Origin of the sequence: Microcoleus sp. Pol11C2, from assembly GCF_036701505.1 — a bacterium.
In the GTDB taxonomy this organism is placed as follows: domain Bacteria; phylum Cyanobacteriota; class Cyanobacteriia; order Cyanobacteriales; family Microcoleaceae; genus Microcoleus.
On record NZ_JAUBQX010000043.1, the window covers coordinates 1 to 53,704 of the forward strand.

The 53,704-nt window shown below is 46.9% G+C and carries 40 protein-coding genes and 1 pseudogene; 17 read left to right on the forward strand and 24 right to left on the reverse strand.

What is annotated here, in order from left to right; genetic code table 11:
- Positions 1-183: 183 nt before the first annotated feature.
- Positions 184-609 carry a DUF4359 domain-containing protein gene (locus tag QUA42_RS20965; protein ID WP_333139727.1) on the reverse strand — a complete coding sequence of 142 codons (426 nt, stop codon included), beginning with the start codon at positions 607-609 and terminating at the stop codon, positions 184-186.
- A 225-nt stretch (positions 610-834) separates the two neighbouring features.
- Positions 835-1,800 carry a M48 family metallopeptidase gene (locus tag QUA42_RS20970; protein ID WP_333139729.1) on the reverse strand — a complete coding sequence of 322 codons (966 nt, stop codon included), beginning with the start codon at positions 1,798-1,800 and terminating at the stop codon, positions 835-837.
- Between the two features lie 226 nt (positions 1,801-2,026).
- Between QUA42_RS20970 and QUA42_RS20975 the strand changes: the two genes are divergently transcribed.
- Positions 2,027-2,578, forward strand: coding sequence for an acireductone dioxygenase (locus QUA42_RS20975; protein WP_333139731.1), 552 nt, complete (start codon positions 2,027-2,029; stop codon positions 2,576-2,578).
- Positions 2,579-2,661: 83 nt separating this feature from the next.
- Here QUA42_RS20975 and QUA42_RS20980 read toward each other — a convergent pair whose 3' ends face one another.
- Complete coding sequence (locus QUA42_RS20980) at positions 2,662-4,281, reverse strand: NAD(P)/FAD-dependent oxidoreductase (protein WP_333139733.1); 1,620 nt, start codon at positions 4,279-4,281, stop codon at positions 2,662-2,664.
- A gap of 185 nt (positions 4,282-4,466) precedes the next feature.
- On the opposite strand from QUA42_RS20980, the gene QUA42_RS20985 reads away from it, so the two are divergent.
- Positions 4,467-5,072, forward strand: a complete 606-nt coding sequence (locus QUA42_RS20985) for a chorismate lyase (RefSeq protein ID WP_333084404.1) — start codon at positions 4,467-4,469, stop codon at positions 5,070-5,072.
- Positions 5,073-5,230: 158 nt separating this feature from the next.
- Here QUA42_RS20985 and QUA42_RS20990 read toward each other — a convergent pair whose 3' ends face one another.
- From QUA42_RS20990 to QUA42_RS21045, 12 genes are all read right to left on the reverse strand, one after another.
- The gene (locus QUA42_RS20990) at positions 5,231-6,532 is read right to left on the reverse strand and encodes a cytochrome P450 (protein ID WP_333139735.1); all 1,302 of its coding nucleotides are present in this window, start codon (positions 6,530-6,532) and stop codon (positions 5,231-5,233) included.
- A gap of 201 nt (positions 6,533-6,733) precedes the next feature.
- The gene (locus QUA42_RS20995) at positions 6,734-10,171 is read right to left on the reverse strand and encodes a PAS domain S-box protein (protein ID WP_333139737.1); all 3,438 of its coding nucleotides are present in this window, start codon (positions 10,169-10,171) and stop codon (positions 6,734-6,736) included.
- A 643-nt stretch (positions 10,172-10,814) separates the two neighbouring features.
- Positions 10,815-12,848 carry an ABC transporter ATP-binding protein gene (locus tag QUA42_RS21000; protein WP_333139739.1) on the reverse strand — a complete coding sequence of 678 codons (2,034 nt, stop codon included), beginning with the start codon at positions 12,846-12,848 and terminating at the stop codon, positions 10,815-10,817.
- 272 nt (positions 12,849-13,120) lie between these two features.
- Complete coding sequence (locus QUA42_RS21005) at positions 13,121-13,633, reverse strand: hypothetical protein (protein WP_333035161.1); 513 nt, start codon at positions 13,631-13,633, stop codon at positions 13,121-13,123.
- A 330-nt stretch (positions 13,634-13,963) separates the two neighbouring features.
- Entirely contained in the window at positions 13,964-14,230 is a 267-nt protein-coding gene (locus QUA42_RS21010) for a hypothetical protein (protein ID WP_333139741.1), read from the reverse strand.
- 99 nt (positions 14,231-14,329) lie between these two features.
- Positions 14,330-14,767, reverse strand: coding sequence for a DUF3574 domain-containing protein (locus QUA42_RS21015; protein ID WP_333139743.1), 438 nt, complete (start codon positions 14,765-14,767; stop codon positions 14,330-14,332).
- A 372-nt stretch (positions 14,768-15,139) separates the two neighbouring features.
- A complete protein-coding gene (locus QUA42_RS21020; RefSeq protein ID WP_333139745.1) occupies positions 15,140-15,487 on the reverse strand; it encodes a hypothetical protein in 348 nt (115 codons plus the stop codon).
- Between the two features lie 332 nt (positions 15,488-15,819).
- Entirely contained in the window at positions 15,820-16,902 is a 1,083-nt protein-coding gene (locus tag QUA42_RS21025; protein WP_333139747.1) for an ABC transporter ATP-binding protein, read from the reverse strand.
- A gap of 190 nt (positions 16,903-17,092) precedes the next feature.
- Positions 17,093-17,956, reverse strand: a complete 864-nt coding sequence (locus QUA42_RS21030; protein ID WP_333139749.1) for a carbohydrate ABC transporter permease — start codon at positions 17,954-17,956, stop codon at positions 17,093-17,095.
- A gap of 71 nt (positions 17,957-18,027) precedes the next feature.
- Positions 18,028-18,936, reverse strand: coding sequence for a sugar ABC transporter permease (locus QUA42_RS21035; protein ID WP_333139751.1), 909 nt, complete (start codon positions 18,934-18,936; stop codon positions 18,028-18,030).
- 192 nt (positions 18,937-19,128) lie between these two features.
- Positions 19,129-20,445 (reverse strand): ABC transporter substrate-binding protein, encoded by a 1,317-nt coding sequence (locus QUA42_RS21040; RefSeq protein WP_333139753.1) that lies wholly within the window; start codon positions 20,443-20,445, stop codon positions 19,129-19,131.
- Between the two features lie 693 nt (positions 20,446-21,138).
- Positions 21,139-22,473, reverse strand: a complete 1,335-nt coding sequence (locus tag QUA42_RS21045) for a DUF4912 domain-containing protein (RefSeq protein WP_333139755.1) — start codon at positions 22,471-22,473, stop codon at positions 21,139-21,141.
- A 793-nt stretch (positions 22,474-23,266) separates the two neighbouring features.
- On the opposite strand from QUA42_RS21045, the gene cysS reads away from it, so the two are divergent.
- On the forward strand, positions 23,267-24,808 hold the full coding sequence (gene cysS / locus QUA42_RS21050; RefSeq protein WP_333139757.1) for a cysteine--tRNA ligase: 1,542 nt from the start codon (positions 23,267-23,269) through the stop codon (positions 24,806-24,808).
- Between the two features lie 91 nt (positions 24,809-24,899).
- On the opposite strand, the gene QUA42_RS21055 is transcribed toward cysS, so the two are convergent.
- Positions 24,900-25,850, reverse strand: coding sequence for an alpha/beta fold hydrolase (locus tag QUA42_RS21055; RefSeq protein ID WP_333139759.1), 951 nt, complete (start codon positions 25,848-25,850; stop codon positions 24,900-24,902).
- 144 nt (positions 25,851-25,994) lie between these two features.
- Here QUA42_RS21055 and QUA42_RS21060 point away from each other — a divergent pair, with 144 nt between their 5' ends.
- The gene (locus QUA42_RS21060; RefSeq protein ID WP_333139761.1) at positions 25,995-27,107 is read left to right on the forward strand and encodes an AI-2E family transporter; all 1,113 of its coding nucleotides are present in this window, start codon (positions 25,995-25,997) and stop codon (positions 27,105-27,107) included.
- A 165-nt stretch (positions 27,108-27,272) separates the two neighbouring features.
- Here the strand turns inward: QUA42_RS21060 and QUA42_RS21065 are convergent, their stop codons facing one another.
- A complete protein-coding gene (locus tag QUA42_RS21065) occupies positions 27,273-28,208 on the reverse strand; it encodes an OmpA family protein (RefSeq protein ID WP_333139763.1) in 936 nt (311 codons plus the stop codon).
- A gap of 240 nt (positions 28,209-28,448) precedes the next feature.
- Here QUA42_RS21065 and QUA42_RS21070 point away from each other — a divergent pair, with 240 nt between their 5' ends.
- Positions 28,449-29,120: a hypothetical protein gene (locus QUA42_RS21070; RefSeq protein WP_333139765.1), complete on the forward strand. Its 672-nt coding sequence runs from the start codon at positions 28,449-28,451 to the stop codon at positions 29,118-29,120.
- Positions 29,121-29,194: 74 nt separating this feature from the next.
- A complete protein-coding gene (locus tag QUA42_RS21075) occupies positions 29,195-31,201 on the forward strand; it encodes an abortive infection protein (protein WP_333139767.1) in 2,007 nt (668 codons plus the stop codon).
- A gap of 175 nt (positions 31,202-31,376) precedes the next feature.
- Here the strand turns inward: QUA42_RS21075 and QUA42_RS21080 are convergent, their stop codons facing one another.
- The 4 genes from QUA42_RS21080 to QUA42_RS21095 form a co-directional block, all read right to left on the reverse strand.
- Positions 31,377-32,609, reverse strand: coding sequence for a DUF4335 domain-containing protein (locus tag QUA42_RS21080; RefSeq protein ID WP_333139769.1), 1,233 nt, complete (start codon positions 32,607-32,609; stop codon positions 31,377-31,379).
- 3 nt (positions 32,610-32,612) lie between these two features.
- Positions 32,613-33,239: a DUF3038 domain-containing protein gene (locus QUA42_RS21085; RefSeq protein ID WP_333139771.1), complete on the reverse strand. Its 627-nt coding sequence runs from the start codon at positions 33,237-33,239 to the stop codon at positions 32,613-32,615.
- A 280-nt stretch (positions 33,240-33,519) separates the two neighbouring features.
- Entirely contained in the window at positions 33,520-34,023 is a 504-nt protein-coding gene (locus QUA42_RS21090) for a hypothetical protein (protein ID WP_333139773.1), read from the reverse strand.
- Between the two features lie 154 nt (positions 34,024-34,177).
- A complete protein-coding gene (locus QUA42_RS21095; RefSeq protein WP_333139775.1) occupies positions 34,178-36,382 on the reverse strand; it encodes a cation:proton antiporter domain-containing protein in 2,205 nt (734 codons plus the stop codon).
- Between the two features lie 77 nt (positions 36,383-36,459).
- Here QUA42_RS21095 and QUA42_RS21100 point away from each other — a divergent pair, with 77 nt between their 5' ends.
- The 7 genes from QUA42_RS21100 to QUA42_RS21130 all read left to right on the forward strand — a co-directional run bounded on the left by QUA42_RS21100 (position 36,460) and on the right by QUA42_RS21130 (position 46,176).
- Positions 36,460-36,633 carry a hypothetical protein gene (locus QUA42_RS21100; protein ID WP_333139777.1) on the forward strand — a complete coding sequence of 58 codons (174 nt, stop codon included), beginning with the start codon at positions 36,460-36,462 and terminating at the stop codon, positions 36,631-36,633.
- 185 nt (positions 36,634-36,818) lie between these two features.
- Positions 36,819-37,646: a 30S ribosomal protein S2 gene (gene rpsB / locus QUA42_RS21105; RefSeq protein ID WP_333061564.1), complete on the forward strand. Its 828-nt coding sequence runs from the start codon at positions 36,819-36,821 to the stop codon at positions 37,644-37,646.
- Positions 37,647-37,972: 326 nt separating this feature from the next.
- On the forward strand, positions 37,973-38,632 hold the full coding sequence (gene tsf / locus QUA42_RS21110; RefSeq protein WP_006635114.1) for a translation elongation factor Ts: 660 nt from the start codon (positions 37,973-37,975) through the stop codon (positions 38,630-38,632).
- Positions 38,633-38,920: 288 nt separating this feature from the next.
- Entirely contained in the window at positions 38,921-39,862 is a 942-nt protein-coding gene (locus QUA42_RS21115; RefSeq protein ID WP_333139779.1) for a hypothetical protein, read from the forward strand.
- A 211-nt stretch (positions 39,863-40,073) separates the two neighbouring features.
- Positions 40,074-42,581: an ATP-dependent DNA helicase RecG gene (gene recG, locus QUA42_RS21120; RefSeq protein ID WP_333139781.1), complete on the forward strand. Its 2,508-nt coding sequence runs from the start codon at positions 40,074-40,076 to the stop codon at positions 42,579-42,581.
- A gap of 564 nt (positions 42,582-43,145) precedes the next feature.
- Positions 43,146-45,230, forward strand: a complete 2,085-nt coding sequence (gene fusA / locus QUA42_RS21125) for an elongation factor G (RefSeq protein WP_333139783.1) — start codon at positions 43,146-43,148, stop codon at positions 45,228-45,230.
- A 301-nt stretch (positions 45,231-45,531) separates the two neighbouring features.
- Complete coding sequence (locus tag QUA42_RS21130) at positions 45,532-46,176, forward strand: Uma2 family endonuclease (protein ID WP_333139785.1); 645 nt, start codon at positions 45,532-45,534, stop codon at positions 46,174-46,176.
- Between the two features lie 183 nt (positions 46,177-46,359).
- On the opposite strand, the gene QUA42_RS21135 is transcribed toward QUA42_RS21130, so the two are convergent.
- On the reverse strand, positions 46,360-47,742 hold the full coding sequence (locus QUA42_RS21135; RefSeq protein WP_333139787.1) for a UDP-N-acetylmuramoyl-tripeptide--D-alanyl-D-alanine ligase: 1,383 nt from the start codon (positions 47,740-47,742) through the stop codon (positions 46,360-46,362).
- 405 nt (positions 47,743-48,147) lie between these two features.
- Here QUA42_RS21135 and QUA42_RS21140 point away from each other — a divergent pair, with 405 nt between their 5' ends.
- Positions 48,148-49,428: a hypothetical protein gene (locus tag QUA42_RS21140; protein WP_333035206.1), complete on the forward strand. Its 1,281-nt coding sequence runs from the start codon at positions 48,148-48,150 to the stop codon at positions 49,426-49,428.
- 287 nt (positions 49,429-49,715) lie between these two features.
- Positions 49,716-50,048: an RNA-binding protein gene (locus tag QUA42_RS21145; RefSeq protein WP_333035208.1), complete on the forward strand. Its 333-nt coding sequence runs from the start codon at positions 49,716-49,718 to the stop codon at positions 50,046-50,048.
- Between the two features lie 239 nt (positions 50,049-50,287).
- Here the strand turns inward: QUA42_RS21145 and clpS are convergent, their stop codons facing one another.
- Positions 50,288-50,569: an ATP-dependent Clp protease adapter ClpS gene (gene clpS, locus QUA42_RS21150; RefSeq protein ID WP_015178019.1), complete on the reverse strand. Its 282-nt coding sequence runs from the start codon at positions 50,567-50,569 to the stop codon at positions 50,288-50,290.
- Positions 50,570-50,856: 287 nt separating this feature from the next.
- On the opposite strand from clpS, the gene QUA42_RS21155 reads away from it, so the two are divergent.
- Positions 50,857-51,459, forward strand: coding sequence for a DUF3172 domain-containing protein (locus tag QUA42_RS21155; protein ID WP_333061552.1), 603 nt, complete (start codon positions 50,857-50,859; stop codon positions 51,457-51,459).
- A 193-nt stretch (positions 51,460-51,652) separates the two neighbouring features.
- On the opposite strand, the gene QUA42_RS21160 is transcribed toward QUA42_RS21155, so the two are convergent.
- Positions 51,653-52,981 (reverse strand): AMIN domain-containing protein, encoded by a 1,329-nt coding sequence (locus QUA42_RS21160; protein ID WP_333139790.1) that lies wholly within the window; start codon positions 52,979-52,981, stop codon positions 51,653-51,655.
- A 171-nt stretch (positions 52,982-53,152) separates the two neighbouring features.
- Between QUA42_RS21160 and QUA42_RS21165 the strand changes: the two are divergent.
- Positions 53,153-53,608: pseudogene (locus tag QUA42_RS21165) on the forward strand (NUDIX hydrolase).
- Positions 53,609-53,704 lie beyond the last annotated feature (96 nt).

The following is a 53,704-nucleotide window of genomic DNA, read 5'->3' on the forward strand; positions in this document are numbered from 1 at the left end:
TAATAAATCCTCAACATCTAAAAAACTGGTTTACTAAATGCTGCTACTGTCATCTATAAACTTGCAATCTGCTGTATGTGCTGCCGCTCTCCGAATTTATTGAGATTTGCTTAGAGACAATTACCTAAGCAAAAACCGGGCTTTCTACAAAACCCGGTTTCTACACTTAAACTTAATTTGACTCTACTTTTGAGCATTTTCAGAACTAGGTGGCAACGTCACGAAATTCCCAAAAGCTCCAACCGTTGGATAGCTTTTTTTGCCTAATTGAGTTGTGTAAATACTGACCACACCTAAATTTTGACGCTGCGTTGTATTGTCTAGCAAGCTTTCGATCGTGTCCCGCTGCGAAGTTAGCAAATTCTTGCAACTGCCGATCAAAGTATCTGTAATGCCGCTCAAAGCTTTCGGCACGCGAGAATCCTTGCACACAGTGCTTTCCAACTCGGTTTGGAGTACGCCGGAAGCATAAGTTAGGTATTTGTCTCTCCCAGGATTTGTAAATGCCATGCCGGCGGCAAGAAGAGTCAGGGCGATCGCGACTTTTCCCACATTGCCGAAAAAATTAGAAGTTGGCTTGTTAGTATTCATTGCGTTATCAATATTCATTTTTTTTAGCCCCGTTGATTTATAAGCTTCTCTTGATTTAAACTACACCTCCTCAGAAACAGATTTCCGAAAGGAGGGGACACTTTTTAGATTGGAGGCCAGTTGCGAGTAAGTCTCTCACTGGTTTACCTTCCTTTTACGTTTCCCCCTCCCTCAAATCCGGTAAATCTTCAACAAAACATTTAGCGGGTTCCCAGGCACAGCCTGGAAACGAGGAATTTAAACTTAGTTTCGCTTTGATTTTTGCCTCTCGATCTCCCGCTGCAACTCTTCAATTTGACGGCGCAAAGCCTCCGTCTCACTGTTAGGCGTTTGCGACTTCACATCAACCGCACCCTCGGATACGGCCCGCTTGTAGTTCCCCAGTTTAATTTGGCGGTATTCCTCGGAACTTGCCCAGTCTCGCAAATACCTCAGCCGTTCCACCGGGAAAGGGTGACTCAGCATCACGCCTTGGCCGCCGTTGTAAAGTAAAAATTTATACACTTGGTTGAGATTGTCTCGATCGAGCTCTTGATAGTTGTCAGACTGGCGGATAAATTCTTGCAAACTGCATTGGTCAGCATATTTACTGCTAACTCCCGCAAGTTGCATCATCGTCTTCATCACACTGTTCAAGTCATCCGTCACCAACAAAGCCGCCCGATCCGCCGACAATTCAGCCTTGCGCCGCCACTCGTAAAAAGCGAAAATTAAACCGCTACCGACCATATTTCCCAAACCGAAAGTCATCTCGCCAATTGTCGATGCGACGCTCATCGCCCACATCGCCATTTGATTTAAAATTGGATGGCCGCATTTAATGTGTCCCAACTCGTGAGCCAAGACTACCCGCAGTTCCGCCTCATCCAACAAGTCTAAAAGACCCGTGTTTAATACTACATAAGGCTGGTTTTTTCCCAGGGCATAGCTGTTAACCGAGGGATTCTGAGAAACAAACAAACCCGGTTCTGGAAAAATATCTAAAGCCTGCACGCACTCCCGAAATATATGATAAATGCTGGCATATTGGCGGGGCCCAACTTGAATGCTATTTCCCATTAGGTAAACGAATTGCGGTCGTTCGTAGACAAATTCTACAAATTTGCTGGCAATTAAGTCAAATCCAGGCACGCTTCGCAGCGCTTCCTCAGCTTGGCGATCGAGGGGATGTTGAAAAGCTTCGCTAGAAATTCCCGTATAAGTAGGCATAGTTGTTGCAAAAGTTACATTTAAGATATCAGGATTGCCGATCGCTGCTGGTGCTAGCTGGCCCCTGACTTATAATATTATCGCGACAAATATTCAACTGTTGTGGAACAGGCCGAAAAGCCTGTTCAAATTAGCGTTAAAATTGTGATTCTGGTACAGGCGCGATCGACAAACATCTTTCACAGTGCCTGTGTATCGCCTCACCCAAAAATTGGAACGTGCAAAAATGGCTATCCTGCGACTCGAAAACGGTACAACCTACACTCAACAAAGCGACATTACCCGAGAACTCGCTTCCTTAAACATTCAACTTAACCGCTGGCCCGTGGGTGACAGCGCTGAAATTCAAAATTTGTTAGCTAAAGATGCTCTTGACGACAATCAAAAAGAGCAAGTGCTGCAAGCCCTCGACAGCTACTTTCAACAGTTGTCGGAAAGTGCAGGCTATCAGGATCGCGACTTAATTGTACTGCACCCGGACATTCCCAACCTCGACACCATGCTGTCCAATTTCAACAAATGCCACATCCACGCCGATGATGAAGTCCGCTATATCGTAGCAGGCGAGGGAATTTTCGGCTTCGTGCGTCCCGACGGCAGCCAAGTCGAACTCACAGTGCAGCCGGAAGAATTTATCAACGTGCCGGCGAATACAGAACACTGGTTTTATTTGACAGCATCCCAGAAAATTAAAGCGGTGCGCTATTTTACCACTAAAGAAGGCTGGACGCCTGAGTATACCGATACCGAAATTCGATCGCGTTTAGCTGCTGTTTGAACAGTTGACAGTTGACGGTTGACGGTTGACAGTTGACGGTTGACGGCAATCTTCAAATCATCTAAAAATCCTCAAATCCAGCCTCAAATTTTGTGATTTGAAGATTGCAAAATACTCAAAGCAACCGCCTCCGCCACCTTAATCCCATCAATCCCCGCCGACAGAATACCACCCGCATATCCTGCCCCTTCCCCAGCAGGATAAAGACCTTCTGTATTCAAACTCTGATAATCATCTTTGCGTTTAATCCGAATTGGTGAAGAAGTGCGCGTTTCCACCCCAGTCAAAACCGCATCATCCATCGCAAATCCTTTAATCTGTTTGTCAAAAGCCGGAAGTGCTTCGCGGATAGCTGCGATCGCATAATCTGGCAAACTTTCGCTCAAATCAGTCATCACAACTCCCGGCGTATAAGACGGCTGCACACTGCCTAGCGCCGTGGAAGGGCGATTCGCCAAGAAATCACCCACAAGCTGCCCAGGGGCGTTGTAAGTGCCACCTCCTAACTCAAATGCCCGTTCTTCTAGACGACGCTGAAACTCAATTCCGGCTAAGGGATGACCAGGATAATCTCCCGGCGTGATACCCACCACAATTCCGCTGTTAGCATTGCGTTCATTGCGAGAATATTGACTCATTCCATTAGTGACAAGTCGCCCCGGTTCTGACGCAGCCGCCACTACCAAACCACCGGGACACATACAGAAACTATACACAGAACGATTGTTTTGGCAATGGTGAACCAGTTTGTAATCGGCGGCGCCCAAAAGCTTATGGCCGGCCCGATCGCCAAAACGACAGCGATCGATAATAGTTTGGGGATGTTCCACCCGAAAACCAATGGAAAAAGGTTTTGCTTCAATGTAAACCCCGCGCGAAAACAACATTTCAAAAGTATCGCGGGCGCTGTGTCCCACCGCCAGAACTATATAATTACTAGCAATATATTCTCCACTAGCGAGGGTAAGTCCCTGCACTTTTCCCTTTTCGATGTGGATATCTTCCACACGAGTTTGAAACCGAATTTCTCCGCCTAATGATTCTATTTGGGCGCGAAGACTTTGGACAATTCCCACCAGTTTGAACGTGCCAATATGCGGTTTATTAATATAGAAAATTTCTGGTGAAGCTCCCGCATTTACAAGTTCCGTCAGCACCTTACGTCCATAATGCTGAGGATCTTTAACTTGGCTGTAGAGCTTGCCATCGGAAAAAGTACCCGCACCACCTTCGCCAAACTGAGCGTTAGATTCTGGGTTGAATTCTGCTTTTTTCTTCCAAAATCCAAAGGTATCAACCGTGCGATCGCGCACTGCTTTTCCGCGTTCTAAAAGGATGGGGCGAAACCCCATTTGTGCCAGCATCAGACCCGCAAACATACCGCACGGCCCTGTACCAATCACAATGGGGCGAATCGTCAAATTGCTGGGGGCTTTGGCTACATACCGATAACTCGTGTCTGGTGTTACCATCACATGAGGATCTTTTTTGAAGCGCGCCAAAAGTTGCTTTTCCTGTGTCGTTTCTACATCCACAATATAGACAAGGAGGATTTCTGCTTTTTTACGAGCATCATAGCTGCGCTTGAAGATGGAATAGCTGAGCAATTCTTCGGGGGGAATTTGCAGCTTTTTGAGAATGGCGCTGGCGATCGCATCTTCAGGATGATCGAGGGGGAGTTTTATTTCGGTTATTCGTAACATATAGCGGAAGGAAGAAGGAAGAAGGAAGAAGTAAGAAGGAAGAATAAAAATCCCGAACAGAAGTATTATAACTATTTAACCGGACATCCTATGGGCGATCGTCATTGGGCGATCAATTTTTAATTTTTGAGCGGATAATTGCAGAAGCGTTATAATAAACAAAAAATTAAGTTTTGTAAAGACCCTTGACTGCAACATTTACACCCAAAAACAGCCGCACCTGGCACGCTCTCAACCCCCTGTGGCAAGGAGCCGAAGACGCAGTACAGAAGGGTTTGCCCCACACCAAGCTCGCACCGGCATGGCAAATACTGCTCCTAGGCGACGGTTCCCCCACCCGTCACCTGCAACTGCTGACAGGGGAACCCACAGAAGTAGATGTGATCGATATGTCTTTAGTGGGTGAAGACGCAGACGGCGCGCCCCAGCAAATTGTCGCCGTTCCGGGGCCGCGGCTGCGCCGCCAAGTTTGGCTGCGAACAGCTTCTGGTCAGCGTTTAGCCTATGCGACTTCTTGGTGGGAAGCGAGCCACGTAGACGAATATTTACAAAATAAATCTTTGCCAATTTGGGCTAGTTTAGCGAGACTGCGGACAGAATTGTATCGCGATGTGCAGGGCATTTATTGCGGTAATTCGGCTGCTTTGGAATCAGCGTTTGAAGAGTCGGGGCCTTTTTGGGGACGACACTATTTGTTTTGGCATCACGGGAAGCCATTGACTCTGATTTATGAGGTTTTTTCTCCTTATTTAACTAAGTATTTGGGGTCGATGCAATTGGATGTTGATTGAGACTGAGATCTTGCGCCATTATCAATCAGGCTTTCAGGGCGGGCTAGAAGCCCAACCCCTACTCCCCACAATAAAATTTATCTCTTGTGGAACAGGCCGAAAAGCCTGTTCTCAAGAAGAAGAGGAAAATCAGGAGGGTGTAGAACTGAAGCTTCTACTTATTTCATTGTTGTTCGACGAAATTTTACTCGCAAACCGTCGCGGGGATGCGGAGTCGGTACTGTGATTAAATTCAAATCTTGATCGGGTAAAAGTTCCCATTCAAACTCCCGAACAATCTTTGCAGCAAACAACTTCATCTCTAACCGGGCAAATTCTTTGCCCAAACATTCTCGCAAACCTCCACCAAATGGCACGTAACTGAACGGTTTTGCCGATCGCTCGGAGTTAAATCTATCGGGATCGAAGCGATCTGGTTCAGGATAAAGTTGACTATCCTGATGGGTTTGATTAATCTGAGAAAGCACAGTCCAACCCTTGGGAATTTCATAGCCGCCGAACTCACAAGCATTAATGACTGTCCGAAAAATACCTCCCACTGGTGGAACTAAACGCAGCACTTCTTGCAGCACCTGTTCTAAATAAGTCATTTGTTTGAGTTGTTCCAATGTTAGGGGTTCCGTAGCGGGGAACTGCTGCTGTTCGGTGCGGACTTTTGCCATCACATCGGGATGTTGAGCTAGGAGAAGACAAAAAGAGGCGATCGCCGAAGTTAAAGTTTCGTGTCCCGCAAACAACAGCAACAGCACTTGATCTTTTAACTCCTCCAAACTCAAACTATTTCCCTCGTCATCGCGAGCAGATATCAGCAAACTCAAAGCATCATTGCCACTTGGAGTTTCTTGTTGGCGATCGATAATAATCTTTTCAAGTTCTGCCAACAGCAGCTTTCGGCACTTTTTCGCCTTGCCAAACTGACTCCAAGGCACATCTATAGGAATCGAAAATAAACCATTACACCAAGTTTCAAAATAATGTCCTAGCGCCGTTTCCGCACCATTATCAATCCCTACTAACAACTTACCCGCAACATCAAAAGTATAATTTCTCAGTTCGGGATACCAAGTCAGCGTTTCCATTTGGGCCCATTTTTCCAAATAGCGCTGAGTGATATTTTCCATCGCGCCGAGGTAGCCGGCTAAAGCTCGCGGCTGAAACGCTTGGTACAGCAACTTGCGCCGGTTTTGGTGGTTAGCACCCGTTTGCAGCGACAAGGAAAGCGACCCTAAAAGCGCTCTCGTGCTGGCTGGCCAAGTCACAACAAAATATCGGTTGTCATTGCTTAAAACAAACAAACTAGCCTCTTGGCCACGCATAAACACAGTAGGCTGTCCGAAAATGCTGGTTTTGAAAAGGGGCCCGTACTGCTGGTGGCGTTTTTTGGCAAATTGGGAATCTCGCAAAAACTTGAGGCTATCGCCAATTAGGGGTAAACCGAAACTGCCGGGAGGTAATGCCATTTTAGATTTTAGATTTTAGATTTTAGATTTTTAATATCATATCAATTTTAGTTGTAGGGGGCGCAATACGCACCAGGCAAATTTATGGGAAAATAACTTTTATCTGTTGGTAGCCTGTAGGGTACGTCAGTCTTAAGGTTTGTACAAAAAAATTTGTTTTTTCCAACTGACGCAGCTTAGTATTTTGGGCGACCAACCAATTTAAGTTTCTGTCCTTTTAATCGGAATCTCGATTATAAATTCAGTGCCTTTCCCTACCACCGAGAAACACTTAATTTCACCTTTATGTTTTTCGACAATAATTGAATGGGTAATCGCTAAACCCATCCCCGTTCCCGAACCGATCCGTTTTGTAGTATAGAACGGGTCAAATATCCGCTGCTTGACTTGCTCGGTCATACCTGCACCGTTATCAGCAATTCTAATTACAGCGAGATTACCTTCTATCTCTGTACGAATGCGGATAATTCCCGGATTTTCGAGCGGTTCTTGTAAAACGTCAATAGCGTTAGCGATAATATTCATAAACACCTGATTCAACAGTCCGGCGTAGCACTCCACCAGTGGCAATTTTCCGTATTCTTTAACGAGTTGAATTGCGGGGCGATGGTACTCCGTACCCGCTAGGCTATCGGGCTGAACTTTCAGACGGTGTTCTAAAATCATCAATGTGCTGTCGATGCCTTCGTGAATGTTAACCTTTTTCATGTCAGATTCATCGAGGCGAGAGAAATTCCGCAAACTCCGCACGATATCCCGGATGCGAGTAGCTCCCACCTGCATAGAAGACAGCATTTTCGGCAAGTCGTCTAGCACAAAATCCAGCTCTAAGACCTCTATTTCCTTCTGAAGAGCTGGAGAAGGTTCCGGGTATTCATCTCGATACATTTGCAGCAGTTTCATCAGGTTTCTAGTGTATTCTTCTGTGTAGGTAAGATTGCCGAAAATAAAGCTGACTGGGTTATTGATTTCGTGGGCTATTCCTGCTACCATCTGACCGAGACTAGACATTTTTTCTGCCTGCACGAGTTGAGTTTGAGCTTGCTGGAGTTCGTACAGAGTTACTTCGAGTTTTGCAGCTTGTTCTTGCGCTATCCGAGCTGAATCGACGCTTTTAGTGTAAAGTTCAGATTGACTGATGGCGATGCCCAATTGATCGCCAATTGCCTCCATTAACTCCACTTCCTCTTTTGTCCACTTGCGCACCTCCCTGCAAGAAACGCAGCCAATAACACCACTTAAACCCCCGGCACTTTTAATCGGCAAATCCAAGACAGACTTGTAACCAACATCCAAAAAGAATTTTCGTTCTACGGGATCGCTGACAGTTGCAACCTCATCTATTTGATAAACTTCCAAATTAGCGATTTTTTGCGACAGCGTACCCGTTATGTCAGCAGGGAAATAACCCAAAAGCGAGAACAAGTCATCATTTTTAGCTTCGTGGACGACATCCCAAGCAGGTGGCGAAGCGTCGGGCAAATACCAGATAAACAGACAGCGATCGAGTTGCAGCAAGTCGCGAATTTGCTGCACGGTTGTTGCTAGAATAGTATCTAAATCCAGAGATTCGCGGATATTGCTAGCTAGCTGGTTCAGCAGCGCTTCCTGCTCCGCTAACTTCCGGAATCGCGCTTCCGAAGCTTGCAATTTTAGTTGAGCTTCTTTTTGTTGTGTAACGTCCAAACCCAAGCCAATTAAGCCGATCGCGCTGCCGTTGGCCTCTTTTACCTTAGCTTTAATTACCTCTAAATGGTGATTTTTACCGTCAGCAAACTGGATAATTTCATCAGCATAAAAAGGACTATCTTGACTCCAGACTTGCACGTCAGACGCCATGCAGTTAGCAAATGCTTCCGCTCCCAAAATTTCACAACAGTGAGATGCTGCCAAAAATCTTTCTTCAGGAACGTTTACAGATTCGCAAAAAGTTTTGTTAACCAACAGCATCTTGCCTTTAGTGTCAGTCAGCCACACCCAAATGGGAGCGTTGTCAATAATTGCCCTCAAAGTTTGCTTTTGTGTGGCGAGAGCTTCTTCTGTTTGTTTGCGCTTAATTCCCAGCGCGATCGTATCGGCACTTGACGCCAAAGCAATCAGCATTGATTCGTTCAACTCCTGGCGAGCAAACATCGCGATTACTCCCAGCAACTGATTGTCAACAATGAGCGGATATCCAGCAAAAGCCACCATGCCTTCTCGTGAGGCCCATGTTTTGTCCTGGATTCGGGGATCTTCTTTCACACAATTAGTGATGTGAGGTTGTCGCTCTAGGGCGATTAAACCAATCTTGAACTCGCCGACAGCAATGCGGCTGTGAGCGCCGTCAATATGAGTATATATCCCCGCGCTTGCTTGCAGTTGCAATACATTTCCGTCTTCATTCAATGTCCAAATCCGAGCAAAGGCAACATCCAAATGGCGCACAACTGCATCGGCGCAATATTGCAAAGTTGTACGCAAACCCTGGTTTTGAGTTAGAACAATTCCCACATCTGCTGTGAATAAAGAAAGTTTCAATTGTTCTGCTAAAGCTTGTTCTGCTATTTTGCGCTCTGTAATGTCGGTAGCAGAACCGAGACGCTGCTTAATTTTTCCCTCCTCTGTTCTGCTAAATACAATATTCCGGCTGACTAACCAGTGCCAACAATTATGTTTGTCGCGCACCCGATATTCGTACTCAATAACTTCGCCGTCGGGAGCATTTTCTAATTGCTGAAAATAGCCGGGAAATTTAGCTAAGTCGTCAGGGTGGATTATGGTGGGCAGTAGGTTGCTGCCCATTTTTTGAACTTCTTCGGCGGTGTAGCCGAGGGTGTCAGTGATTTCGCGGTTGCTGTAGACATTTCGCTGCTCGGTTTGGTCGTAAACAAAGAGAAGATTCGGACTGGTATTGGCAATTCGCTCAACAAAACGCTGGCTCTCTTGCAGCGCTGCTTCTGCTTGTTTGTGAGCGGTAATGTCGCGGCCGACACCATACATCAATTCTTCCTCCCAGAAACGGCTACCAGTCCAGGCTATCCACTTGTAAGAACCGTTCCGACAGCGCCAGCGGTTTTCAAACCCAACGGTATTATTCCCCGCAGCAAGACTTTCAGCTTCTTTTAAAGTAGCTTCGCGATCGTCTGGATGCACGAATTCGAGGAAGAGTTGGCCAATCATTTCTCCTGGGGAATAGCCGAGTATTTTTTCTGCTGCTGGGTTGATCAGTGTTACATAACCGTCAAAACTAAGGACGCACAGCAGATCTAGCGAGAGGCTAAAAAAGCGATCGCCCGCGTTAGGTGGGCTGGAGGGGCGATCGTTTTGGGCTACGACAGCACAGGCGTTTGAGCCGGCCGATACCGCTAAAAAGACAATATTTGCTATTGCCAAAAATCCCAGGGCGAGTTGGCTATCGTAGAAATTATCACCGCTGTTAGCTACGAGCCACCCGTTTAAGAGAAGCAGTACAATTATCAAAATTGAGAATACACTGCCAGGGGCGATCGTCGCTACGCTGATTTTTTTTTCATAGTTCTTTCTAGATTCTGCTTTTTCTATTCTGGTGACTACTGCCGTAATTTTTGTCCACAACACTTGCATTAAGTTCGAGAATTTAGTGCTTTTTGATTCTTCGATACGAACAGAAGATTTCATTTTTTTACTCTTGATCCCGTTTTACTTGTGATGAGCCAAAATTACAAGAATAAAGATGTTTAAATATTGTAAAACTTTCCTAGCTTGCGAAATCTAGCATTTTAAGATTTGCGTAAATTTACGCAACCCCACCCGAGAATTAAGTGTATTTACGGAATTAGGGAGCAATCTCTTTTTAGGTGGGGTGGGCATTTTCTACTTTTTCCGGCTCATAGAGAGAGTTTATTTATAATACTACGCTACTTATTGTTGTTAGTCATTGGACATTTAGCCTAATTGAGGTAGTCCTAGACGCAGAACCTAATTATGTACGCTGCACATGAAGATCCTTACCGCGTTATAGTAGCCTATTATACCACTTTTTGCGTCCAGGAATGACCGCGTTGGATGTACGAAAATAGTGCGTCGAGATCCCTGGCTGTGGGTTAAACAGCCCCGAATATTAGTCAAGTTCAAACAGGTTGAGTTTGAGCATAAATTATGAAGTTAAAATAAATATAAACTGCTTATTTGTGAAGATAAAAAGAAAAAAACCTTCATAGCTGTTTTTCCTTGCAGGAGATGTTCGCCCGTAATGGCTAATTAGTAATTGGTAATTGGTCACAGGCAATTGCTACTTGATACGAGTTAAAAACACTAGATATCAATTTTGTTGTGATTCATCTGCAGGCGATGGGGGCCAAGCAGCTTGGCGACCTAGTTGCTGTTGCCGAATTCGCTCCAAATTCCCTGCTGGAATAGAAGCTATGAGTTGCCGCGTGTAAGCTTGCTGCGGTTGGCGGTAAATGCGTTCAGCAGTGCCAATTTCCTCGATTTTACCTTTGTTCATGACGATCGCGCGATCGCTCATAAACTTAACCACGCTCAAATCGTGAGAAATAAAAATATAAGTCAGTCCAAACTCTGTTTGCAACTCCTTCAGCAAATTTAAAACTTGCGCCTGCACCGACACATCTAATGCCGACACCGACTCATCGCAAATAATAAACTTAGGATTCAAAGCCAAAGCTCTAGCAATACAAATTCGCTGCCGCTGTCCGCCCGAAAACTCGTGAGGGTAGCGCCGCATAAAATCGGGATTTAAACCCACTCTCTCCAACAAATAAGCCGCGCGGTCGCGCTGTTCTTTCTGGTTCTTACCAAAGCGGTGAATCACCATCGGTTCCATCACCGCATCCCCAACATTTAGGCGCGGATCGAGAGAACTAAAAGGGTCTTGAAAAATAATTTGCAAATCGCGCCGCAGCCACCGCAATTTGCGATCGTACTCTTTTTGCATCCGATAATTAGCCATCCACTGCGATGCCGAACTACTTTTCGCAGGAGGCGTAATTTCTTGACCTTCAAAAAACACTTTACCGCTAGCGATCGGAATTAATTGCAGCAAAGCTCTCGCCAAAGTAGATTTGCCGCAGCCAGACTCGCCCACCAAACCCAAAGTCTCGCCCGGATAAACATCAAAAGAAATATCGTTTACCGCCATAAACAAGCGTTTAGTTTCGCCAAACATTCCCTGCACCGGAAAACCGACTCGCAAGTTATTAACAGCCAGTAAAGGGCCGGAAATATGCGGCAGCCTAGGCGGTTTACCTGTTGCAAAAGCGGGATTTCCTCCGCTGTTGTCGCCGTCTAAATCGGCATTTTTCTCGACAATTACTAATTCGCCACTAGCATTTGTGGTGACATCCATAAAATCGGAAACTGTCGGCAAGCGACGCAGTTGCCGATCGAGAGTTGGGCGGCAAGCTAATAAACCTTTTGTGTAAGGATGTTGGGGATTACTGAAAATTTGTTCGATCGCACCGCACTCAACAATCTTGCCTCGGTACATCACCGCCACCGTATCGCCAATTTCAGCAATGACGCCCAAATCGTGGGTAATAAAAATCATTGCCATGCCTCTAGAGTCGCGCAACTCGCGCAGCAAAGCTAAGATTGTTGCCTGCACGGTTACGTCCAAAGCCGTGGTAGGTTCATCAGCAATTAATAAAGTTGGATTGCAAGAAATAGCCATTGCAATCATCACGCGCTGGATTTGACCGCCTGAGAGTTCGTGGGGATAGCGATCGAGCATAGCTTGTTTTTGGCCGTTGACAAGCTGCATCAAATCGCGATCGTCGTCCATAACTGCTTGATTCCCCGCAGCAGTCCGGGAATGCTCTTGCCGCAAAGTCAAACACCGCTGCCTGAGCTCATCGTCGCCCGGTAGCAGCTTCACTTCTTGCAGCAGAGAAGCAGCTTGGCGCCGCGCTTCTGTCTGCGACACCTGTTGGTGCAAACAAATGGCTTCTGTGAGCTGAAATCCGATCGTATAAACGGGATTTAGCGAACTCATTGGCTCTTGAAAAATCGTCGCAATCTGGCTGCCCCGGTATGTTTGTTTTTCCCTGTCCGGCATTTCCAGCAGATTCACAGGCCCATTGCTAGCGCCGTCTTTTGTCGGAGAAAACCAAATTTCGCCATCGATTTTCGTTGACGAACTCAACAGCAGACCCATAACAGCGAGGGAAGTTACCGATTTTCCCGACCCCGACTCTCCCACGATGCCCAGAGTTTGCCCTCGCTTGACCTCAAAGGAAATGCCGTCAACCGCTTTGACGGTTGCAGACGCATCGCCTGCGTCCGCAGATTGAAATTGAACCCGCAGGTTGCGAACTTCTAGGACGGTTTCACTCATGGAAGTCTATGGCAAAAATTAAAGGGAGATTAAGTGGATTGTAGCAGGGCCTGTGGAAGGCAGAAGGCACGGAGAAAGTTTTAAGATTGCTTCGTTCCTCGCGAAGCGTGGCAATCTGAAAACTCAGAGCTAGTTATAGCGAATCTCAATCAGGTGAGGTACTCGTCGGCTTTCTTACCAATTCCGCAATCGAAAATCGAAAATCGAAAAACCCAATCAGTACCTCACTCAATTGACAATTGCGATAAGTGCCTTCTGCCTGCAATTATTCCTCAAAAACCTATGACTTGAGTGTCAGCAGGCAGTGCAGTGGCCTCAGAGACCTTTTTAAACACAGTTGCCTGCTCGTTTAAGGAATTAGGTCTGGCTTGTCCGGGATTGGTGCCTTGCAACTGAAGGCGCATTTGACCTTCGGGAGTCAATTCAAAAACAGTCTCAACGGTTTCTGTGCTGCTGAGGCCGACATCAATGTGCATCGGTTTTTCACCGAGATTAACTTTGTACCTCATTTCTTTGGCGCGGGCCGCTCCGTCGGGGCCTTTAGCCATGAGAAACAATTTGCCTTCTGGGGCAAAGACGAAGGTGAAAGACTGACCGGAGGGGACTGTGCCTTGCCATTGGCCTAGGAGTTGCTGGTCTAGGTTGCTAGCGGCCGGGGCTGCTGTTTCTTGGGCAATTGTTGGTGTTGCTGCGGATGCTGGGCCGAGTGAGGCGTTGAAGCTAATGAGGATGCCCAAGCAAAGGCTACCTGCGATCGCTTTACCAATCATTTTTGAATTAGACATGAGACAGATCTAAAAATTGGTTATTTGTTTTGTACACTGTAGCGGTAAAACCGTACTTTGTTTAGTTTAAATCCCTTTTATGGATAGATATAGGTTGCGGTTCAAACCTGCAACGCAGTTGTTATCCCCGGACTAAAGCTTTTCCTGAGCTTGTTTAAGGGTCACGGGGCTTTCAGTTTTTTTTATTGTAAAATCCAATACAAATCCGGCTTAAGCTGCACAGTTCGCTGTTCTGAGTTGATTGTTCTTCACTCAAAACAGCTAATTGACTATTGCGTTCGATCGCACCCCCAGATAGTTTAGCAAATCGATCGCATTAATAGTCTTTCATTAATTTTTTTCAGTCTCGGGTTCGACTTGTTCTGTCGGAGATTCCGGCGCGGGTTGCTGTGGATTTCGCGATCGTTTCATTTGCTCCAATGCCTCTGCGTAAGACCAAGCCACGCTCACAAGAAAAGCTTTCGCCATGCCGGACAAATTTTGTGCATCCTCGGTTTCAGGCGCTTCAGCTTTTTGGTTGCCGTCGTTCATCATGTTTTTGTTTTCTCCCGGGCAGGTTTTTCTAGCGATTTTTTGCAGTTGGCGATCGATACCCACAAATTATGATTTTTCTTGCACCCGCACCCTACCTATCTTTGAGGATATGACCTGGATTACCACGAATAATATCATAAATACCCTGATTGGATGACCACATCAGAAAGAAACCTTAACTTCGCTGGTTGCCCGCAGCACCGACTCTTGATGGAAAGTGCGCTTGTAAGTTTCGATAATTTCATGAATAGCTTGATTTTTTTCAGGACTACTTTCATAAATTAAAATAACTATTTTAGAGTTTTCTCTAATCAGAATTCCAGAACTGTTGAGAAACTGCCCGGAGCTGTCTAATACGGTTAGCCCTTCGCGAAAGCGAGGGGTAATAACTGCCTTGACAAACTCCTGCCATTCGGATTCAGAAATTGTCTCGCCTCCCGGTTTGGTTAAGCCAAAAAACAGTTCATCTTTGAGGAGATTTGTTTGCTTGGCATTAGTCTCCGAAGTTTCGGGAAGTTGAGCGCGGGCAAGTGTTGCCGGACAAACAGGCAGGATGAACAGCAGGCCTGTCAAGCAAAGACTTTTAAGATGTTTATTCATCAGGAATTACGAGGAAATTCTCTATTGTGGGCCCTTGTTTCTAGCGTGTCCTTGAAATGCTGATTGAGAATACTGCAAGATCTCAGTTTTAACCACCGAGTCTGAGCAACGGGTTTTTAACGCGAATTTGATTTAATTTAACATAAAAGACTTCCAGCTCAAAAACCCAGTTTCTCAGGTGAAACTGGGTTTTTGAGCATCTGTTCTAGTTTATTTATGCTCGCCTACTTGATTGCGTCTGTCGTATTAAGTAGCTCAACCTATTTAAACGTCAAACTTTTCAGGTGTTCAGAAACCCGGAAGGGCGAGCACTCTTGGCTGCGCCCCGAAAGCAATCAGGTTTCTCAGTGTTATATTTTTTAGGTGGAGCTACTAATCGTTTAATTCGCGGATACTTCTCTTAGCAGTGTCTTGATACATCTCCCCCATTTCTTTCACGGCTGCTCCTGCCTCTTGGCCAATCTTCTGAGCTCGTTCGCCGGGAGAGTCTGAGGTTTCGCGAGCTTCTTGCCTCCATTCCCGCGTTGTTTGGGGTCTTTCAGGATTGTTGAGCTCAGATTTTGAGCTTGCTTGCGTGCTAAAACCTTTGTTAGTGCGTCCCGAATCAACAGTGGTTGTCAGCACCAGAAAACCGACTAGGACAACACTCAAAAAACTCTTAATTTGAAAGCCCTTAAGCAGGGAACTGATGCGAGCAATGGCTGTGGAAATCAAATTCATCTCAATAATACTCCCTAAGTTGATTGGTGATAATTTTCAACATTTTTCATCTAATTGACACGCTCCAAAATGAGCAGTTAATGCGAAGTAAAGCCAACTTAGCTTTAACTTCTGATTAACCACCTAAATAGAGTTATAGGTTAGCGATAAAATCTGGTAAACACGCAACCTATGTGTCAGCCAATTAGCTTTTTCACACATGAATATCACCTTAACAGCCGCACAATACTTCTACCTCTAACTAAAGTCATAACTTAGTTATAAGCAAAAAAAATATTTTTCAGCACAGGGTTAGAGAATTTTTAATCAATCATGCTCTGCAAGGCAAATTATTATTGCAAGCGATCGCCCGTTTTCACGTCAAACCAGTGCAGCAACTGAGGCGGAAAAACCAGCTCTACAATTTCTGAATTCCAGTGGCGGTCATTTGGCAGCAAAGCCCGCACCGTTACTGACTCCAAACCTTTAACTCGGACGCTAACTAAATTTTGCATTCCCAAGTTTTCCACTAAATAAACCTCACCTTTAATGGCGTCTGGGGCAGACATCTTGCCGGCCTCTGCATCTGCAAAGCCGACGTGTTCCGGGCGAATTCCTAACACAATTTCTGGGGGCACAGTCGGCATATCTGGTAGTCGAACTCGAAAATCGCCCAACTGAGCAAAATTGCCCTGGCATTTAAGCACTAGCAAATTCATTTGCGGGCTGCCCACAAAACCAGCGACAAACTGATTTGCTGGACGAGTATAAATTAAGTGTGGCGGATCGAGCTGCTGCACATTGCCGCTGTTGAGAACTGCGACTTTGGTAGAAAGCGTCATGGCTTCGGTTTGGTCGTGAGTTACGTACACTACAGGAGCTTTTTGGGAGGAAAACAATTGTTTGAGTTCGGCTCTAACTTTTTCCCGTAATAATGCGTCCAGATTGCTCAAAGGTTCGTCGAGCAAAAATACTTCCGGTTGGCGCACTAATGCGCGGCCGAGGGCGACTCGCTGCCGCTGTCCGCCTGATAGTTTTCCGGGTTTACGATCGATTAATTCCGTCAATCCGAGGGAGGTTGCAACTTCCGTCACTAATCGGTTGATTTCGCTGGAGGAGATTTTGCGAAGTTTGAGGCTCGATGCCATATTCTCGTATACTGTCATGTGCGGATACAGCGCGTAACTTTGAAAAACCATTGCAATATCGCGATCGCCCGGTCTGAGATAAGTGACATTGCGATCGCCAATTCTAATCTCGCCTCTAGTCGGCTGTTCTAACCCTGCAATTAACCGCAGCGTCGTAGATTTGCCACACCCAGACGGCCCCAACAAAGTCAGAAATTCCCCTTCGCTGACATCCAAACTAATGTCTTTTACGGGAACTACTTTAGGGCTGTAGGTTTTATTGAGGTTTTTTAGTTGCAATTTGGCCATGATTTTTAAACTGTTGACTGTTGACTGTTGACTGTGTTGTTTGACTCGTTCCCAGGCTCTACCTGATAACGCAGATTAGGAGGCTGTGCCTCCAATTTTCCTCCGTAAGCCGAGGCTCTTCCTCTGGATATCGGTTCCCAGGCAGAGCCTAGGAACCAGTTCAATCTAAAACCTAAAATCTAAAATCGATTTATCCTTTTACCGCCCCCGCAGTTAAACCCTGAACAATGCGCCGCTGGAACACCAAAACCAGCAAAACCAAGGGCAAAGTTCCCAAAACGGTAGCTGCGGCGATCGGCCCGTAAGGAATCTCAAATACTGACACCCCGCTGAGTTGAGCCGTGGCAACGGGGATTGTTTTTAGAGATTCGCGAGTCATAAATGTTAGGGCAAAAATAAACTCGTTCCAAGCTGAAATAAATGTTAAAATTCCCGTTGTGACTAACGCGGGAAATGTCATCGGCAGCACGATTTGCCATAGCATTTGAAAAGTGTTGTATCCGTCCACTTTAGCCGCATCTTCCAAATCTTTGGGCAATTGTTGAAAGAAACTCCGCATCACCAAAATTGTCAGCGGCAGATTGATCGCAGTGTAAGGAATAATTAATGCTAAATAATTATTGCCTAAATCCAAAGCTTTGACAATTTCCAGCAGTCCCAAAAATAGCAGCACCGCCGGAAATAGCGTCACAATCGTCACACTTGCCAGGATGATTCTCTCGCCCCACAACCGCAACCGGGCTAAAGCGTAAGCTGCGGGAGCGCCTACTGCTAAACACAGCAATGTTGAAGTAATGGAAACAAAAGCGCTATTTAAAATGTAAAGTGCAAACGGGCGGCGCTGGAACAGCGACAGGTAATGATCGAAAGTAATTCGTTTAGGAATGTAGACGTTGGGAATCGCTGAAATATCTGGATTTACTTTGAAAGAAGTTAGCACCTGCCAGAGGATGGGTGCAAGGAAATATGCGACAATTAAGAGCGCTGAAATTGGCAAGATTAATTGCCGGATGTTAAAGGTTTTTTTTGTAGGTTGTTCGCGGGCTAGAGACATAATTTGTACCAATGAAATAAAAGTGCAACAGTTGGTTCTCTAAAATCAAAAATCCCAAATCTAAAATCGTTTTAGTTTCCTCCGGCTGCATTGATGCGGGCTCTCGATAACAGGTAAGCGGCGATCGCAACTGCTGCCACTAACAGCAAAAAAGTACACACCACCAAAGCCGCCCCGTACCCAAAGTCTAAATACCTCATTACCGTGCTGTAAATGTAGATAGAAACCGTCTCCGTTGCCCCCGCCGGTCCCCCTCCCGTCATCACCTGAATCAAGTCAAAAATGCCGAAAGCTTGGGCAAATCGAAACAGCACAGCAATCACAATTTGTGGCATCAGCAGGGGCACGGTAACTTGACGGAAACTCTGCCAGCTACTGGCGCCGTCAATCGCGTGTGCTTCATATAAATCACCTGGAATTGATTGCAATCCTGCTAGCAAAAGCAAGCTGACGAAGGGCGTAGTTTTCCACACATCTGCTGTAATCACTGCCATCATTGCCAAAGTCGGATCTCCCAACCAGCTAATGCTATTTTGAATCAATCCCAAGCGCCTCAAAATGTCGTTAATTACGCCGTATTGGTCGTTAAAAATCCACGCCCAAGCTACTCCCATCAATGCAGTCGGCAGTGCCCAAGGTAGCAGGGAAATTGTCCGCACGATGCCGCGCCCTGCGAAGGATTGATTTAAGACTAAGGCAATGCCCATACCAAGAATTAATTCCAGCACAACAGAGGCGACAGTAAATACTGTGGTGTTGCCTAAAGTTTGCCAGAAACGCCCGTCGCCTAACATTCGACTGTAGTTAGCAAAAGCGGAAAAAACCAGTTTTAATTCTGTACCGAGGTTTTGGGTGAATAAACTCAGCCAAAAAGCGCGCAATATTGGGTAAGCAAATACTAGCATCAGAATTATCAAAGCTGGTGCTACTAATATCCATCCGGTTTTTTGTTCGCGCTGTCGCATCTGGTCTAATTGCATATTTCTCACCTTTAATTTATTTTTGGGCGGGCTATCAGCAACTGCCCACAATTGAATTAACTTTTTGTGGAACAGGCCGTAAAGCCTGTTCGGGCGGGCAAGATGCCCAACCCCTACTCCCCACGATAAAAAAATTCACTCTTTGTGGAACAGGCCGGAAAGCCTGTTTCTGACAGAGGCAAGATGTCAAATTTACGAAGCTTGGGGTTGTTTCAAACTGCCTAATAAATTACGAGTTTCGCTAGCTGCTGCTTTCATTGCTTGTTCTGCACTCATTCTCCCGGTAAAAGCTGAACTCAAATAACGCTGCAAAATATCAGAAGCTTGAGCGTATTGTGCCAGGGGCGGGCGCAAAGCTGACCGTTCCACTACTTTTAGCAGTTGCGGGTAGTGGGGATATTTTGCAACTATTTCTTTGTTGGTAAATAGGGATTTGTAACTGGGAACTAAACCGGTTTGTATAATAAATTTGCGCTGGGTTTCCTCGCTGGTAAGGTACTGAATTGCTTTCCACGCTTGTTCTGGATGTTTTGAGGTTTTGGCAATTCCCCAGCCCCAGCCGCCCAAGCAGGAACCGCCTGTTTGACCGGTACTGCTGAGCATTGGCTCGATCGCAATTTTGCCTCTAACATTCGATCCTTCGGCATTTGCCAGCTTCCAAACATACGGCCAGTTTCGCAAAAACAGCGCTTTGCCGTTTTGAAACAACAGCCGGGTTTCTTCTTCGCCGTAGGTGGTGACACCCGGAGGAGAAATGCCAGAGGCGATCGTATTTTTGAGAAATTCCACTGCTTTAATTGCCTCGGGTTTATCTAACCCAACTTCAAAAGTTTGCGGGTTAGCCCAGAAGCCGCCGAAACCGGAGAGCACTTCAACAAACATCGCAGATACTCCCTCGTATTGTTTACCTTGCCACAGATAACCCCAAGTTGCTTTTCCCTGTTTCTGCAAGTTTTGAGAGATTTTTACCATCTCTTCAAAGGTTTTCGGGGCTGGAATTTTCGCTTGTTCTAAAATGTCTTTGCGGTAATAAAGCATTCCGGCATCGGAAGCATGGGGAATTCGGTAAAGTTTGCCCCGATACCGCCCGCCTTCGACGTTACCTTGGATGAATTTTGAAAGTTGTTCCGGGGGAATTTTGTCTGTCAAATCGCTTACCCAACCTGCGGCTGCAAATTTGGGAACCCAGACAATATCCATGTTGATGATGTCGTAGGGCGATTCGCCTAAAAGAAAGGCAGATGTGTAAAGATTTTCTATGAGGTTGCTGTCGAAAGGTCCTTCTATGAGGTTGATGCGAATGTCGGGGTTTTTCTGTTCAAATTCTTTGACAAAGGGTTTCCAGTTAACAAGGTCTTGACCTTGCATTAACATGGTGAGCACGACTGGCTGTTGAGTCAGTGCCGGCAGAATAAATAAAAGCAAGACGGCGGCTAATGTGACAGCAAATAAGGCTAAAAGACGGGGACGCTTCTGGCTTCGTTGCTGCGGGGAATTTATTTTTTGCATTTGCTTTTGAGAAATGGCAGTGCGATCGCCTTCTTTCTCTCATAACTCGCTTTCTTTTGTTTCGCTGGATTTAGCGAGTTTGTGCAATAAAAATTTAAGTAAACTTTAGCTTACTTAATAATGCTTGACTGAAGAATGCAAATTTTGTTTTAAGTCTGGCGAAGGGGAGTTAAGTAGACATCTATCTATAGAGAGATATTGAGAAAGTTGTATAAGCTAGCAGTTGTCAATCGGATGAAACTCACATCTTGCACTATTGTCAAGAACAGGCTTTTCGGTCTGTTCCACAAGGAAATTCATCTCTTGTGGAACAGGCCGGAAAGCCTGTTCCTCAACAAGTAATTGAGAATTGTGCAATATCTCAGATGAAACAAAGTAGGGACTTAGGCTTGACCTAAGTCCCTACAGATGCTCGCATACAATCTATATTTATCCGTACTTTTAAGCATTGGTATAACTTTTGTCGATCGCCCAATCGACGAGCTATTCTATTATAAAAACCCGGTTTTCAAGTAAGTCCTAAATACAAAAAACACCGCTCCTCAAAACAGGAGAACGGTGTATAGGGGGTGTTATGGGTTGTTGTCTGGGATTAACCTTAACAAATCACGATCGGCTGAGGCTATGCCTTGTGATGGTTAAAAAATTGGCACAAACCTGCATGATCGCCCGTTGCTCGATCGACCTTTGCGATTAGCCCAACCATTCCACAACAGCATCCTGCTTGGTATTGGTGCGCCGTTCTGGGGTTTCGCGGTTGAATTTCAAGTGGATGGCGCGGTTTTGTTCGCCATCTGCTGCTACTGCAAAAATCGGATAGTCGATTAAGCCGTCTTGGAAGGACATCTGGAAGCGGAAAGTGCCGTCAGCATTGAGTTTAATCGGCTGTCCGCCTACGTAGACGGTAGCGTCAGGCTCGGTGGCCCCGTAGACGATCAGTTCGGCATCAGCAACTAACCAGAACTGGCGGGGGCGCATCGGGGCGGCGAAGCCAACTCCCGACATACCGACACCGGACATACCAAAACCAGACATGGTGAGACCGGACATACCGACACCCGACATGGTGAGGCCGGACATACCCACACCCGACGTGGTGAGGCCGGACATGGTGGGAGCCGCCCACATTCCGACGCCGGAGGGGAACACGTAGGAACTGAGAGCTTGTTCGTGGATGCCAACTTGCTGGACGGAACCGGCAACGTGCTGCATGGAACCGAAGACAGAACCCGCTACGCGCAGGGCTTCGGCAGATTCTGCCATGCCGAATATTTGTTCGTAGATGGCGTTGCTGGTGCTGTAACCACCGCCATTGACTGCTTGTGCGAGTTTCTTGGCCGGAGGAACCAGTTCGGCGAAGGTTTTGCCTTGCAATTCTTCTTCCCAGTCGAGGGTGATGAATTGATCTTCAATCCAGTCGCTGGGATAGACGGGAGGAACGCGGACTTCTGCAGATCGAGCTAATACCAGCCAGCGGCCATCTGCACAGCGGTAGCCGATGTCGATCGCGTAGTCCCGATCGCTCACGGGGATTGGCACGTACCATTCCCGCGCCAGTTCGTCGCAGGGATATTCTTGAATGCTGTGCGGGCTTTGAATGTCTAGGTTAACATCTGTAACGTCGTATATCCGCAGGGCGAGTTGCTGTCCTCCTTGGCGACGCAATTCTTCTTTGCGATCGTTGGGAATGTCCCAGTAAGTGTAGGCCCATTCTGGGTCGCGGGGCATTAAAACCACCCGGCTTTCGCCGTAGCCGTTTGGCAAATCTGCTAAACCTTCATCTACAGACGACAAAGAACCGCCTGTTCTATCTTCTTGACCGAGTTCAAACTTTGCTGCTTCCACTGCTTCTTGTGCCTCTAGTTTGCGAGATGGGCTGTAGGAAAATTTGGTGCGTTGAATTTCTTGAATTGATGCCAGAAGTTGCGATTTCCGCATCCGGCTGTAGCGAGAGACTCCACATTCGCTAGCAACTCTGCGGAGTTGTCGCAAAGTCATCTCTTCTAATGGTGGGCGTTCTTTTGCCATGAGTTGGTTCTCCACTAATTTAGGATGGCGGGTTAGATTTTTTTCTTTCAACACAAATGTGTTGACTTTTTGAGTTAGAAACTCTTTTAAATCCACATATTATCGAGCTTCCAAATCTCTCCAACCTTTGAAGCCTTGCTTGTTTTTAGCTTGTCTTGTCCCCCATTCGATCGGGGGTTTGGACTTATTGGCTTCTGCGCGCACCGCCCGATCTAAATAAAGCTTTATCTGTCGATTCTTGATTGACAAGATCGATTTTGTGAGTGCGATCGGTGCTGCTAGCAACGCTCTGCTGGCAGCACACGCGCTATTCGACTCCCAGGGCTGCTTAAATCCAAGCATTTCTTTGGGATCGCTTTGTCATGACTTAATGTTGCAGACAAGTTGCGATCGGGTCAAGGGGTCTTTTGCCTCAATCCTGGGTACTTATACGCATTTTCGTGATTTTGGGGATCAATATGTCAGGAAATCTTGACAATGTGGCGTGGGTGGGGATCGGCACCGAAACTATTGTCAAGATTCCCTGATACGAATTAGATGTGAGATTGAGTCGGCTGGGACGGTACTATGGATAGAGGAGATTGAGTACCAAATTTGCTAGGCTCGCAGTGGGCAGAGCGTATTTTGCAAGCTTCGCTAACCGGCGATCGCCACTACAAACCCACACTCCTGAACGCAAAAATGGTTTGACGCGCTACTGATACAGGTAAGGTGGGCCCTGCACACCCTACACATAGAGGTTCTGCCTAAATCTTGTAAAATCTAAAATCTAAAATCTAAAATCTAAAATCGAATGACTCTAACGCTTTACAACAGCTTGACCCGTCGCGAATCACCTTTTGAACCCCTAGAACCAGGAAAGGTGCGGATGTATTGCTGCGGCGTTACGGTATACGATTACTGCCACGTCGGCCACGCCCGCGCTTACATTGTTTGGGACATGGTGCGGCGTTATCTGATGTGGCGGGGATACGATGTGCGCTACGTGCAGAATTTTACAGATATTGACGACAAAATTCTCAACCGCGCCCGCGAAACTAATTCCACAATGGAAGCTGTGGCGGAACGCTTCATCGATGAATATTTTGCAGATATGGACAAGCTAAATATTCTCAGGGCCGATGAATATCCCCGCGCCACCCATACAATCGACGGCATTAAACGGCTGATTCACGAATTAGAAAATAAAGGTTATGCCTATGCCTCCGGCGGCGACGTTTACTACAACGTGAGGCAGTTTGCCGATTACGGAAAACTTTCGGGCCGCAAGTTGGAAGAAATGCAGGCTGGGGCTAGCGGTAGATTGGAAACCGCAGAAATAGAAGCTCAAAAAAAGCAAGATTCCTCTGATTTTGCCCTGTGGAAAAGCGCTAAATCGGGAGAACCTGCTTGGGATTCATCTTGGGGAAAAGGTCGCCCCGGATGGCACATCGAATGTTCGGCGATGGTGCGCGATTGCTTGGGCGAAACTATTGACATTCACTGCGGCGGTTCCGATTTAACTTTTCCGCACCACGAAAACGAAATTGCTCAATCTGAAGCGGCGACTGGCAAGTCACTTGCTAATTATTGGATGCACAATGCTTTTGTGACGGTCAACGGCAAGAAGATGTCGAAATCTTTGCACAATTTTATTATAATTCGCGATTTGTTGGATGGGAATTGGTCGGGGGATTTGGAATCTAACCCCCCCCTTGGTAAGGGGGGGAGTAAGAATGAAGGAAGCGAGAAGTCAAAAGCGGTGGAACCGATGGCGGTAAGGCTGTTTGTGTTGATGGCGCAGTATCGCAGTCAAATAGATTTTACCGAAGAGGCGATCGCTAGCGCTCGAAATGGTTGGCACACTCTTAAGGAAGGCTTACTTTTTGGCAGTCAACAGGGATCTAAACTCGGTTGGGATGTTGAGAAAATTGATAAATTGACGGGAGAACATAACACATTAGTCCAGCAATTTCAAGCAGCTATGGATAATGATTTCAATACTCCCGGCGCTTTGACTGTTTTGTTTGAATTGGCTAAGGAATTGGGCAAGGAAGGCAATGTTTTAGTGCATCAAGGCAAAACAGAAACTTCACCGGAATTGTTGCAGCAAAAATGGGTGACTTTGGTGAGTTTGGCGGGGGTTTTGGGTTTAGAAGTTCAGCCGGAAAGTGATAGCAATGATGCTGTTGACGGTTTGAGTGATGCGGAGATTGAAGTGATGATTCAGCAGCGGAAAGATGCCCGAAAGGCGAGGGATTTTGCTGAGGGCGATCGCATCCGCAACGAACTTAAGGATCGGGGCATTACTCTGATCGATCAAAAAGATGGTACAACCATCTGGCATCGCAGTTGAAATTTAGAGTTTTTTAACCGCAGATAAACGCGGATGAACGCAGATGAAATTCCATCCGCGTTCGTCTGTGTTCATCTGCTGATATCTGCGGTTAAAAACTCCCATTGACAAACTCCGCAACAGCCGCGACAAATTGTGCTGTGGATTCATAGGGTAAAACATTGCGCCCGGGCATTAATAAACCCTCAGCATTGGGAAAAGTTGTTAAATATTGCGCCAATCTTTCATCCGGTTTCTCTTCCTTACCCGCTTGACTGATGCTTGAGGCTTTTTCTCCCATCACAATGAGTGCGGGGCGATCGAACTTTTGAATCGTACCGCTATAATCCTGCCGCCAAAACCCCGCTAAAAACGAGAAAACCGCGTGTCTGCTGTCAGGATTTGCCGCCCCAGCCTGCAAAGCATCCAACCATTCGCTGTCAACTTTTGCCGCATCGCCAAACAGTTGTTTCACTGAAAAAGAACGCAAAAACTCAGCCCGTCTGGCGTAGCGGTAAAAAGCGTTTCCCAAGGGAGAATTTAACAAATTCCAGACAATTCTTTGCTGTCTTGCGGTCGAATGTTTGTTCATTACCGCCCAAGCTGGAGGCCCCGCGAGAACTAAGCCGCGAATTAAATTTGATCCGCTTTCCTGCTGCATTTTTGCTAAAGCCAAGCCTACAGACAGTAAAGCACCTTGCACGAGTACGATCGCAGGTTTTTTGACTACAGTTTCCAAGAAATACTGCAACTGTGCGGCCCAATCGTCTGGATAGCAAGCGACAGCCGGCATTTCGCAATCGCCGCAGCCCAACAGGTCGGGATTATAAATCGGATTAGTGTTCCCTGCTTTGTACCAACTCTCACAAAATCTATGCCAAAAGATTCTTGACAAACCAACTCCAATCGGATGAATTAATAACAAAGGGATGCTATCTTCTGTCGCAGTAGTTGGGTTATAAACATCATAAGCACAGCGATAGTTTTGCCATTCGTAAAACAGCGTTGGTGATTTTATAGACGACATCGTGGAGAAATCTTGGGTTGAATATTGCGGTTGCATATTATTTTTTTGTGCCGATGTTAGTTTTTATTATAATATGAGTAGGTGCGAGTTTTACCCGACATATATGTGGTAACTGATAAGATAAATAAACCCGCCCTGCGGGAAGACATAAGCGCGAATACAAACCTTTATTACTTAATTATGTCAGAACAGCGGATAACTATTTCTTTACCTAACTTGCTGCTAATTGTAGCATCGTCCTTGCTGCTAGTGCTGCTGTGGCAATTGCGGAGCCTGCTAGTAATTCTAATGATATCAGTTGTGCTGGCTGCTTCGATCGTCCCGATCGTTAATTGGGCCGAAACCATGCGGGTTCCCCGCTGGCTGGCGGTGATTATGGTTTATTTAACTCTCATCGGCGGATTTAGCGGGACGGTAGTGTTAATAGGGCCGACGGTCATCGAACAAATAGAGTTACTGCTGCGGCAGTTACCAGTTTATGTCGAAAGTTTGCGAACTGTGGCAACTAATGTATTGAGTCGCCTAACCGACGATGCCCCAACCTTGGTGGGTCAGTTGGTGGATACTCAATCGCTGACTAATTGGCTGATTCGATCGAGTCAACAACTGGTTTTGCGATCGTACAGTTTAACGAGAGGCATTCTAGGTGGGGTCTTCAGCCTAGTTTTAGCATTATTTATTTCAGGTTACATGGTTGCCGACAGCGACACATTAATCAAAAGTTTGGTGCAATTTTTCCCTAAACCTTGGGACACAAGATTAGCTGCACAAGCCGCGCCAATCGGTCAAAGAATGGGGAGTTATATTCGCGGGCGAGTGTTAGTTTCGGGCATTCTAGGGATATTTATTACCACAGGTTTGAGCATTTTGGGAATGCCGGAATTTGCTTTAGGCTTGGGTGCGATCGCAGGTGTTACCAACTTGATTCCCTTCATCGGCCCCGTGTTGGGAGCAGTACCAGCATTAATCGTAGCTTTAGCTAAAGGTGGCTGGGTACTTTTGTGGGTATTACTGTTATTTGTAATAATCCAGAATTTAGAAACTTACGTACTCGATCCTTTGCTGGTTGGTTCATCGGTGGGTGTGCATCCTTTATATCAATTGCTGTCTGTATTGGGCGGCGTTCAAGTATTAGGAATTATTGGAGCTGTAATTGTGCCACCTTGGTTTGCGGGAGTGGCAGCTTTGATTGAGAACTTGTATTTAAAACCAAAACTTAGGAGCGAACATCGAGAGGCAATAGATCAGGCTAAAAATAATTCTGACTTGCCACCTCTTACACCTTCAGCGTGACAGCAGCTTACGCCTTGAGAATTCAACACAGTAGACTCCAATTGCCAGCATTCGCTCACCTCTGTGGAAATTATCTGCGTTTATCCGTGTTTATCTGCCTTACATCTGCAGTTGACTATCAATCAAAGATTCATGCAATAAATCTAGTATCCACAAGTCCGCTGACTAAGGACTAATTGCCACTTCAATGCGACGGTTGCGCTGCCGATTAGTATCGGAACTATTATCCACCGAAGGGCGACTTTCCCCATAGCCGATCGCCACCCAATGATACTTCTGACCGAGCACACCAGACAAATACTGCACCACAGCCTGAGCCCGCGCAAACGACACATTGCGATTATCCGCCGCTTCCCCCGCGTCGTCAGTGTGGCCCGCAACGCGCACAGTTGCCCCCTGGTGGTTGCCCAACTCCGCCACCAAATTGTCCAAAATCGCATTAGTTCCCGCGCGCAAAGAAATGCTGCCAGTATCAAACAAAACATCGCTGGGTAGAGTCACCATCAGCCCATCCCCCCCAAACACCGGATTATTGGCATTCTGTGGCGCAGTATTCACCGTTTCAAGTTTCAGACTCGGGCTGCTGCCGATCGCCGGTAAAGCAGGGGCAATACTTGTCGCCGTTTCCGGTGCCGCCAATTCCCGCGACATCAACTGCAAACGTTTTTCCAAAGTTTCCGTCGGGCGGCTGCTGCCCAACTGACTCTCCAAAGCCGCCGTGCGGCCAATCAGCGCGTTGAGTTCGCCCTGCAACTGTCTCAAATCCGACTGCAATTTCTCTCTCTGGGCAGGACTGACTTTTGACTGGGGAGTCGGTGTAGCCGTTGGTGGCGGGAGCGCCGGAATTGGCGTTGCTGGGGCGCGTTTCGGGCTGGAGGTCAAATTTTGGGTTACACGCAGCAATCTCTCTGCCAGCGGCATCTCCGTCGCGCCTGACGGATAAATTTGAGCGATCGCCATCCCCAAAACCCACGCAAAACCGCTGCCCACCCCCAGCAGTAGCAGTCGAAAAATCAGTGACAGTACAAGCCAACCTTTTCCCCGCGACTTAGAGACGCGAGTGGGGGGGATTGAAGGTTTTTGGTTAAAAGATCGCGTCATATTTCATCCCTCTCGGTGTACATACCAGATTAATTTCGATACTATCTTACCTATCCGATTGGAAATTTGAGATTTGAGATTTGAGATGTGCTCTCCCATCTAAAATCTAAAAAAGAAACCCGGTTTCTATAAATCTGGGGTTTAGTGGCGAAGCATTGAGGCAGAAACCTGGTTTCTAGTCTGTTGCGTGCCAGCCTGAATCTGTTGGATAATTCAGTAAAATTTTTGGAAAAAAAACCGATGACTGACCCTTTAAATAGCCCTTATCCCGTTCCTTGGGAATGGATTAGTGCCACTCATGCTAAAGTGAGTTCCACTGCCGGCACAGGCCTCCGCTATTATCGCAGTCCATCCCTAGTATCAACTAACGGCCAATACGCAGCTTACAGTCGAATTGAGTTGCAAGTGCAGCCGGAATTCTCCCGGTGTCGGGTTAGCAGCGTCATGTTTGTGGAAAATCTCAAAACCGGCGAACTGCAAACAGTGGCGGCTGCTTCGCCACTGGCCGAAAGTGGGATGTATGGTAGCGAGGATACAGATATGTCCGGGACGATCGCCATTTTAGTGCCTGTTTCTTGGAATCAAGACGGTTCCCGCATTCTCGCCCGCGAATTTGAAGCACTTTTCAACTCTTCCGATATGTCCGACTACGGTGTCATTTGGGACAAAAATGATAATTACACTTATACCGTTGCTCCGGCTCGCAGTCTTTACACTCATGCTGTATTGTTGGGTTGGAGTCAAGTTTGTCCCGGACAAGTTCTGTTCCGCGCTGGCAATTTGGGCGATCGATCTTGGCCTCTTTGTGTAGTTGATATGACAGGGCAAACGGTACCTGTCACCGAGGACAAACCCCTAGTTTTCGGCAGTCAAGCCAGCACAGACTGGATCGAACCTAAAACTCGTTTTTAGATATTATGGCGGCATTTTCTTTGATATGGCCAACTATTTTTTTAGTGTCAGGTCAGTCTTTCAACCAATTCATTTTGACTCTAGGGCTGATTATTTTAGCTGTTGTTTTTGGGTTAACAGCGTTTATTTTTATTCGCATTTTCCTCAATTGGTTGCAGGCAAAATTGGACAACCCTAACTTCTTTAGACGCTCGCTTACAAGAAAAACTGGTCATTTAACCGCTAACATTTCACACCCTGAAAAAGTTTTTTTAGAGCCCAGATTTGTAGAAAGTGAGAGCAATTTAACTGCTACTATTTTTGGAGGCAAAAGCGATATTTCAATAGCTTTTGAGCCGGAGATAATTTGCGAAAATTCAGCATCAGTTGCCTATCTATACAAGCCGATCGCTCTTTGGCACGGGCGCTTAATTTTGCCATCAAACGAACAGCGCCAGCCTTACGGTACAGTTTTTTTGGAAGTAATAAATGCCCCCAAAAAATATAAAAGTTTCATTGGCAAAACAGCATTTTTGAAATGGAGTACAAATCGCGAAGTACAGTTTTTTGTCCACGCAGTCAGTCAAGATATAAACTTCACACAAGAAACTAAAAAAAGTCAAAAATCTGGCAACATCCATCCAGATAGATTGAACGGCTGGCGAAATGTCGGCCCTTTAGAAACTCTAGCAGGCAGCAGACTCGAAGACAGCGTGACTGTGATGCTACGCCGGCCGGTGATTGCAATTAATTATAGCAGCAGCGATCGCCAGGAACTCACGATCGATCGCGAACCAGTACAAATTATCGGACGTTTCTGCGCCTTAGTCTCAATTTTAAAGCGAAAAGAAGCTGACAGCGACCAATTTATTGTCCGGCATTTCAACAAAACATCTCAACAATTTGACGGCGCCGCCGAAATTATTCGGATTCCAAAAGTACAGCCCGACAAAAATGGCGTAGCGAGGTTTACCAATCACCTGATCGAACAATCCCCCTTAAATCCAGACGGCTGGTACATTTACGGCGAAAGAGACGCAGAAAATATGTTTGTAGTACAGGCAATCGAACCCCGCAAAATTGCCCAATTAACACCAGATGAAACATATTTCGGTCTCAAAAAATCTCTGGCTTATTTAAGCAACAAAAATTGGGAAAATACACCAGCCCAAAAAGGGCAAGCAAAAAGAGTATTGTTAACCCCAAATGAGGCTACAGAAAACGATTCAATATCTCCTTGGCAAGAAGGAGATATCGGGATAGTGATTCACAGTTTCGGCGGTATCGGCGGCAAAAAAGGCGAACGGCCACCGCTGGGGATTGTCACCGGACATTTTGCTTTGGGAGTAGCAAAAGTAGTGCGCGATCGCTTTACCAGCGAACTGCGTTTTGACATAGAATACAAACAAGTTTACGCCCACAATCCCGACGGAATTGTTGCCGGTTCCAGCAAATGGCAAAGCTACATGGGAGACTTGCAGCGCGGCTGGTTGGGCGATCGCCCGGTTTGCGATATCATCTGTAAATTAGATTGCGTGTGTTGCGACTATGATTTTGACGGCATCACCTTGTCGCCTTTAACCGAATTAAACCAGCAACTAGATATCATGATGGCCCGTTACCGCAGCGGAGACGGCACCGGCGCGAGTTTAGTCACCCCAGCAACTTCTTGCGTTCAAGATTCAAGTCAGGCAATTTACGCGACAATTAAAAAAATCACTTCCGAAATAGAGTCAAATCCTCAGATACAAGACTGGTTGAAAACACATCCTACCGACGCACAAACCCAAAGGTTTCACCAGTTAGTAGCTTTAGGAGATAGTTTAGAAAAAGTATTAATGCCCCTCGGCATTGTCCGTCCAGATTGGCGGAAAAATGCAAGATTGGCGGGGATTGATGCGGAACTGAAAAAAACCTTTTTTGTCGGTATAGTGAACCTGATAAAAGCTGCTATTAGTTACCGCACAATGTTACCCAGGCGCACCCAAGATGAAATCGCCAAAATTTTCTTAAAACAGGGAGCATTTTTGTGGATAATTCGCACAAATCAAGTTGGAGGATTTGACCCAGACATTGAGCCAATCGCACCAACAGGGCTTTGAATCAGCAATCGGTTTGTAGATGATTTGGCGATTGAAATCGCTACTATAAAAACAAAGTCTGCCTCCGCAGACTAAGAGATTGAGGGAGCATTTAAGCGGGATTTGGTATCAGTCAACAGTCAACAGTCAACCGTTAACAGTCAACAGTTAACCGTTAACAGTCAACAATCAACCATTACCAAGGAGTGACTTGAACAGTGCCGTCTGGTGCCAAAACTACGCGGAAATCAGCCAGTGGTTCCGCAGATGGCCTGGTGCCAACAGGTTGGTAAAGCAACTCCGACAACGGCGTTTCGGATCGATCGACTGCTGCCGTATTCTCGGACTTGTAACCGACAATCGCCCCGTCTGGGGCCACGCTCACCCGATAAACCAACTCCGCATCAACCGGAGGCTGATTCTTCACAACTCCGTCAATTTGCTGGGAAAGTTTGTCCCTCAACAGCTCAATTTCCCCTGGATCGGTAATTGGTACGGCTGCTGCTTCAGGGCTTGCCAAACCTTCAGCAACAGGACTGGGCGTGCTTTCCGGCGAAGTGATCGACTGCGGTGTGGGGCTAGGTGAATCGTCCGACTGCGGTGTGGGGCTAGGTGAAGCGTCCGACTGCGGGGCGGGGGTTGGTGAAACGTCCGACTGCGGGGCTGGGATCGGAGTCGGCGAAATCGATTCCGCGTTCGGAGTTTGAGTCCCAGGCAGCAAACCGTCCGCAGGGGGCGTGGGATTGGGATTAGGCGAACCCGATCCGCCCGGATTCGGCGTCCCCTGATTCTGGCCCGCTGGATTGGGCTGCGGCACCGGATCTCTCTGGCGCTGGACTTCCGGCACCGGCACCAAGAAAAACGCCATCGCCGCCAAAGCCAAACTCGACACCCCCACGACAGCAGGCAAAGTCCGCTTCGCCAAAGGTTCGGCCGACTTGACGTAACGCTTGGAAATAGGGGTTAATTGCAGCGACAATTCCGGCAGCGTCTGCGTGTCGGCAAAAAACTGATCGATCGCCTCTACCAAGTCAAATAGCTGTACCGTCGTCAAATCAACTTTTGCCGACAGTTCTGTTTTTTGATCGATTTGGGTTGCGCTGCCTGTGGAGGCGGGTAGAACGGTCAACCGGTGCAAGTTCCCGTCAATTCTGTGTAACTGCACCATACCCGCATTCGGGCCGTAGCGATCGGGATAATGCACTCCGCTCATAAATTCTTGAGCGTAGCTGCTGACGGCCCTCACCAAGCTTTCAAAAAACTCCCGCCCCCCCGTCAGGGGCTCGCCGAGACCTTTCACATAGCATTCAGCGCTCATTAATATGGAAAGCACCGGCCGTATATCTAACTGGCTGGGTGCCGAACCATCGCTCAACCCTTCTAGAACTAGGGTGCAATTTGGCAGACTGTACTGACGCCTAATAGTCATTTTTTATTCAACTTCTCCATCAAACAGGCTAACCCAGAAGCGCTGCATTCCGGCTGTGCCTGTACAAAATAACAGTTTGCTCAACAAGTTCAAAGCTAGTTCGTTGAGCTTTTCGTCGGAATCGTAAGCTGCAACGAGCGATCGCTTGGGGTTCATGCGCGATCGAAAGTGAGCTCTAAAGCGTTCTAAATACTCGGCCAGCTGCAGGTTCTGGTTGAGGGGGATATTTCTCGATCGCAACTGCTGCGAGTCTAGCAGCAACTGCCGAATTGTGGCGGTTAACTTACGCGCCATATTGCAGGCGATCGCCACCAGCGCTTTTGCCTCCACCATGGTAAGCGAGCGGCGCTGCGTGTAGCGTCTCAGCGGGTTAGTATTACGCATCAGCCAAAGGGCAACCCGATTTTTGATAATTGATTCCAATTCCAGGTCCTTTGACACGGCAAGCATTTCTTCCGCACCTCCGAGATACAAGGCTTCGATCGCCAGCAACATCAAGTCAATTTGTAATCTGGCTCGGCGGGGACATCCCCCATCGGAAGGCGACAAGTCTGGCAAACTGTCTAAAATTAACGGGTTTGACTGGGTAAGCGAAGTTTCTGACGGCATTAATATCACGGCAACATCCATTCCAAACAAACTATACGGACACGGGGGGTCTTGAGCAAGACAAATTCTCAACCAAGAACTTCTCTGGGATACTTTATTTTTATCATTGACTTTTAGGCATATTTTCTAATTTAGCAGCAACCGACCGTCACAGGCGAGCTCCGGCGGCGGGAGTTCTATCGCCCACTCCCCCACCCCCACCGCCACTTTGTGATTCCTTGCTTCATGAGGGGTGAAGGGAAGAGTCCGAAAGCGACAAAGAATTACCCATTTCCCATTTCTTATTCTCTATTGGGATCAATCAATGTTCCTGCTTTTGGGGTTGCACCGCCGCTTCTCTTTGAGCCGTAAAATCAGTAGCCGCCGTCTTATCAGTTAGACTAATTTTTCCCTTGAGGCTTTCTTGCTCAACAATTCCGCGCATTTTAACAGAACTGTTTTGACCCGTTGCTGTGGAGTCGCTGCAACCAGCTAAATTAGCAACCGTACCCGACAAGTTCAATCCTTGAGTTTCCCACTTACCAAATAGAGAAGGTTTCTCCTCGGCTGTTTTTTCCCTGCCCTCCCTGCTGCCCGATCGCAAATTACCGCTCAAATAAACACCCGATTGCTCGATTGTCAATACCAAAACATCAGACTTCAGACATTCTGGCAAACTTTTAGCATCGAAGCGATAACTTCCCCCAATTGCCGGAGCCGCCTTTAAATTTGATTCGCCGTAAGCACTGACTAATTTAAACAGCAGCAAAACAGAGCCGATCGCAATCCCGTAAAATGCCAGCGATTTGAGGCTTAAATGATTCATAATCTTGGTAATTAGTAATTAGTAATTGGGCAGTGGGCATTGGGCACTTGTGCTGAGCGAAGTCGAAGCAGTGGGCATTGGGCATTGGTACTAACTCACAAATAACCAATAACTAATAACAACTGCCAACTGTCAACTGTCAACTGTCAACTGACTACATTTGAGGAAGTACCGATGCCAAGTGCGATCGCACTTTAACGTAACACCGCGCAATCAGCAGCGAAGAATGACACTGCACAGCCAATTCATCAGTATACTGTCCCAAAGTTTGGCGCTCAATTCCCCACTCCCGACTCGTACCCGCAATAGTCAAATCAGCATTAGCAGAAGCCGCCACGACTGCTTGAATTGGCTCAGCAGCCTCCACAATCGGAGTTTCAATGCGCGATCGCACATCAACCGGCAACTGATCCATCACTCGCTGAAACTCATAACTCAGAGCATTTTCAGCTTCCCCGTCAACCGCCACCCGCAGCACCGTCAAACGGCGTTCCTCGCTATTAACTAACAGTCTCAGCGCCAATTCTAACCCCAAATCATCGTGAATGTTTGCCGCGTAAGGTACTAACAAATTATTCAATTTTTCCCGACCTCGGTCAACAAAAATTGCTACATCCACCTTAGCGTTGCTGAGAATTTGACCGACACGTCCTCCCAAACGGTTGCTGCTAAAAGTAGGCCTGTGCCATCCTAATAAAATCAAATCTGCGCGATCGATCTCGGCAATTTGTGCCGTTTCCCGGGCTACATCATTAGTAATCCGAATGATGGGATGTACCAATTTTCGCGCCTCCGGCAGTTCCAAAGTATCAATCAATTCTGATAATTTCGAGCGACGCTCTTGAATAATGCGATCGGCTTCTGCCGGCGTACTTTCAAAGGCATAGTCATCATTTAATTCTATCAAACTTAGAGGATGAACCGCCGCCGACTTTAAATCATCACCGCCCATACCAGCAGCAGGCTGCGCCAGCGCTACCGCTAGTCGCAGTAAACCTTTCTGCGTGCTGGGATTGGCAACAGGTACTAAAATTCGATAAGTGGGAAGCAATTTGTTAGCAGTTTCTTCGCTGCTGTCAGCAATTTGTGAATCTTCTAATTCTGAATCCTCAGAGTTAACTTCTGAAATATCTAATCTAATTAACCGTTTTGGATAAGTCCACTCCAACAGTGGCGAAGTCATAAAAGTTGTCACTAACGCCATGATGACTAACATCGTAAATAGGAGCGGCGAAACTACGCCCAGCGAAAGACCGATATTCAGCACAATTAGTTCAGTCAAACCGCGAGTATTCATCAGCCATCCCAGCGCTGAAGCTTCGCGGTTGCTGATGCCACAAACTCTGGCCGCAACGTAAGTACCGACATATTTTCCAACAATAGCCACTCCTAAAACTGCGGCACAGAGCAGCCACAATTCTGGACTGTTGAGCAAGCCGATTTGAGTCCGCAAGCCGCTGTAAGCAAAAAAGATTGGCAGCAGAAATATTAGTACAAAGTCTTCGGTTTTTTCTGCTAATTCTCTGGTTAATCCCGCATTTTTAGGCATGGCAGCACCCAGCAAAAATGCACCGAAGATTAAATGAATGCCGATCCATTCAGTAATTAAAGCCGATGCTACAACTCCCATGTAAATTCCCGAAAGCACTACCTGTGTTAATCTACCCGTGCGGTTGTACTGCTTGGAAAGCCGCTGCAAGAACCAGCGGACTACAGTCAGCATGAAACCGATGTAAATTAAAGATGCAATAATTGTCGGCAAAGCACCGAGCATAGAATTAGTACGAGTAACTGCGATCGCCACTGCTAACAAACACCACGCCGTTACGTCGTCTACCGCAGCGCAAGTCAGGGCCAGCGTCCCCAATTTGGTATTCTGTAAATTGTGTTCCGTAATAATTCTTGCCAGCACCGGAAAGGCAGTAATTGACATGGCAGCGCCCAAAAACAAGGCAAAGGCTGTAAACGAAACGCTATTATTTGAAACGATGGGATACAGCAGCAGCGCTAGCAAGCTTCCCAGAGAAAACGGCACTAGAATGCTGACGTGGGAAGTTAAAATCGCTATATCTAAATTGCTTTTGAGATACTTAGGATTCAGTTCCAAACCAATCAAAAACATGAAAAATATTAGCCCCACCTCAGATAGCACGTTGAGGAAGGGAACGGCTTCGGCTGGAAAAAGTGCTGTTGCTAAATCTGGTGCAACTAAGCCAAACAGAGAAGGCCCAAGCATAATTCCTGCTACAATTTCTCCAATAACTTGAGGTTGTTTGATCGCTCGAAATCCTAAACCTACAAGTCTCGAAAGTGCGATGACAATTAGAACTTCAAGCAGGACGAGAATGGGTATGGGCATGGCGTTTTTAGCTTTGGGATTTTTGCGGATCGAGAGGGCAGTGTACTAAAGCCGACAGAATTACCGAATCGAAAAAAATGGATACCAGCTCGATCGAAGGTAGAACGCACAAGAGGCGCACCAACAACGCCATTCTCTCACAAGCCAACAAAGGCTTTGGCAACCTCCCATCTGGATTTTTCGTTTTTAAGAAGCGCTTGCAAGTAACTTTAACCGCAGCGTGCACACCCCGCACCCAGCCCGCCCATTAAATCTCACATCCGGGTGCCAAGCCAACCCTACGGATATCAAATTTTCAGAAAAAGTAGCGCGCGCTGTGATAAACTAGAAAAGTTGTTTAAATTCGCACATCCGGGTTTTCGGGTGTTTCGAGGGCGCAAACCTTCAGAAATACGACCGGGTGGAGGATTAACCCGAATCAGGAGTTAAAAATACAATGCCAGTAGTCAGTTTGGCTCAAATGTTAGAGTCAGGGGTTCACTTCGGACACCAAACCCGTCGGTGGAACCCGAAAATGTCTCCATACATTTTTACAGAGCGCAACGGGGTTCACATCATCGACCTCGTGCAAACCGCTCAGCTTATGGAAGACGCCTACGAGTACATGAGAGTTGCCTCAGAAAAAGGCAAAAAGTTTTTGTTCGTGGGTACGAAGCGCCAAGCTGCAGGAATTGTAGCCCAAGAAGCTCAACGCTGCGGTGCTTATTACGTCAACCAGCGCTGGCTGGGGGGAATGCTCACCAACTGGACGACGATTAAGTCCCGGGTGGAGCGCCTCAAGGATTTGGAGCGCCGCGAGGAAATCGGCGCCCTCGATTTGCTGCCGAAAAAAGAAGCTTCGGTACTGCGCCGAGAAATGGCAAAACTCCAGAAATATCTGGGCGGGATTAAATCTATGCGGAAGATTCCCGACGGAGTGGTGTTGGTAGACCAACGCCGCGAGTATAATGCGGTGTTGGAATGCCAAAAGTTGGGAATTCCGATCGTCTCTCTGTTGGATACCAACTGCGACCCGGATTTGGTTGACATTGCGATTCCGGCGAATGACGATGCTATTCGATCGATCAAGCTGATTGTCGGCAAGTTGGCTGATGCCATCTACGAAGGTCGTCACGGTCAGCAGGGCGGCGACTCTGATGAGGACTACGACTACGAAGGTGGCTACGAAGGCGCTGAATATGATGTCGAAATCGAAGAATTGGATGACCCCAATTATGTAGAACCCGACGACGAAGACGCTGAAGGCGAAGAAACCGAGAGCTAGTATTGCCCTCGGAATTTGACACCAGGCAATTAAAAATTAAAGATTGAAAATTAAAAATAAATAATTATTATTTTTAGTTGGATATTTTTAATTTTTAATTGTACATAGCACGAGTCTAAGTCATTAATAGATCTCTGGCAAAAGCATTCATTGTGTCAGGGTCAGAATTAATTCTGGCGCTACACCTACAAAGTCGGTACTAATATCGACTGGGTATTTCTTCACTCTAGTCTAATCATTAACATTAAAATTAGTGACTAATGACTGATGACTAATGACTGATGACTAATGACTAATAACTAATTTTGATTGGGAACTTAAAGAAGATGGCGGACATATCTGCAAAACTTGTTAAAGAACTGCGCGAAAAAACTGGCGCGGGCATGATGGACTGTAAAAAAGCCCTCGTTGAAAACGAAGGCAATATGGAAACATCCATTGAGTGGCTGCGGAAAAAAGGTCTGGCTTCGGCAGGTAAAAAAGGTGGACGAGTCGCCTCAGAAGGACTTGTAGGCAGCTACATTCACACCGGCGGCCGCGTGGGAGTGCTGGTGGAAGTTAACTGCGAAACAGATTTTGTGGCACGTCGCGAAGAATTCCAAAAGTTGGTGCGGGATATTGCGATGCAAATTGCAGCTTGCCCGAATGTGGAATACGTGAAAGTTGAAGATATCCCCGCCGAAGTTGTCGAAAGAGAAAAGGCAATTGAAATGGGCAAAGATGACTTGGGCAACAAGCCGGAAAACATCAAAGAAAAGATTGTTTTAGGGCGGATTGAGAAGCGCATGAAAGAGTTATCTTTAATGGATCAGCCTTTTATTAAAGATCAGAATATCTCGGTGGAAGAGTTGGTGAAACAAACGATCGCCCAAATTGGAGAAAATGTCCAAGTGCGCCGCTTCGTGCGTTTTGTCTTGGGCGAAGGCATTGAAAAGGTAGAAGCTAACTTTGCCGATGAAGTGGCAGCCCAAATGGGTGTTCAGTAATCCCAACTTAAGATTTAGAATTGAAAATTAAAAATGTGAAAACTTGATTTTTTGCATTTTTAATTTTTAATTTTTATAGGACTTATGGACAGACTATATTTGTAGTGTGGGCACTGCAAACCTTACTCCTACAGACAGCGTAAAAATGGAAAACTTGCGTAATATCAAATCCGTTAGCATCGGAATAGTAAATTAGAGTTCACTGTTCACTGTCAACAGTCAACCGTCAACATCATTCCGGTGTAACCGGAAATGATATAAGTCCTATTTTAATTTTATACGAAAGATATGGTGCGACCAAGAGAGAGAATAGAGCAAGATTTGGCCGGACTCGAAGAGGCTTTAGCAGCCTTGAATTTGGAGTTTCGCAGTACCTACGAAGGTTATTTAACTGCGTTGGGACAAGCGGTGCGACAGCAGTTAATTTTGGCTTGCTATCACCTTTGCACTCAAGCAGTACCGGAGTCGTTTCTCAAGTTGTCCTTCGAGGGGCGGCAAAAAATGCAGCAGTCTGTAAAGGCTTTAGCTGCGGCGTCGGAGGAAAAATTGCGATCGCTGGTGACTGAATCACAAGCAGATGAAGAAATAGAGGAAGAGGAAGAGGAAGACGAAGACGAAGAAGAAGACCAAGACGACTTCGATGAAGAGGAAGAGCAAGAAGAGGAAGACGAAGCAGACGACAAGGAAGAAGACGGAAAGGAAAAAAACCAAGTTTCGGCCATTAACTATCTATTTTCATTGGCAAATTATCAATTGCCAAGTGCCAATTCCCCAGAAAGTTTGGCACGGTGGCAAAATAGTATTGAAAAGTCGATCGCCCATATACTCAAGCTGCTTTCTCGCGACACCAACCGCTTGCTGCAACAGTCGGGAATCTTGCCGAGTCAATTACCAGAACCGGTTCTAGAAGCTGCTTCTGGTGCTGAATCCTCCGGCGATAGTGTTGCCGGGCCGCCTAACTTATTAAACTTAATCATTGAAACCGATGCCTCATCAGCATCGCGAAAATTGGCAGCCACCTTTGGTAGTAGGGCGCTGCACATTACAGCGATTAAACTGCGGCTATCGGAAATAGAGTTTGCCGATGCGGGAACCTCGGCTTGGCGCCAGCAAATTCGTAACCTGTCTGTAAAGTTGAACTCGCTGGGCCGCGATTACCAGAAAAAGCAGCGGGAACTCGCTGTGGTGGAGGCTGAGTCGGCTTGGCGATCGAGTTGGTTTGAAGATTGATCGGATGTTGAAGGAAGAAGGAAGAGGGAAGAAGGAAGAAGGAAGAGGGAAGAAGGAAAAACGTAAAAATTTTAGGCTATTGGGAAACCCGCTTTCTTAAAGAAACCGGGTTTCTCGGTGTTATACTTTTTTTGGTAGAAGCTTCTTAAAAGAAAAAGTTAAAATTTAAAATCTAAAATCTAAAATCTAAAATCTAAAATCTAAAATTGATATGACTATCGATCGACCCGAATGGCAGCGATTGCAAAAAGCTCTTTCAGTAGAAGCAGATCGCGGATTTAACGACATCCAAGGCAGTCAATACCGCTTCAGCGAGTTTCTGGGAATGAGTTTGAGACAGTTGGCCGGTTCCGTGGCGGCTTCTTCGCGCGATCGAGCCAGACACCTAGCCGCTGAATTTGACACCTACCCTCAGAAAGATCTCGAACAGCGCCAACATTCGATCGCCATTACTGTCAGTTTTTTGAGGCAAATGGAGCAAGTTTGGGAACAAGAAACTCGCCACCAGCAAAAACAACTAGGACAAGTCAGACCCGCAAACGCTTCCGAACCAACCGCCCCAGCAGTTTCCGTTCCCCGAACTGCACCCCTGAGTACAGCACCCCCACCGCCCAGCCTGACTCTTGACCAACAGTTAACCCGCGCCACCGGCATCGGCCCCGCCAACGGCAACCGCTTGGCAAAACTAGGTTTATACACTGTATACGACTTGCTTTACTACTATCCCCGCAACCACATCGACTATGCAAAGCAAGTACAAATTCGCGAGTTAGTAGCCGGGGAAACTGTCACATTAATCGCTGAAGTAAAGCGCTGCAATTGCTTTTCTAGTCCGAAGAATAAGAAGTTAACCATATTAGAAGTAATTTTAAAAGACCGCACCGGAGAGATAAAAATTAGTCGTTTTTTTGCCGGCCCTCGCTACAGCAATCGCGGTTGGCAAGAATTCAAAAAGCGCGAGTATTGTACTGGTGCGGTGCTGGCAGCTTCCGGGTTGGTGAAGCAGGGCAAATATGGAATTACTTTAGAAAATCCTGAGTTAGAAGTATTAGACGACTCCGAGGGTGCGATCGAATCGATGAAAGTCGGCCGCCTGATACCAGTTTATCCGCTGACGGAGGGGGTGGATGCGGGTTCGGTGAGGCGATCGATTTTGGCTGCAATGCCGGCGGCGAAAATGTTGCCAGAATCGCTACCAGAGGATTTGCGCGAGCGTTACGGTTTAATGGGTTTAGCCGATGCCGTGACTAATATTCACTTTCCGCTCGATCGAGATTGTTTGGCCGCCGCCCGCCGCCGCTTAGTTTTTGACGAGTTTTTCTATCTGCAATTAGGACTTTTAAAGCGCCGGCAAACCCAAAGGAAAGCTCAAGCTAGTGCAGTCATCCTTCCTACTGGCAAATTGATCGAACATTTTTATGAAATCTTGCCTTTTGCCTTGACTAATGCTCAGGAAAGAGTAATTAACGACATTCTCAACGATTTAGCTTCGTCGCAACCGATGAATAGATTAGTGCAAGGCGATGTGGGCGCCGGCAAAACCGTAGTCGCCGTCGTGGCAATGCTAGCAGCAATTCAATCCGGCTATCAAGCTGCTTTAATGGCCCCGACAGAAGTTTTAGCAGAACAGCACTATCGCAAATTGGTAGGTTGGTTTAACTTGATGCACTTGTCTGTAGAACTGTTAACTGGTTCCACAAAAATAGCCAAGCGCCGCGAAATTCACAACCAATTAGAAACCGGAGAATTACCTGTTTTAGTGGGAACTCACGCGCTGATTCAAGATACAGTTAATTTCCAGAAATTGGGGTTGGCGGTAATTGATGAACAGCACAGATTCGGTGTGCAGCAGCGCGCTAAATTGCAGCAAAAAGGCGAAGCTCCTCACGTTTTGACGATGACTGCAACTCCCATTCCCCGGACGCTGGCGCTGACGCTGCACGGGGATTTAGATGTGAGTCAAATTGATGAACTTCCCCCCGGCAGGCAGGCAATTCAAACCACTGTACTGTCTGCCAAAGAACGCATCCAAGCTTACGATTTGATTCGGCGGGAAGTGGCGAGCGGGCGTCAAGTTTATGTGGTGCTGCCGCTGGTGGAAGAATCGGAAAAGTTGGACGTGCGATCGGCAATTGAGGAACAAGAGAAACTGCAAAAAAGCGTATTTCCTGAGTTTAAAGTGGGTTTGCTCCACGGCAGGATGAGCAGTGCTGATAAAGATGAGGCAATTACAAAGTTTCGAGACAAAGAAACTGATATTTTAGTATCTACTACTGTGGTCGAAGTGGGAGTAGACGTGCCGAATGCCACGGTAATGCTGATTGAAAATTCGGAGCGTTTTGGACTGTCGCAACTGCACCAGTTGCGGGGTCGAGTCGGTCGGGGCAGCAACCGTTCTTATTGTTTGTTAATGCCCGGTTCCAAATCTGCGGAAGCTATGCAGAGAATGAAGGTTTTAGAACAATCTCAAGATGGCTTTTTTATTGCAGAAATGGACATGAGATTGCGCGGACCCGGTCAGGTTTTGGGAACTAGGCAGTCGGGTTTGCCGGATTTTGCTTTGGCCAGTTTGGTGGAGGATCAGGAGGTTTTGGAGTTGGCGAGGGCGGCGGCTCAAATGGTAATTGAGAATGATGAAAGTTTGAATCAGTGGCCGGTGGTGCGGGATGAATTGGAGCGGAGATATCAGCGGATGATGAGCGGGTCGATTTTGACTTAGATATTGCTGGACGCAGCAACGGTATTTTTAATAATGTTTTGTAGCGTCGGGTTAACCAAATATCTATCACAGCCGGCAGTTTATTGCTGCCCTCACGCGCCCTCTCCCCGTAGGCTGATTTATTTGCACCTACCTATTTAATGTCAGAAACCGGGTTTCTTGCCACAAAGTCACGTAAAATCTTAGGTTTTTTGTCAGGAAAACCCGCTTTATACCGTTTTGCTGAGAATGGTGCAAAATATCAAGTTGAGCGAATCGTCAAAAACAAGAATTTGTTGGGTACGAGTGGCTCAACCCAACCTACTTTCTGAACCCAACTTAACTTTCACAGAGAATTTTTCCCTTGGTCTAGGGTATTTTTATGAATTGTAAGGATTCCCGTACCGATCGAACCAAAAATCCTTCGCAGGAATGACGGGGAAGTGTCAAAATTAAGATAGTTCTGCCAAAAACAGGGGAAAGGAAATCTAGCCTGTACTGGCGCCTAAGGCAACATTGATTCCTCGCTGGTTACGCTTGCAGGTGGTCGCCGACGGTTCGTCGCATTAAATCTCAACATTAATTATGAAAGATCTCACTCGTTATCGAAATATCGGCATCTTCGCCCACGTAGATGCTGGCAAAACCACCACAACAGAAAGAATCCTGAAACTGACAGGTAAAATCCACAAAATTGGTGAAGTACACGAAGGCGCGGCGACGACTGACTTCATGGAACAGGAGCAAGAGCGCGGTATTACGATTCAATCCGCTGCTACCACCTGCTTCTGGAACGAGCATCAGCTCAACATCATCGATACTCCCGGACACGTCGATTTTACGATCGAGGTTTACCGTTCTTTGAAGGTTCTTGATGGTGGCATTGGTGTGTTCTGCGGTTCGGGTGGAGTTGAACCGCAATCTGAAACCAACTGGCGCTACGCTAACGATTCCAAGGTCGCTCGCGTCATCTACATCAACAAGCTCGATCGCACGGGTGCAGATTTTTACCGTGTTGTCCAGCAAGTCGATAAAATCCTTGGCGCTAAACCGATGGTAATGGTATTGCCGATCGGCATAGAAGAAAAGTTTTGTGGCGTAGTCGATTTGCTGACCCGCAAAGCCTGGATCTGGGATGACTCCGGCGATCCGATGAACTATACAATTAAAGATGTCCCGGCCGATATGGTCGATGATGTCGAAACTTGGCGCGAAAAGTTGATCGAACTGGCCGTCGAGCAAGACGACGCTGTGATGGAACAGTATCTCGAAGGCAACGAGCCCAGCCTCGACGACCTCAAGCGCTGCATTCGCAAAGGTACTCGCGATCGGGCATTTTTCCCCACCTACTGCGGCTCATCGTTTAAAAACAAAGGCGTGCAGTTGGTTCTTGATGCGGTAGTTGACTACCTGCCGAACCCGATGGAAGTCACACCGCAGCCAGAAGTCGATCTCGATGGCGAGGAAACCGGCGAGTTTGCGATAGTCGATCCCAACAGGCCATTGCGGGCACTCGCGTTTAAGATCATGGACGATCGCTACGGTGCTTTAACCTTCACGCGCCTGTACTCCGGTAAGTTGTCCAAGGGCGACACCGTACTCAACACCGCCACAGGCAAAACCGAGCGCATCAGCCGTTTGGTAGAAATGCACGCCAACTCTCGCGAAGAAATTGAATCCGCGCAAGCAGGGGACATTGTGGCGATCGTCGGCATGAAAAACGTCCGCACCGGACACACCATCTGCGACCCCAAAAATCCCGCCACCCTAGAGCCGATGGTATTCCCCGATCCCGTTATTTCGATTTCGGTCAAACCGAAACAAAAAGGCGGCGAAGAAAAAATGGGAGCAGCCCTCACCAAGATGGTGCAAGAAGACCCATCTTTCCACATGGTGACGGATCAAGAAAGCGGCGAAACGATTCTCAAGGGGATGGGCGAGTTACACCTCGACATCAAAGTAGACATTCTCAAGCGCACCCACGGCATCGAAGTAGAAGTCGGCGAACCGCAGGTAGCCTACCGCGAGTCGATTACCAAGCGCCTGGAAGACGAATACACTCACAAAAAGCAATCAGGTGGTTCCGGTCAATTTGCCAAAATCGGCTATGTGATCGAGCCTGGTGAGGTGGGAAGTGGCTTCCAGTTTGAGTCAAAAGTGACTGGTGGTAGCGTGCCGAGAGAATATTGGCCAGCGGTCGAAAAAGGCTTTGAAAGCTGCATCGACAAAGGCGTCTTGGCCGGATTCCCCTGCCTAGACTTGAAATTCACGCTTCTAGAAGGCGGTTTCCACCCCGTTGACTCGTCAGCAATGGCCTTTGAAATTGCTGCCAAAGCGGCCTATCGGCAGTCTCTGCCTAAAGCAGGGCCTCAGTTGCTCGAACCGATTATGAATGTCGATGTATTCACTCCAGATGATTACATGGGCGACGTGATCGGCGACCTCAACCGCCGCCGGGGGATGATGAAATCTCAGGAGACAGGACAAACAGGAGCGCGGATCAAGGCAGATGTACCGTTGAGCGAAATGTTTGGTTACATTAGCGATTTGCGTACTATGACCTCTGGGCGCGGACAGTTCTCAATGTCCTTCTCGCACTATGCTCCTTGTCCGAATAACATCGCTGAAGAAGTGATCAAGGCGGCAAAAGAGCGTCAAGCCGCGAAGTAATGTATTGACTGCGACGAATTGATTTGTCGCAGTCAATCACCAACGTTAAAAACTAGGAAAATCTAGTTTTTAACGTTGGTGAATGGAAGTATCCCAATTTTATTTTTGCAGGAGCGTTCGCTGTGAGAACTCGCTAGGGAGATACAACGTAGCCAACGTCTCGCTTGCACTCCTCACAAATGCTTTTTACTCTCCAAAAGAGATGCTCTCTTCAACAGTCTCTCTAAAAGGGCGATCGCGCATTAATCAATATCATGTTTGCTAATATACAATCCATAATTTAAAACCCAGGCAGGTAGCCATGACAGCCACCCTGATCCCGAGTCAAAATAGCGGAATTCTGCTGAAAAACATTAGCTGGAAAACTTACGAATCTCTGCTGAATGAGTTAACCGAACAGAGAGGAATTCGCCTGACTTACGATCGCGGAAATTTAGAAATTATGACTCCATCAGCACCCCATGAAGGTAGTAAGAAAATTTTAGGCCGTTTTGTGGAAAGTGTGAGTGAAGAATTAAACATCGAAATTCGGAGTTTGGGTTCTCTAACTTGCAGGCGGGAGGATTTGGCTCGCGGTTTAGAACCGGATCAGTGCTACTATATCGAAAATGAGGATGTGGTTTGGGACAAAGAACAAATCGATCTCAATCAAGATCCGCCGCCCGATTTAGTTGTGGAAATTGACGTGACTAGCCGTTCGATCGATCGACTTTCTTTATATGCAAGTTTAGGCGTACCGGAAGTTTGGCGCTACGACGGAAATCGTTTAATAATTTATCAGTTGGAATCACAGGAATATGCCGAAAGAGATGTTTCTCCGACTTTCCCTTTTTTGTCGCAAGTTGAGATGCTGCGCTTTTTGGAATTGAGGAGGACTACAAAAGAAAATGCTTTAATTCGCTTGTTCCGGGAGTGGGTGAGGAGTCAAATTCAGTCAGGAGAGTGAAGCAGGGCGATTCCTACCCTTCTGGAACCCCTGCGGGAAGATAGCTCCGCTTCACGCACTTTGGTGATGATATCATATCGTGTAAAACATGAGTTTGTAGCGAGGACTTCACTCCGAGCGAGTTTTAGGAAGAATTTAGCCCTCACTACCAAGTTAATTGTAATTCTTGATGCGGACACGATATTATTCGGCAGTTAAATCAGCGCGAAACTTCTCCACAACTCGATTTAACTCCACCGAATGAGAGGCCTTAAATAAAAGGCGATCGCCCGGTGTGACGAACTCCATTAAATGCCTTGCTAAATCTTCGCGGGAATTCTCCCTCGCAATATCTTCTACCTCCACAAAATGCAAACCCGCCGCACCTGCCGCCATCGCCGCCGCTTCCTCAAAATCAGCAAAAACAAACAAAGCATCAAGATGTAAATCTCGCGCCGCCCTTCCAACTTGTCGGTGAAATTCGATCGCCCTATCGCCCAATTCCTTCATCGTTCCCAACACCGCAATCCGGCGCTTTCCCGGAGTATCTGCTAATAGTTTCAGGGCTGCCAACATCGACTCCAAACCAGCATTGTAAGTCTCATCCAGAATCACAATATCCTGCGGCAAATCGTAGCGGCGTGCCCGTCCATCGGGTAACTGCACAGACAAACCTTGCTTTAAAACTTCCCAATCAATACCTAAAACTTTTCCTACCGCCAAAGCCCCCAAATAATTTACAGCATTGTGCCGTCCCGGCAGCGGTAGTGGCAATTCCACACCTTCTACTAACATTGTATCAGGATTGAGCAATTCTCCGCACAAATCCCCGCCTTCTAAACCGTAAGTTAAAGTTTTTCCCTGCCAAACTTTTGACGCAGTTGCGATTAATCTGTCACCATCGTGATTGAGAATAGCAATGCTATCAGCAGGCATTTCGGCTAACAGTTCGCACTTAGCTTGGGCGATCGCCTCTTCGGAACCTAATCGCCCGATATGTGCCGTTCCTACATTAGTAATTACCGCTACAGTAGGACGCGCAATTTGCGACAACAGTGCAATTTCCCCACTCCCGCGCATCCCCATTTCAATCACAGCATAATTGTGTGCGGGTGAAAGCTCCAACAGAGTTTTTGGTACTCCAATTTCATTGTTGTAGTTATATTGAGTTTTAAGAATATTTCCCTTCGTTGACAAAACCGCCGCAATTAACTCTTTAACAGTAGTTTTACCTACAGAACCAGTAACAGCAACTATAGGTATACTGAATTGGTCACGCCACCAGCGGGCGATCGACTGATAAGCTTTTAAAGTATCGTCAACGCGCAACAGGGGAAAATTAGGCAATTCCTCTTGCCAATCTCGATCGACAATCGCCGCAATCGCCCCCAAATCCCTGGCTTTTGCCAAAAATTGATGACCATCAAAATTGTCTCCCCGCAGCGCCAAAAATACTTCGCCCCCCTCAAGAGTGCGCGTATCTGTGGCAATACCTGTCCCTAAAGCTGTCAAAACGCCCTTAGACACAGCAGGCAAAGGTACACTTAAAATTTCAGATAGTTGGGCGATACTTACGCGACAAACCATAACCAGCACTCACATTTCAAATAATTTTCCCAGCTAATTCTACCTCGCCCAACCTCAAATTTAACTAACAGCGGGCTGCGGATCAGGATTGACCTTGATCATCCTAATACTAAATCGTCCGCCCACCCAGAAATTATTCCCTACCCACCCACAATCTTTACCAATACTTTACAAAGTAGATGGTGATTTAAGGCCTTGCTAATTACCAACAATTCATGTCATGCTGGTGTTGGTAAATAGTTTAACTAAGCAAAAATATCGATCGGCTTAAGCTGCTGACAGCTTCTACCCATAAGCCTCATCCGGCGAGAAGCTCGGTTGACTCAATTATTGCGATTCATTGGCCAATTCATCAAGATAATAGCGCTGAAAGCTCCTGCCCCAGCCTCGGAGGGTTAATCCACAGTGAACGACTACAACAGACAAAGCCACGAAGAAGAACAGCGACTTTACAAGCATTGGCTGGAGTTGGTACAACGAGAGCAGCCGGCCGAACTCATCAGCCGCTTTCGCACTTTGTTTATCCAAGGTACCGGATATCCCGATCGCTCCGTCGCCGACGCACTCGAAAAAATAGCACGCTCAGAACACGCTGAACAAGAATTCAAATACATCCTCAACCGCTGCTGCCACATCCTGATCAACCGTTGGCAAACATACCCCAGCAAGCAAGCCGCCATCCCTGAATTGATCGCTGTGTTTGAAGAAGCGCCCAAAATATTATTTGGATACAATCGATCGCGGGGGCGAGGCTCCATCCCCCAATTAGTAAATCAATTTACCGAAAGTGAACAGTACCTCACCCTCCAACGCTTAGCCAAAGTCATAACTCACAGCAATGAAGATAGCAGCAACAGCAAAACCCCTGCTACCCTTCCCCTCGGAACATTAATTCCCCGTTACCCTTACCTCTACAAACACTGCCTCCTCAGCGACGACAGCACCTACGAACAACAAAAAATCATTAAAAGAATCCAAGCTCAAAAGCAGCAGCAATTTGAGATCAACCTCTCCCAATACGTGGCTCACCAAGTGAGAAAAGCGCAAACAGCGCGCCGGGAAACCTCCCTTTCCTTCGGCAGAAGTGTACAGTCTATAAAAAATCCGACCCTGTTGACCGACCCGGAACTATTCTTTGCCCTCAAGCAATTTGTCGGAAAAGTAGAAGGAGCCGATACCTACAGACAGCTAGCGGGCCGTTTCACGGCGAACGCCAGCACCTATCAGTCCTACCGCTCCTTTAAAGACGACTTGTACGAATACCTGATTTCTTCTGTCACCGATGAGCGCTACGGCAAACGTCTCTTTAACGAAAAATTGTATAAGCAACTACAAAATACCCTGCCCCACAGCGACGATCAGAAGTTTAATGAATTTTTAATGATCAGAACTTGCAGCCAGTTATTGAACTTTTTAGTAGTAGAGAGTCCTGTGCGGCCCAACCACTTTGTCTTCATCGACCTGATCTCAAACCTCGGGCCGACCCAAACCACAGGTTTGCTGCTGAAAATCGTACTAATTTGCGGCAAAGTCAAGCCCTACCTAGAAAAGCGGCTGGCAATTTTGTTCGGTCACTACGAATGCAGTACCCGAGAAGGCGTGGTGTGGTTAGTCAAAGCCCTGGAAAACGTAAACCTAGCTTTGAGTACCAACTTTGGCAAGGTGGATGTATCTTTCCTGCGGTGAAAGCGGGCGGCATAACTTTCTCTGCTTCCAGAGCAGGCAAAACATCACACCGATCGATCAGGTTTCTGAATACCCTAAAAGTTTTACCTTTAATTAGAACGACTTAATTAACTCCTAAAACCTACTCAAAAGACGCTATTCTATGTTAAAGTACCAAGTGTGAATCAGATTCAGTTGCAGGCTTTGTTCATTGCTACAGAATTGTCTAAAAACTTGCCCTTCTGTATCGGCAGGGGACTCTCCGAAACTGAAATCTTCGCACTGTCTAAATTTTGGAGTTATTCCTCATGTCGATATACGTCGGTAACTTATCCTACCAAGTTACCCAAGAAGACATCACCACCGTCTTCGCCGAATACGGAACCGTTAAGCGAGTACATCTACCTACCGACAGAGAAACCAGTCGCCCCCGCGGCTTCGGTTTTGTAGAAATGTCCACAGATGCAGAAGAAGATGCAGCCATTAGTGCTCTCGACGGAGCAGAGTGGATGGGTCGCGACCTCAAAGTTAACAAAGCTAAGCCCCGCGAAGATGAAGGTGGCCGGGGTGGCGGCAACCGGGGCGGCGGCCCTGGAAAATTTGGTCGCGCAGGAGGGGGAGGCGGAGGAGGACGTTATTAATTTCCTCATTAATTTCCTCGGATAAAGATTTGAGATTGGAGAGTTGAAATTGGTGCGAGAGCTCACCTAGCTCCGAACCACTTCCGGCCGTTCCGAAAAACCTATGCTCTTCAAATTTCCATATCTACCGGATTAAATATACCAAAAAGCCAAGGGCCGAACCCTTGGCTTTTTGGTATGAAAGTTGACGGTACGAGTCACAAACCGGCTGGGCGAATCCGTTGCAGTACCGTCAGGTTCTAATCGTCAGGTTCGATGCTGCTGCTCAATCCGTGATTATTGAGCGTTTCAGCGTAAAACTCAGCGTGTTCGAGAGCGCAAACAATCACCAATCCCATCCCGTTAGTATGGGCTTCCATCATCACATTTACCGCCTGTGGCTGAGTCAGACTCGGTACCGTCGCCATCAAAGTCTGCACCACGTACTCCATAGGATTGAAATCATCATTGTGCAGCAGAACGCGGTAGCGCGGTGCAAGCTTGCGGACTGTGGAAGGCTTTTGAATAATTTCGACAGACACTAATCTATACCTCCTGACTTGTAAAATGTTAAAATTTGTCAACAATCTTGAGCCGGATTCCTCCGCTGTGCAAGAGTATGTCACTTTCAGCTATTTTATTGAAATCTGAAAATTCAGACAAGGCAGCCCCTTGGTCGATCGCGAGCTGTGAACGCAACACCAAACCCACAGGGGGTGTCCTGGGCCATCCGCAACCACCTTCCTAGCGCCATAATATTAGAAAGGCGCGATCAGTTAAAAATAACAAACTACTACCTGTTGAGTCTCCAGAACTGAGGGAACCTTATATGAAACGCAAACCTAAATCCTACAACGACAGATTCAGCGGCGACCCATCCCGAGGAGATGAAGACTCCGACTACTCCGGCTCAATAGGCGGACAGTCGCGGCGTCAACCTCAGTCCGGCAAACCCTCTTTCCTCAATTCCGCCACCCTAGGAATTTTAACAGCCGTCTTTATTCTAGGGATTGGGATTGGCATTGCCTTTAGCTCCACCGCTACCATTAGCCCAGAGAACGTAGCCTCCCGCGAATTTATCGATCGCAGCGCCCCGAACCCAGAACTTTGCGTGCAGTTTGGAGCAAGTGCGATGGTGACAGATATGCGCCTCTACGTCACCCTAAACCCCTTCAACGTCTACATTTCGCAGCCGAGTATGCGCCCCGGATGCGTTTTGCGAACCAATAACTGGGCAATTCTCGAACAAAGAAAACTCATCAGCCAAGACCAAGTGCGCGATTGCAAAAATCGCATGAACACCTTTGGCTTCACCGGCCCCCTAGAAGCTCAACCCGAAATTAACTGTATCTACCAAAATGACGGCGCTAAAAACCTGTTCCTCAACCAACCGGGTTCGATAGCTCCAACCACGGAAGGTCAAAATTTCTAAATCGCCGATATAGCGGTTTTGATTAGAGTGAAGTACAGATATGGGGTAGGGACTTAGGCTTAGCCTAAGTCCCTACTTTATTTCAGAGAATGGAAAACTGCTCTAAGTAAATTTTGAACCAAGAGGTTCGAGGGAAGAAGGAAGTCTTCCCTCGAACCTCTTCTTTCTTCCTTATTCCCTCCTCCTTCTTCCTTCAAAAACCGAACTGCGGTAAATCTTCGGTTAACTGAACTTGGAAAATTTGGCCGGGTTGAATCGTAGCAGGTTGAGGAGCAGCGACATAAGTTGTAGCAGCACCAGCCGCTGCTCCAGCCAACAAACCGACACCGGAAAAGCCGCTCAGCAAGAACAAAGCTAAGCCACCAATACCAGTATTGCGGACCAAACTGCGATCGGTCGGCTGTTGCCGACGGCCTCCCACTGGTTCTGAGCGAGCCGAGAGAGGGATATTGCGACCGTTGAGACTAATAGCTTCGACCACAAATCTAGTGCCGAGGTTGGTCGTTTCAAACCGGCCGATGACTGGCGTATTAGCAGGTACGATCGTATTGCCGCGACTGTCGAAAATTCCTCCTTGCAGCAGAAGCACTTGCTCGCGGCTGGGTTTCGCTTGCAGGCGCAAAGCCTGATCGCCGGGGTATAGCAAACTGAGCTCCGTGCCCGCCGGCAACAAGACATTCGCCCCAGCCGCAGCCTGCAAAGGAGCATTCGATCGTCCGCGAGGAAGCGGTTCACCAAAGGTAAGGGTCCGCTGTTCCGGCGCTGCTGCAGCCGTTATTTGAGGATCTAGGCGGGGTAGAGCAGCAGCTTTTACCCCACGGCGTTCATCAAGGCGAACATTGACTAAAGGCACTCTGAGCGGCCGGATTTGATCATTTGGAGTTGGCGGCTGCGAAGAATTTGTAGTGGGATTCGGGGAAGTAGGAGGCTCAGGTTGATCGACCTTTGGGGCAGCAGTTGAGTTGGAATCAGTCGGCGGCTGGTTTTGCGGTACTTGTCTTGCAGGTTGGGGTAGAATTTCGGGAGTTTCCATATTCGGAGTCGGTTCGATCGAAGGACGCAACACCCAGCGATTTTCTACCCCGCTTCTTTGGAATTGAACTTGCCCTGCGCTGAAACCGACTCCCGGAGCCAAATTGACCAGAATTCTCGCCGTTCCCGGTTGAAGTTGACTCACTCCCACAGAACGCACTCTACCTTGTGGGTATAGCTGAGTTGCATCTACTGCGATCTCAGTATTGGGCAAATCCACAGCAATTTGAGACGGGTTGAGTAGAGAATATGTGGGGGTTGTTCCCTCTGGCAGAGTAATTTCTAGCTGATTTGTCGCGGGATCGAATTGCCAACTTGTCACTGTTGAAGCATTTGCTCGTTCCAGTGTTGCGGGCACTGCTGCAACTGCAGCGACGACTGCTAGACTCAGGCTCAGTGACTCGATCGCAAACAATCCCGCTGGTAGAGAATTAACAGTCAATTTTTGGAAGTCTGCCCAAAATTTTCGTGGTAATTTTTTGTATGGCATGGCTGCTGGGTGAAATTTTTGATCTGAAATAGATTATGGATGGGAAAATTTTGCCTTCGGATGACGCTGAAAGTTTAACATTATTGCCAGAGGAAAAATTTAACTAAATGGAAATTATTGCGATCGCGTTTCGTTCTTAACAACAAGTAGTGTCAGCTTAGACAAGATGAAATAGAATTGCCAAGCGGACCAATTATAGACGACTTTTTTGTTAATGTCCGACCCAATATCGCCCTCGTATTTGCCACGACAGAGCAGCAATAACTTCTATTAGTGCGCCAATACAGGCACAGAGTAGGCGAAATTTTGCTAGAACTGCCTGCTGGATCTTTCAACCCTGCTGAAGAGAGCGGGAAATCGGCAGCCGCCAGAGAACTTGCCGAAGCAACGGGATATGTTGCTGAAGACAATTTGGAACTAGCAACCTTATATGATATCCCTGTAAAAAACACCAATTCTATCTACCTATACTTTGCTAATAATGTCAAGCTTGCCAGCCCAAGACAATTAGATATTACAGAAGATATTGAATTAGTTTGAGTCCCTATTGCTGAAGTTTTTTTGAGAATAAAAAAACGAGAAATTTGTGTAGCAGGAAGCATCATATCATGTCCGGTCGATTGGTAATGATATAATATTGAGGAATACTATAGCAATCCTAAATGATTTTCTATACCTAGAGCAATCCTAATTAATTTTATCCGTGCAATTATATTGATGTAT

Bases quoted from the DNA above. Each gene is read 5' to 3' on its own strand.
- QUA42_RS21060 (WP_333139761.1), top strand. From the start codon at position 25,995: ATGTCAGAACAGCGGATAACTATTTCTTTACCTAACTTGCTGCTAATT.
- QUA42_RS21085 (WP_333139771.1), bottom strand. From the start codon at position 33,239: ATGGATGTTGCCGTGATATTAATGCCGTCAGAAACTTCGCTTACCCAG.
- QUA42_RS21000 (WP_333139739.1), bottom strand. From the start codon at position 12,848: ATGAGTGAAACCGTCCTAGAAGTTCGCAACCTGCGGGTTCAATTTCAA.
- QUA42_RS21025 (WP_333139747.1), bottom strand. From the start codon at position 16,902: ATGGCCAAATTGCAACTAAAAAACCTCAATAAAACCTACAGCCCTAAA.
- QUA42_RS21070 (WP_333139765.1), top strand. From the start codon at position 28,449: ATGACTGACCCTTTAAATAGCCCTTATCCCGTTCCTTGGGAATGGATT.
- QUA42_RS21115 (WP_333139779.1), top strand. From the start codon at position 38,921: ATGGTGCGACCAAGAGAGAGAATAGAGCAAGATTTGGCCGGACTCGAA.
- QUA42_RS20975 (WP_333139731.1), top strand. From the start codon at position 2,027: ATGGCTATCCTGCGACTCGAAAACGGTACAACCTACACTCAACAAAGC.
- QUA42_RS21145 (WP_333035208.1), top strand. From the start codon at position 49,716: ATGTCGATATACGTCGGTAACTTATCCTACCAAGTTACCCAAGAAGAC.
- fusA (WP_333139783.1), top strand. From the start codon at position 43,146: ATGAAAGATCTCACTCGTTATCGAAATATCGGCATCTTCGCCCACGTA.
- QUA42_RS20995 (WP_333139737.1), bottom strand. From the start codon at position 10,171: ATGAAATCTTCTGTTCGTATCGAAGAATCAAAAAGCACTAAATTCTCG.
- QUA42_RS21135 (WP_333139787.1), bottom strand. From the start codon at position 47,742: ATGGTTTGTCGCGTAAGTATCGCCCAACTATCTGAAATTTTAAGTGTA.
- rpsB (WP_333061564.1), top strand. From the start codon at position 36,819: ATGCCAGTAGTCAGTTTGGCTCAAATGTTAGAGTCAGGGGTTCACTTC.
- QUA42_RS21160 (WP_333139790.1), bottom strand. From the start codon at position 52,981: ATGCCATACAAAAAATTACCACGAAAATTTTGGGCAGACTTCCAAAAA.
- QUA42_RS21030 (WP_333139749.1), bottom strand. From the start codon at position 17,956: ATGTCTCTAGCCCGCGAACAACCTACAAAAAAAACCTTTAACATCCGG.
- recG (WP_333139781.1), top strand. From the start codon at position 40,074: ATGACTATCGATCGACCCGAATGGCAGCGATTGCAAAAAGCTCTTTCA.
- QUA42_RS21040 (WP_333139753.1), bottom strand. From the start codon at position 20,445: ATGCAAAAAATAAATTCCCCGCAGCAACGAAGCCAGAAGCGTCCCCGT.
- QUA42_RS20965 (WP_333139727.1), bottom strand. From the start codon at position 609: ATGAATATTGATAACGCAATGAATACTAACAAGCCAACTTCTAATTTT.
- QUA42_RS21155 (WP_333061552.1), top strand. From the start codon at position 50,857: ATGAAACGCAAACCTAAATCCTACAACGACAGATTCAGCGGCGACCCA.
- QUA42_RS20980 (WP_333139733.1), bottom strand. From the start codon at position 4,281: ATGTTACGAATAACCGAAATAAAACTCCCCCTCGATCATCCTGAAGAT.
- cysS (WP_333139757.1), top strand. From the start codon at position 23,267: ATGACTCTAACGCTTTACAACAGCTTGACCCGTCGCGAATCACCTTTT.
- QUA42_RS21090 (WP_333139773.1), bottom strand. From the start codon at position 34,023: ATGAATCATTTAAGCCTCAAATCGCTGGCATTTTACGGGATTGCGATC.
- QUA42_RS21005 (WP_333035161.1), bottom strand. From the start codon at position 13,633: ATGTCTAATTCAAAAATGATTGGTAAAGCGATCGCAGGTAGCCTTTGC.
- QUA42_RS21035 (WP_333139751.1), bottom strand. From the start codon at position 18,936: ATGCAATTAGACCAGATGCGACAGCGCGAACAAAAAACCGGATGGATA.
- QUA42_RS21080 (WP_333139769.1), bottom strand. From the start codon at position 32,609: ATGACTATTAGGCGTCAGTACAGTCTGCCAAATTGCACCCTAGTTCTA.
- QUA42_RS21100 (WP_333139777.1), top strand. From the start codon at position 36,460: ATGGATACCAGCTCGATCGAAGGTAGAACGCACAAGAGGCGCACCAAC.
- QUA42_RS21065 (WP_333139763.1), bottom strand. From the start codon at position 28,208: ATGACGCGATCTTTTAACCAAAAACCTTCAATCCCCCCCACTCGCGTC.
- QUA42_RS21015 (WP_333139743.1), bottom strand. From the start codon at position 14,767: ATGAATAAACATCTTAAAAGTCTTTGCTTGACAGGCCTGCTGTTCATC.
- QUA42_RS21130 (WP_333139785.1), top strand. From the start codon at position 45,532: ATGACAGCCACCCTGATCCCGAGTCAAAATAGCGGAATTCTGCTGAAA.
- QUA42_RS21095 (WP_333139775.1), bottom strand. From the start codon at position 36,382: ATGCCCATACCCATTCTCGTCCTGCTTGAAGTTCTAATTGTCATCGCA.
- QUA42_RS21055 (WP_333139759.1), bottom strand. From the start codon at position 25,850: ATGCAACCGCAATATTCAACCCAAGATTTCTCCACGATGTCGTCTATA.
- tsf (WP_006635114.1), top strand. From the start codon at position 37,973: ATGGCGGACATATCTGCAAAACTTGTTAAAGAACTGCGCGAAAAAACT.
- QUA42_RS20970 (WP_333139729.1), bottom strand. From the start codon at position 1,800: ATGCCTACTTATACGGGAATTTCTAGCGAAGCTTTTCAACATCCCCTC.
- QUA42_RS21020 (WP_333139745.1), bottom strand. From the start codon at position 15,487: ATGAATTTGATTTCCACAGCCATTGCTCGCATCAGTTCCCTGCTTAAG.
- QUA42_RS20990 (WP_333139735.1), bottom strand. From the start codon at position 6,532: ATGGCATTACCTCCCGGCAGTTTCGGTTTACCCCTAATTGGCGATAGC.
- QUA42_RS21045 (WP_333139755.1), bottom strand. From the start codon at position 22,473: ATGGCAAAAGAACGCCCACCATTAGAAGAGATGACTTTGCGACAACTC.